Raw genomic sequence first — 53,906 nt, forward strand, 5'->3', positions numbered from 1 at the left:
CGAGCAGCAGGGCTTCGTCGAGCGCTACGAGACCTGGATCTACCTCGTCGCGTTCCTCGGAGGCGGCATCGGCTCGGCGGTGGCGTGGGTGGGACAGCGCCTGTCGCGCATCCGGCGCGAGCGCATAGAGGAGGCCACCGACCGGCTGCTGGAGATCCGCCGCGAGGCGCAGGACGGCGCCGACGCGGGACGCCTCGAAGCGCTCGCCCGGGAGATCGACGACCTCGCCGGCGACATCGCCAAGCACGCGCTCGAACGCCCGACCGAGGCCAGGACCCTGTCGGCGGCTGCCATCGCCATCGACGCGGCCCGTTCCACGGTCAAGCGAACCATCGTCGCCGGACAACCATCGGGCGACGAGCCCGACTTGGCCGGGCGCATGACATCGACGGGAGCCTCCGCGTCCGACGCGACGGGCTGACCGCGAGACCCCGGATGACCCCATTCGGCACCATGTTCAACACGAGAAAGGGAATACGATGAGCAAGGGCTACCCCTCAATGACCGCGCTGCTGGGCCTTCTAGCCGTGGCCGGTTACCAGAACCGCGACAAGCTCGCCGAGCTCCTCAAAGGTCACGACACCCCGTCGACACCTTCCCTGAGCCCCAATCACGGCGCCGTCCCGCCGATCCCGAACACGGTGTCCAACACAGGCTCGACCGGCGGCATCGGCAACCTCGGCAGCCTGCTGGGTGGCCTCGGCACGGCCGGCGTCGGCGGGCTGATCGCCAGCGGCCTGAGCGAACTCGTCGACCACTTCACCAAGGGCGGCCACGGCGAGACGGCGAACTCCTGGGTCAACCAGGGCGCCAACCGCGACATCCCCGAGGCCGACCTCGAACGCGCCATCGGCCCGGACACCCTCGACCACCTGACCCAGCAGACCGGCCTGAGCCGTGGTGCACTCCTGTCCCGCCTCTCGCGCGAGCTGCCCTCGGCCATCGACCGCTACGCCACCGACGGCCGCCGGCCGGCCTGATCCCACGACACGGCCGGCGCCTTCAGGCGCCGGCAACTCAAGCCGCCGGGCGACGCTGCGCCGGGGTTCGATTCACCACCACCAGACATCGCGAGACCCCCATGGCCATCGACTACCGTTCAGAACTTCGCAGACCTCTGCCCTTCAGCCTCGCGGTCGTGGCCGCGGTCCTGCTGGTCTGGCTCATCGTCGCCTCCATCGCCGCCGGGCGTCAGCGCAGCGCGCGCGATCATCGCATCGAGGACCTGCAGACCCAGCAGACGGCGCTCCGGACCGACCTCGACCGGCAGATCTCGACCGCCGGCACCCTGACTTCGCTCCAGGCCAAGATCGCCACCGCACAGCAGCAGGACAAGCAGGCAAGCCAGGCCGCCGAGGAAGCGAAGTCCCGCGCCGCGACCCTGACCAAGGAGCAGCAGGCGGCCGAGACCAAGGCGACCGAGGCGAAGAAGACGGCCGAGGCCGAGACCCAGAAGCTCACCGAGCTTCAGTCCCAGGTCACCCAGGCCGAGGGTAAGCTGACCCCGCTGCGCGAGGCCATCACCACCGCGGAGAAGGCCGCCGTCGACCGGACCCAGGACCTTGCCGAGGTCGGACGTCGCCTTGAGGACGCCCGGGTGCAGGAAGCGAAGCTCCGCGCCGATCTCGCGACCATGACCCAGGAGGCGACGGCCAAGACCGCCGACCTCGCCAAGGCGGAGGAGCGCCAGCAGAACGCCCGCGAGGCCGCCGCCGCCGCCCAGAAGGAACTGGCCGACGCCCGGACCGCGACCGATCAGGCTACGAAGCAGCGCACGGATACGGATCAGGCGGTCGCCGCCTTGACCGCCAACAAGGACAAGCTGAACTCCGAGATCGAACAGGCAACCCGCGACGCCCAACAGGCACGTGATGCCCTGACGACCGTCCGCAAGGAACTCGCCGAGACCCAGGCCCAGCGCGACCGCGTTGTCTCTGAGCGCGGCCAAGCCGAGCAGGCGCTGCAGAAGCTCTCTGCCGACCGCGATACCGCGACCGCCGCGCTCGATGCGCTGCGCAAGCGTCAGACCGACGCGCAGGGCGAGCTGGCCACGCTGACCGAGACCCTGGCCACCCGCAACAAGGAAGCGGCCGCCATCGACGAGCGGCTGGCCTCGGCCCGGCAGGACCTGAGCACGGCCCAGGCGAAGCTCGCCGAGGTCCGTCAACAACTCGCCAACCCGCCCGCCGCTGCACCGAGCCAGCCGGCTCGCTGAGACAACGGTGACCCATGTGGGCAACCGCTCGCGTGGGTCGTCCATCCAGGTCCCACCGCACGCAAAGATCGCATGATGAACATTCGTATCCTCACCCTGACGTCCCTCGCTCTCGCAGGGGCCCTGGTCGTTTCCCGGCCATCCGAGGCGCAGGAGGGTCCCGAGATGGAGGCCATGCGGGCGAATTGCGGAGGCGATTACCTTCGCCTATGCGCCGGCATGAAGCCGGGCGGGCCGGAGGTGAAGGCCTGCTTCAAGCGCAATCGCCCAAATCTGTCGCAGGGGTGCTCGCAGGCCATCGCCGCCTACGAACGGTCCCGTGCGGAAACGTCCGGCGAGGCCGACGACTGACCCACGGAACGATGCGGGCGGGCGCCCGGGCTTGCCGGTCTGGGGGCAGTCCGGTCCGGGCATGATCGCCGGGCACCGGCCCTGATGGATCGAAGACCCGATGACCGGGGGCCCCGGACGATCGTCACGGCGGCATGGGAAACGAGAACGCTATGCTGACCCGCCTGAGCCGCGCCTTCCTCCGGGTGTTCCCTACCCTCCTTCTTGTCGTCTTGGGGTTGCTCGCCGCCCTGTTCCGGAGACGGGGCAGTCCCCGAAACGGCGTGACGACGCTCGTTCCGGTCCCTTCCAGTCCGCCTCTGCCTCCGGCACGACGTCGCGGGGCCGCCATCGTGCTCCTTGCCCTCCTGTTCGGGACTGGGCTGATCCTCGCCTTGGTCGACGGTAACGGTGCCCTCTGGCGGTTCGAGGCGCCGCACCCGTCGTCGGACGGCGGGGGCGGGCGAGCGGTGGCGGCCCTGTCGCAGCGGGATGTCGACACCGGCCGAGGAAAAAGTTCGGAAGTAGTCGCTCCGGGTGAATCGGTCGCTCAAGGCTCAGCGACGGTTTCCGGAACATGGGACCCACGTACGCCGACGTTCGATACCGTGCGCGTCGAGCCGAACGGGGAACTCGTCGTCGCCGGGCGAACGACGCCAAACGGCACCGTCGAACTCCTGGTCGACGGCAAACCGACGGCCAAGGTGGTCGCGGATGCGAACGGTCAGTTCGCCATCGTTCCCCCGGCGCTTGCGGCCGGGAACAGCGAGGTCGGCCTTCGGGTGACCGATGGGAAGGGCATTGTCCGCCAATCGCGGGATAGCGTCGCGGTGGCGGTCGCGCCATCGCACGATACCAAGCCGTTGGTCGCCCTGACCTCACCCGACAAAGCGACCGTGGTGCTGTCGCAACCAGGCTCGTCACAGACGGCGATCCGCTCGGTTCCCGATGCTGCGTCCACTCGACGGACGACGGCGGACACCGCAACCCCGACCCGGCGAGGCTCCGGTGAGGTCCTCCCGGGGATCGGTGCCGCTGACGACCGGGGCCGGTCCGGCCGTACGGGGAACGATGGCGATGCCCACGAGGCGGTATCGGATCGCGCCGCATCCACCGCGGCCGGGTCCGGCTTTGCGGAGGCGCCTCAGGCCCCGCCACCGGAGCGGGCGGTCGTGACGGGATCGGCGGAGGCCCCCACCAAGGTCGTCAGCGTCGACGCGCAGGAGGGCGGGCGGCTGTACGTCAGCGGCCAGGCTCCCGCCGGTGCGACCGTGCGACTCTACCTCAACGACACCCTGATCGCCCCCGCCACGGTCGGTCGCGACGGAACCGTCACCTTCACCATAGGCCGAGGCGTCAAGCCGGGGGATTACAAGGTCCGGCTCGATCAGGTCGATGCCGCATCGGGAAAGGTCCGCAGTCGCGGGGAGGTGCCTTTCTCGGTTCCGGATGAGGCCCGGATTTCGGGGACGGGCCGACCGGTTGCGGCATCACCAGAGGCATCACTCGGCGGGAAGGTGGCGTCGAACGCATCTCCACCGGCGGCGCTCGGTCTGCAGGGCGGGAATGCGGGCGCCTTTGACGGACCGCAGGATTCGGAATCCACGACGATACCGACGACCACGCCATCATCGGATGCCGTGCGCGATCGGCTCCTGCCCGAGGCCGTCCCTGGCGCGGTCTTCGTCCCGGAGGTGAGGACCGCCCGGATCGAGCGCGGCGACAGCCTCTGGGCGATCAGCCGGCGGACCTATGGCGAAGGCGACCGGTACACGGCGATCTACGACGCCAACCAGGACCAGATCCGGGACCCGGACCTGATCTATCCCGGCCAGGTCTTCGTGCTGCCGGCCGAGGACGCCATCGATGCCGTTCAGGCCGAAAAACGCGGTTGAGGAGAATCGGACCATGACCAAATTCACCAAGACCGTGACCTATGTCGTCGCCGCCGCGGCCGTCGTCATGCTCGTCATCGTCGTTCTTCAATCGACCAGCATGCTGGCGAGTTCATGAGGATGCTGCAGGCTTCGAGGGTCCTGTCACGCTTGGCCTCGGTCGGCGGCATCCAGGGAAAGCTCCGGTTCGAACGGGATGGTCCTTGGTCCTTGCGCTGACGGGATGGTGCAGGACCGGTATCGTCGCGAGGATGTTTCCGGTCCCTCAGCTCAGGCCGGAGGCGTCCACGCGTATCGTGCCGTCTATCCTGACCGTGTGTGCAGGGCAGAAGCGTTCGAGCCGTTCCAGTTCAGAAAAAACCAGCCGCAATCGCATTCATGCCGGTCGCCGTCAGGATCAGACCAGGATTCATGGAACCGGTCAGAGCTACACCTGGGGAGGACCGACGACGGCGTCGAACGGGTTTGCGCCGGCTATAGGCTACGACGCCTATCTTGGGGGCAACGGCTACTGACCCTGTGACGTGTTGTACCATGTCAAACGCTGGAACGGTCGACCGGACGAAGATGTTTCTAGCCTACATCCCGAACAACAGGAGTTATCGAATGCGCAAGCTCGCACTTGCATCCACGGCGCTGCTCGGCCTCGGCCTGCTGGCATCGGCACCCGCCGAGGCTCGTGGCTGGGGCGGTGGCTACGGCCATGGCGGCTATGGCTACGGCGGCGGCTACCGCGGCGTCGGCTTCCGCGGTGGTTACGGTGGGTACCGTGGTTACGGCGGCGGCTACGGTCGCGGCTACGGCTATCGCCGCGGCATTGGCCCAGGCGCTGCCATCGGCCTCGGCATTGCCGGCCTCGCGGCGGGCGCCATCGTGGCGAACAGCTACGGCGGCTACGGTGGTTACGGGTATGGCCGTCCGGTCGGGTACTATGGCGGCTATGGCTACGCGCCCGCCTACGGCTACGCACCGGCTTATGGCTACGGCTATCCGGCCTACGGCTACGGGTACTGATCCACGCATTCCTGGGTCTCTCCACCCGGCGTGACGACCTAGAGTCATGGACCAGTGTACACGGAGCAATCCGGGTGCACTGGTTTTGTTTTTGCATTGACGGACTACATTAAAGCCCAACCAAATACGCATAAATATGATCAGACAAATTGAACGTGATAGGGGCGATTGCGTTGAAGATCAGGTTGATCAAAGGACGCAAATGTCACGATTTACGAAGATCTTCGGCGCCGCTGCCCTTTCCACCGTTGCCCTGATGACCACGGCTGCCTACGCCCAGGACGGCGGCCCCTGCACAGATGACATCGCCAAGCTCAAGCGGGAGCTCGGAACGCAGGTCGGCATGGGAGCGCCCGTCTCGCAGCCCGAGACCGGCCAGCGCAAAGGACCGAACGACGGCTCGGCTGACCAGGCCGCCGGCACGACGGCATCCACGGCCAAGCCCGTCGGGAACGCCGAAACGGACCGCGCTCAGCAGGGCGGAGCATCCAAGGCGACGGGTGGATCGCCGGGCACGGTCGGCGGCGTCTCGGGGCCCGTCGCAGCCGCCACCGGGACCGGCCAGGCCGACTCGGTCGTGAGTGGGCGGATCGCCACTTCGCCGGCCGATGTCAGGGCACAGTCGGAGAACAAGCCGACTGCCGCCGTCGAGGCGTCCAAGGGCGGCGAGGCCTCCGCCTCGGCGAGCCTGTCCCCCGAGGACAAGATCTCGCAGGCAAAGACGGCCTTGCAGCGCGCAACCGACCTCAACGCCAAGGGTGATCAGTCCTGCCGCGATGCCGTCCAGCAGGCTCGTTCGTTGATGCCGCAGCAGGTGCGCTAACACGCTACACTCTGGACTCGAACCGATCGCAAGGCTCGTCCCGGACTAGGGCCTGCCTTGCGATTTCGTGAGCGGAACGTCCCTGATACCAATCGCAATACCGGGATCGTCCCGACATGGAAAAATCGGTCACGCGACCAGGACGATCCTAGCTCTCTGAAGCCAGGGTCGCAGCGACCCTGCGACCGATTTCAATGCGGTTCATAGGGACCTGCCACAGTATCGAGTCTAACTCGGCTGTGCCGCTGCCGGTCGAACAACGCCTGCCTTCACCGTCCGTCGATGGGCCCGGGGGGCTGGGGAGCCGGTGGTTCGACGGGTGGATCGATCTCGGGCGTCTGAGGCTCGGGAGCCGGGTCGCCGATAGGCGGAAGAGGATCGTCACCTGGACGCGGAGTGTCCGACTGCATTCGAGTCATTCCTCTTCATTCGGCACCGTCAGGGCGGCACCTTCGTCTAACGTGCGACGCTCGCGATGGTCCCGCCATCAGCGGGATGGCCGAGGTCGGGACCATCGGACCTTCGATGATACCTGTCAGGCAGCGCCGACCTCGGGCCCATCGCGTCGAACCGACGGCTAACCCTGCGTATGCGATGGGCAAGGCGGGACGCCCGCGTCAGCGGCGGCGTCGCCCGGCAGGTCCACGGTAGAAGCCCGGAGGGCATCCGCGGGGTGCGCCGCACGACCGCCTGCCGTCGCTTTCGGTGATTCGGCTGGAATGCTACCCACCCGCCTCATCACAAGGGGCTATCCAATGACCTTCCCGACGCGTCACACCGTGTTCCTGACCGTCATCGTGGGCTGCGTTCCGGCTCTTGCATAGACCTCGGTCCCGGCCGGTCCGGAGACGGTCGCCACGCAAGCCGTCATCCGCAAGCTGAACGCCTATGTCGGGCTCCTGAACCGGACGCTCCGCGCCTCGGAGTCGATGGTGCGTTACAGAAGCTGGGTGAACATGCGCACCGGCCCGACAGGTCATGAGAGCATCGTGTACGGGCTCTACTCACTCTACGACGTGCGCGACGAGATCGCGAAGGCGAAGGCAGCCGTCGATGCGGAACCCCGCATGGCGGAGCTCGACGCGGCCATCCCACCGTACGTCACGGCCTACGAAACGCTCGCCCCGCTGATTGCGCAAGCGAACGGCTATTACGAGCGGGCGGATTACAAGGTCGACAAGATGGCGGAGGGCAAGACCTTGCATGTCAAGCTGGCGCCGGCCGGCAGAGCCTTCCTGGAAGAACGGGCGAAGCTCGAACCGCTCTTCGCCCGGGAAAAGCTCAAGGGCGACGAGGCCGAACTCGCGCTGATCGAAAAGCGGGAAGGCCGCAAGGCCCGCTGGGTCGTCGCCAATGTCATGCTCCGAACGCGTCCGGTGGTGGAACTGCTCCCGCGCGAAGCCAAGCCCATCGTCGACCTGCCGGCCTTCGACTCCGCACTCGCCACCTATGCCTCGGCCGTCAGGAGCATGGACGAGTATGCCGCGGCCGAGCCGGGCTCCTTCTCCGGCTTCGAGGGCCGACCGGTTTCCTGAATCGGCAAGCTGCGCGAGTTCCGCGAGAAGCTCGGCCGCGCGAAGGGCGACGCACGCCGCGGCCGTATCGACACGACCTGGATCATGAACGACTACAACACCCTGATTTCATCCTCGCAGACGGCGACCCGTTTCCCGCGTTAGGCGGTCCCGCCGGACGCCGCCGGCGCCGACGGGACCATCCCGTACGATGCACGTTTCCTCCCGGCGGCGTGCGCTTCGCCGGGAGGACGCGGAAGCCGGATGATGCAGTCCGATACGCCACGCCCCGGAGACGATCTCCTCCCGCCCATCGGCGATCCGCCTCCCGGTTCTCAGGTCCCTGAGATCGATCCGCCGGCGGAGCCACCGGCCCCTCAGCCCCCAGGCCCCGTCGAAGCTTTCTAAAAGCTTGGCGCTCCGTTGACGCAATTCACGACGCGGGCGACGGCAGTCGCACCGCAACCTCGTTCCGGCGCAGGAATGGCACCGAGAACGGCGGATCGTAGCCCATGAAGAAGGGCCGATCCGCCGGCTTTCGTCCAGCGGCTTCCATCACATTCGTCAGGATGCGGGTCTGCTCGTCCCGAGCCGCAGGCGATGCGGTGCCGGAGAAGCGCAGGACGGCCAACCGTTCCGGAGGGATGCGAACCAGTCTCACACCGGGTTCCGTGGGCTCCGGCGCACCGGCTTCGACCACCGTCCTCGGCAGGTAGAACCGCATGGTTCCCCGGGCGCCCTGCTCGACCGGGACCGTCATCGCGATCAGGCAGCCTTCGCTCTCAACGGGCGTCGTCATGGCGATCCGCTGACCGCCACCATTCGCCCCGGTGATGTAGCGGAAAAGCCGGCCGAACGCTTCCCCGTCCTGTTGTCCCCCGGCATCCGTCTCGACGGCAACGCGTCCCTCGTAGGCCCGCACCTCGACCCCACGGTCGAGGTGCTCGACGATTGCATAGCGCGGCTCTTCATAGGTCCCGCGGATGCCCACGACCGACAACGCGGACTCGAGGAGAGTGACGAGGTAGTAGAGGAGCTTGTCCATGGTCCAGGCATCCTTCGGTCATGGGGGGTACGCGAGGGATCTGCGGTCGGCAGTCGGGTGTCCAAGGTCAGGCATGTCGGCCGACGGGGTTGTCCGGCCGGGAAGACCGCAGCGTCGCTGCCGGCCATCAGCGCGGCCGGAGCATCGAGGGATGTCGCGGTCAGGTCACCCTGAACCGCCATCGCTCCCACGGCAGCGAGGCCCTCGGCCTGTTCCGGCGTGCGATGCAGCGACCTGACGGCATGACCGCTATCGGCGGGCATGCGCGCGAGCCGGCGGCCGACCTTTTCCGAGCCTCCGCTTGTGAAGTCGTTCGGCAAGGGCTTCGGCGACGCCTACTTCAATGTTGCCAGGTAGGCGATGACGTCCGCGACCTTCTTCTCATCCTTGAGGCCTTGATAGACCATCTTGGTGCCCTTGACCTTGTTGGCGGCAGGCCCGGTCAGCCACTCTTTGAGATTGGCCTCATCCCACGTGATGCCCGACTCCTTGAGGGCGGTGGAATAGTTGTAGCCTTCGTAGGAAGCGGCCTTGCGTCCGACGACCCCGACAAGGTTTGGCCCGACGGAATTTTTCCCGAGGGCATGGCAGGCCTTGCAGGCCGTGAAGACCTTTTCGCCGGCAGCCGCATCCTGGGCCTGCGCGGAGAAGGTGGGGAGGATGATTGCGAAGGCGGCGGCGAGAAGGTGAGGACGCATCGGTGTGGATCTCCAGGTGCGGCAGTCGACGTCCGCTCGTGACCGGTGGCCACACCGCAGAACTCGAGCCGCTAGAACAAGTCTAAAACGGATCCGGTCAGACCTGGAGGAAAGCGTATGCGGCCAATAGAAGCCAGGCCCCTGCGGATAAGATTCGATCGATCGGCTCCATGAGGATCTGTAGGCGCTGGCGGCGGGATTCGGCGCGAAGGCCTCGGTGGGGGTCACGTGCGGTGGTAAGGCGCATCGTCAACGCAGTTCGGCTTCACAGATAGCAACGGTGAACCCCGGAACGTGGCTCACCGCCCAGGGCGGTCCTCGGCACGTCACGCCTTTCTACCAGCGGGTGCTGGCGGACAACACGATTGCCGGCTCGGATGACCGCCCTGATGCTCGTTCATCAGGCCTTTTGAAGCGATATCATCAAGTAACCGTTGACTGCTCCAGGACCACCTTGATCGGGGGACATCCAAGATGCCGGTTCGCTATTTACTGATTTTGATATTGGGATCGGTTGCGATGCCAGCCTTGGCCTTGCAACCGCAGGACACCCTGCGGGACTGGCGTGCCGCAACGGGCGCGGACCGGGACCGCCTGCTGCAGCAGCTGGAGAAATCCAGCGATGGAGGTGCTCCACGCAAGGATGTGCTGTCCTGCCTCGATGATGCTGCGAGCATGAATGCGCATGCCGACCTTACGATCAGCGAAGTGTTCATGGCCTGCACGAAGCGGACACCGGAAGACTCAATCTGAGCGACGTCGCTCCTGACCTCTCTCATGAAGCAGAGAAGCGTTCCACGACAAAAGGAACGGCTGTCACGGCCGAGCGAACCGAATGCCGCCCACGAGGGCGAGCTGACGTGATCGAGGTTTGAAACGATGCTCTCGCAAGCGGCTATCCTCGTGACGGCCCTCCTGTTCGGCGGGATGGTCCTGTACTCGTTCGGCTTTGCATCGTTCCTGTTCAGCGCGCTGCCCGCCGACGCGGCAGGCCCCCTCCTGCGCCGCGCCTTCCCGCATTTCTACGTCTTCGTCATAGCGTGCGCCCTCGGCGGCGCGGCGTTGACGGCCTCCCTCGATATGGCATCGGCGCTCATCCTGGGACTGATTGCTGTGACGGCACTCCTGGCGCGCCAGATCCTCATGCCGGCCATCAATGGGGCGACCGACATGGGCAATCGCGCTCGCTTTGGCATCCTTCATACCGGGTCGGTCCTGGTGACCCTGGCGCACATCGTCGGGTCGTCCGTAGTGATCCTGAGACTTTCCACCTAGCCGCGTTCGGTCAGAGGGACTTCAGCAATGCCCGGGGGCATGCCAACGAAATCTTGGGCTTCCAGGGCAGCTCGGTCGTCGAATTGTATAGCGGCCGGTCAAGGGACGGCATGGCGCGTTCGCGGTCGATTGGGTCTTGTCGCGCATCCCGCCATCCAGGAAACGACTATGGCCCACGTCCTCGTCATCGGCGCCAGCAAGGGTATCGGCCTGGAGACCGTGAAGGCGTCGCTCGCGGCCGGGCATCGCGTCCGGGCCTTCGCGCGTTCGGCCACAACCATTGCACTGTCCGGTGCGAGTCTGGAGCGTTTCACGGGCAACGCGCTGAAGGCTGGAGATGTCGCCACCGCCCTCGACGGCGTTGATGTCGTCGTCCAGGCGCTCGGTGTGCCGGTCAGGGACCTGCTTGGCCCGGTGACACTGTTCTCGGACGCGACCAACATGCTCGTGCCGGCCATGGAGAAAGCCGACGTCCGACGCATCCTCGCCGTCACCGGCTTCGGCACCGGCGACAGCCGCGACGCGATTGGACTGCTCCAGCGCGTGCCGTTCCGCCTCGTCTTGGGTCGCGCCTACGACGACAAGGACGCCCAGGAGATGCGCATCCGCAGGAGCGGCCTGGATTGGACCTTCGTCCGCCCCGGCGTCCTCACGCCCGGATTGGCGACCGGTCGCTACAAGATCCTCACAGAGCCACCGTCGTGGCGGAACGGCCTGATCTCGCGGGCCGACGTCGCCCACTTCATCGTCGGACAGGTCGACCGGCCGACCTCCGTGCGAAAGGCCGTTGTCCTGATCGGCTAATCGACCGCGGCCGGACTCAAACATTTCCAAATGCGTAACCTGTCGCGGATGCCGGTACGCACCATACGTTGCCCTCGGAGTCGCTCCGCTCCCGTCCGAGGCCCAGGTCGACCCGCATGGTCGCCCCCGTCTCCGTGATCCTGCCGGTCATCGCGTGGGCGTTCGTCGCAATCGCCGCCTACCGCCATCTCCCGAAGCACTGGGCCGCCGGGGTGGCCTTCCACCCCTCGGATCGGAATTCCAGTCCTTGATTTCTCTCCCGGACGTCCACGTGGGGCGAAGAGCATTCGGTCCGTTCCGCAGGAATCGACGAGAGGCAGAGGTTCGATGACCCGTATCCCGGCGGATGGGGGCCGTATTTCCCTGGCGCCAGGAACGGCCGATAGTCAGGAACGGCGGATATCGGCCGGACGCATCCGGAAAGTCGCCTGCTTTACAACTCGCGCATTTGCGTCTCTGTTGAGCCTCGTACTCGCCGGACGACGGTCAACAGCAAACGGGGATGCCAACCCCGGACCATGGGGATGAGGCAATGCTGGGTCAGGGATTTTCCCACCGGGAGTGGGCCGGTCTGATCACGGAGGGGATCGCTGAAGCGGCGAATGTCCGCGAGGACTATGCACGACGAAGGTCCGCCAATGAGGCACGGCAACGAACCCTGGCGCTCAGCCGCATCGTTCAGACGGACATCATCCCCCGGCTGATGCTGCTCGACCGCGGCGAGAGGCAAGTCCGGTCGGACATTCTGCCGAAGCTCGATACGGAAGCGGTCTCGGGCTTCACGGATTTGATCCTTGGGCACGACGTCACGGCCCTCATGAGCGCTTTCACCGCGCTCACCGCAAAAGGCTATTGCGTCGACGATCTGTTCCTCGACCTATTGGCACCTTCGGCGGCCCTGCTGGGACGCATGTGGGATGACGATCTGTGCGACTTCATCGAGGTCACGGCTGGCCTCGCCCAACTCCAGTTCCTGTTGGCCACGTTCCGCACGGACGGAGGCATCGCGCCCTACGACAGTGAGCGTCGTATCCTCCTGATGGGAGCACCGGGCGAACTCCACACCTTCGGCCTGGCGATCGTCGAGCAATTCATGCGGAAGGCCGGCTGGCATGTGGCGAGCGGACTTGCCTCCAGCCCCGAGGAGATCGCGGATCTTGTCGGATTGGAGCCGTTCGGCGTGGTGGGTCTGACCCTGAGCCGGGAGGGCCACCTCGATCAACTCGCTGCCTCGATCCAGGCGGTACGACGGGCGTCGCTCAATCCTTCGATTGGCGTCATGGTCGGGGGGCCCGTCTTCCTCGAGCATCCCGAATACGTCGAACGGGTCGGCGCCGATGCCTCAGCGGTCGATGCCCCCACCGCGGTGCTCCTTGCGCAGAGACTTCTCTCGTCTGCGAAGTCCGAACGCCCGACAAAGCCATGATCAAAATCAGCAATCACACCTCTTTCCAGCTTTCGAACGAACCAATGTAGATTTTTCTACCGATCCGACGGCCTGACAGGATCCAACGGCAATGTCTCTCGTTCAGCTCATCTATGCCTCACGCCCATTCGGGTTTGATCAGGCGATCCTCAATGGCATTCTGTCACAATCGCGGCGATGCAACTCGCGCGATGGGATCACCGGCGCCCTCATTTGCAGGGCAGATGTCTATATGCAGTTGTTGGAGGGCTCGGCCGAAGCGCTGGACGCCACCTATGCACGAATCTTGAGGGATGACCGGCATCTGGAGATCAGGCGGTTGTCTTATCACACCGTAACGAACCGTTTGTTCCCCGGCTGGGCGATGCGCGATGATCCAGCCCGCTCTTGGATGTGGTCACAAGCCGAAGTTGCGAATGGAGCGATTGAGCGCGCCACCGATCTGCAGGTTCTGCAAACATTCGAGCGGCTTTCGAATGAACCTGAACGTGTTGACGCCTAGCAGGTCTTCTATGATACCGATAGATTTGTAAGCAGTTAGCGCCAAATATCCTTAGTTGAGCGATGGCCGCCGGCTAAATTAACCATTGCCGTCCTGCAATATTCTCCTTGGTACTCTTTGCTGACATGAAGAGAGCTCATTGATGTTCGATGAATACGGCATCCCGCACCGCGCCGATTTTGACGAGACTCGGCTGCCCGAGCTCTGCCATTTCGTCTACTGCAGTCGTGCTGCTGAAGGAATCAACGAATCAGAAGTTTGTCGCATCGTCGAGACGTCTCAGCGCAACAATCTTGCCAATGGCATAACCGGGGTGCTGGTTTTCGGCAGCGGCGTTTTCTTCCAGTGGATCGAGGGGCCAGCCGCCGAAATACAGAAACTGATCGCGACACTCCATAGCGACAAACGCCATTATGACATTGTTTCGCTGAGTCAGAGCCAGGAAGAGCGGGAGCGTCTCTATCCGAACTGGGACATGGAGAAGGTCGAAGCCGAGGATATTCGTCTGGTGCTCCAGGATGCGCTCGAAAATGCAGAAGATCAGATCAACCGCATGACGCTGATGAGGATTCTCAAACAACTCGATTTGGGTCCGCTCGGTCGAGGTGATCAGGACGCAAATCCGCTTTCCGGCAGGTCTCGAAGCAACGCTTAGGACCAGACGGATCGTTTTTTGCTGATCTGATTTCGGACGCTTGCGCATCGAAGCCTACGTTGCCCCCGCGCCTGCGGGTAGTCCCGTTCGAGTTCGAAGCCTCACCTCATCTCGGGTCCGTGTCGTGGCCGGGGCGGACGCCATTCGGGCGATTATCCATTCAGGACGTTATGGCCGCCGGACCAACGATGCCATCTTAACGGTAGCTGCTGGGCTCCAAGCGGCCATTCCAGTGTCTTCGGTCGAAGGTCTGCTCATGGCGCAGAGCTGCCTAGCGCCGCTATCGAAGTGAACGTCGGCTTTCTTGTTTTGTCACCCGAAACCGGAATGGCAGAAATCCACCCAGGCTGGACGTTGAGCAGAGTAGTAGGTCCCGGACTGCCACCAGCCCATACCCTCCTAGTGGGGCTCCGTAAGGGGGTACTCGGTCTCGACCCTATCGTGAGACCCCCGAAGGAGTGCGCAAATTCCATCCCGAACGCTTTGCGTGACGGGGTTGTAGACGATCATGCCGAGATCTGGACGGCCGTCCACGGAGAAGGCCGAGAACTCCAGCTCGATGGAGCCCAGGATCGGGTGCCGGAGCCGCTTGACCCCGTCCGTGTGCGCCCGGACGTCGTTCTCCTGCCACAGGGCTGCGAACTCCGCGCTGGTGCGACTGAGTTCCTCTGCCAGTGCGTTGACCTCGGATGCGGCGCCCGCCCGCACCGCGTCAGCCCGGAACGCGCCGACGACATAGCGGGCGACGCTAAGCCAATCATGCTGAGCTGCCCGCACACGTGGGTCGCCGAACATGCGGCGCAGGATGTTGCGCTCGCTGGGAGGGACCGTGTCCCAGTCGGTCAGCACCACGGCGGCGGCGCGGTTCCAGGCCACCACGTCCCAGGTCGCCGTCTTGATCAGCGCGGGGCTGACCTCCAGCGTGTCGAGCAACCGCTGCAGGCGCGGGGTGATCCCTTCCTTCGGCGTGTAGCGGACCTCGGGAGGACGCCCAAGAGCGAGCATGAACACGTGCTCGCGCTCCGGCTCGGTCAGCATCAGCCCGACCGCGATGCGGTTTAGAACGTCGGCCGAGGGCGCTCCGCCACGACCCTGCTCCAGCCACGTGTACCAAGTGGCGCTAATGTTCGAGCGCTGGGCGACCTCCTCCCGGCGCAGGCCGGGCGTGCGCCGGCGGCCCGAGAACCCGAATGCGGCAGGATCGAGCCTGGTCCGCCTGTCCCGCAGGTATGCTCCGAGCGAGGTTTCCGAGCTGGCAAGCATGGCGATCCTGTTAGTCGGTATACCGGGATACGGTCACTACTTAACGGGATCGACCGTGAGCGGATAGTTGGCGTCTGGACCCAATCGGACTGCATCTCATGCTCATCTTCCTCACCGGCGCCACTGGCTTCATCGGCTCGGCCATCGTCCCCGAACTTCTCTCCGCGGGCCATCGGGTCCTGGGGATGACACGGTCAGAGGCTGGGGCACGGGCCCTTGTCGAAGCCGGCGCCGAACCGTTCCTCGGCAACCTGGAGGACATCGACAGCCTCCATCGCGGCGCTGCCCTGGCGGATGGGGTCATCCACACCGCCTTCGACCACGACGACTTTTCGAACTTCGTCGCCAACTGCGAGAAGGACCGGCGCGCCATCAATGCCCTGGGCTCGGCGCTCAAGGGGTCCGACCGTCCTCTCCTGATCACGTCCGGGGTCGGCTTCGGTTGCTCGGCCCCGGGGCAGCCGGCGCGCGAGGACGTTTTCAACGCCGAGTACCCGAACCCCCGTGTGGCCTCGGAACTCGCGGGAGCGAAGCTCCTGGACGAGGGGGTGAACGTATCGGTGATGCGCCTCCCGCAGGTCCATGACACGGTCAAGCAGGGGCTCGTCACCTACCTGGTCGATCTCGCGCGCGCCAAGGGCGTATCGGCCTATGTCGGGGACGGAGCGAACCGGTGGGCGGCAGGTCCCGTCCTTGACGTCGCGCGCCTCTATTGCCTCGCGGCGGATAGGGCTGAGGCCGGTGCTCGCTACCACGCGGTCGCCGAGGAGGGTGTCAGCGCCCGCGCCATCGCGGAGGTCATCGGCCGCGGCCTGAAGGTGCCCGTGGCCGCCTTGTCGTCGGAAGAGGTGGCCGGACACTTCGGGTGGCTCGGTCTGTTCGCCGGCCATGACATGTCGGCCTCCAGTGTCTGGACGCAGGCTCAGCTCGGCTGGCGTCCGACCGGACTGGGCCTGCTGGCCGACCTTGAGCGGATGGACTACTCCCATGCCTCGTCTTGAGAAGGTGGACGACGCTTGAGAACGGCCGCTTCGATGCCTTCAGCTTTCGACCGCGGAAAGTCGCAAACCCATCCGACCTAAACGTAGAGCGGACGGACGGGTCCCGACCCAACTTTGCCGTTGCAGAGAATTCGTGAGGAGCCTGAAAGCGGTCGTTTGACTCGCTGACGTTCTGTTGTAGCGGATCGTCCATGATCTCTGAAGGCAGTGACGGTCCATTCACGAGCTGAGCGTGCGCAACTCGCCTTTTGCTAGGCCGAGCAGAGTGCGCGCGAGGAGCCCCAGGATGACGATCGTCGAGCCTGCTAGCAGCATCACGGCGACGGCGTCCGTCGCTAGTCCGGGCTCGGCTGCCGCGAACCTCAGGGCCGTAGTGGCAGAAGCTGCGAGCGGGAAGCTGACCGCCCACCAGGACACCCGGAACGGACAGGAGCGCGGCAGATGTCTGAGGCGCGGCATAAGGACCGCTAGCATGAACAGCATGAGCGCGTAGAGCGCCTCCGCGAACAGATCGACCGTACCCGTCGTCGTCACATAGGTCGCGAAGCCGACAGCGAACGGCGCAACGAGGATGAGCAGAGACGGCTGCAGGGCGGACGGCAGTGGGGCATCGAACAGAAGCCGTGACACGATCATCGTGAACAGCGGAACCGCGAAGAAAAGGCCGACCGAGAGGCCGAGCACCATGACACCGTGGGTATGTGGCAAGCCGAGCGAGGGCAGGGCCAGCGGCAGGTCGAGAAGGCCGACCACCGGGACGATCCAGGCGGGTGTCGCGTGGGCGGCGACTTGGCGTTCGCTCAGCCAGCGGGTCACAATCGCCCAGGCGAAGGCCAGCATGCCGACAGCGCCCAGGACCCACATCCCTTGAGCGAGCCGGAGATGGATGGGCGCGAGCACGATCGGCAAAAGAAGCAGGCTGATCAGCAGGGTCCCGAACAGATTGCCGGCGATCGGATGCCGGAACTCGGCCAGGACCGCGTCCGGCGCGGTGACGAGCTTCACCGTGTAGCCGATGGTCATGACGACGAAGGCCGCCACCGCTGCCCAGCCGATGGCATCGGCCAGCAAGGCCGGTGCGCCGTAGTGGGCTTCGGCGAGGCGCCAGGCGAAGCTGAGACCGGTCAGCCCCATCACCGAGGCGAAGAGGCCGACCGGCAGGTAATCGAGCTGCCGCCAACCCATGCGTGGAATCGTCGGCAGACCGATCGGCGTCGGCTTCGAGGAAGCATCTGACATGGGAAGGCTCCGTATAGGGGAGGTCGACGATCAATCGACGGCGGCGGGCGCTCTCGCCAGCTGCGCTTCGAGGTCCGCGATCCTCGCATGGAGCGGGGCAACGGCCGTCGCGATTTCCGCCTCGCTGAAGCGCGGGGTGATGTGTTGCGGGCAGTTCCAGTCGAACGCCTCGATCGTCACGAGGGCGAAGCGTTCCACCCGCGCCCGGTAGCCGGGCGCGGCCAAGCAAGCGGCGAGGTCCGGGCGCTCGCTGCCGTCGACGACGCGCAGGCGGCCGAGCACCTTGAGACGCCGCCGGTTCGGGTAATCCATGAAGATCATCGCCACCCGGTCGTTCGTAGCGACATTGCCCACCGATACGTACTGGCGGTTGCCCGCGAACTCGGCCCAGCCCAGCGTCCGGTCGTCGATGCGCGTCACGAATCCGATCGGCCCGCCGCGGTGCTGGACGTAGGGCCAGCCGGTCTCGGAAACGCTGGCGAGATAGAAGCTGTCGCGCGCGGCGATGAAGGCGCCCTCGCGTGCGGTAAGCGAATCGTCCGGCACCATCGCGGCGCCGGCATCAGCATAGGCCTCGCGCGAGCCCATGCGAGCCTGCTCCGCCTGGACGGATGGAGTGAAGGCGAGATCGAAGAAGCGGTGTCTCATCGCGGACCTCCTGCGACGTGGGCCAAATCGGCGCCGTGGCCGAGCCCGTTCAGGCCCGGTCGGCAGCCGCTCTGGCCATGGGTGGTTCAGTGGGACGACAGGCTGCGGTCAAGGAAGTCGCGCATCAGCGGCGCGATGACGTCTAGCTTATCTTCGAGCGCGAAGTGTCCCGTGTCGAGCAGGTGCATTTCGGCGTCCGGCAGGTCGCGAAGGTAGGGATGCGCACCCTCGGCCGGGAAGATCGTGTCGTTCCGGCCCCAGACGATCAGCGTCGGCGGCTGATGCGCACGGAAGAACGCCTGGAATGCGGGATAGAGCGGAACGTTCGTGCCGTAATCGCGGAACAGGTCGAGCTGGATATCCTTGTTGCCGGGACGATCGAGAAGTGCCTGATCGTGGCGCCAGTTATCGGGATCGATGCGCGAGACGTCGGCGACGCCGTCGACATACTGGAACCTCGTCGTGCCCGGAGCGACGAGGACCGACAGGGCCTCGCGGTTCGCTTTGGAATCGTCGGCCCAGTAGGCCTTGATCGGGTCCCAGAACGCCAGCAACCCCTCCTCGTAGGCGTTGCCGTTCTGAACCACGAGGGCAGTGACGCGCTCCGGATGCTTGAGGGCGAGGCGATAGCCGACGGGCGCCCCGTAATCCATCACGTAGAGGGCATAGCGCGTCGCTCCAAGGCGGCCGAGCAGCTCATCCACGATGTTGGCAAAATGCGCGAAGGTGTAGGCGAAGGTCTTGTGGTCCGGAGCGTCGCTCTCGCCGAAACCCGGATAGTCCGGCGCAATGACGCGATAATGGTCGGCGAGGAGCGGGATCAGGTTGCGGAACATGTGCGACGAGGTCGGAAAGCCGTGGAGCAGGACGACGACCGGCGCATCGGCCGAACCGGCTTCCCGGTAGAAGACGTCGACGCCGTCGATCGTAGCCGTGCGATGATGGATCACGGGGATGGTCGGGTGGGCCAATCTCCTCGACGCCGCGGCCTGTATGGCGAGGGCGGATGCCGACAGAAGGGCCGGGACGATCAGATCGGTCATCGTTATTCTCCTCGAAGAGGGCCGGTGCGTGATGCGTTCCGGCTTTCGAGGAGAGATTTAGGCTCATCCGCATTTTGGTATAAGCCTATGCGTTCGGGAGTTTCACTTCCGAAAAATGGAAGGCTGTGACAGTCGTCAGAGGGCAGCCATGCGGGCTCGAAGCTTCGGAACGCTCCAATCGAGGAAGGCCCGCACCTTGAGCGGCATGAGCCCCTGTTCCGGATGGACGAAGCTGACCGGCAACGGCTCGGGCTCGTAGCTTTCCAGGATGAGCTTGAGCGCGCCTGATCGGATCTCCGAGGCGACCTGATACGAAAGCACGCGGGTGACGCCGAGACCGGCCAGCGCCGCGTCGACGGCGGCTTCCGCGGTATTGACGGTCAACCGGGCGCGGACCGGAACGGTGATCGTCTTGGCGCCCTGCTGGAAGCGCCATTCCGGGGCGGCGGGAAAGCCCTGGAACGTCACGGCTTCGTAGGTGCTCAGTTCCTCGGGCGCGCTCGGCACGCCACGGCGCGCGAGGTAGGCCGGGCTCGCGCAAACGACACGGCGGACCGAGCCGAGGCGCGTGGCCAGGAGCGCGCTGTCGGCTAGAGGGCCGATCCGCAGAGCGATGTCGACATGATCGTCGACGAGATTCATCTGGCGATCGATGAGGAGCAGCCGGACGTCGATCTCGGGATGCGCGGTCAGGAACTCCGTGGCGACCGGAACGACGTGCCGACGGCCGAAGACGATTGGGGCAGTGACGAAGAGTTCACCGCGCGGTGTCGTGTACTCGCCCGCAGCCGCCCGCTCGGCCTCCTGCACCTGTTCGAGAATGCGTTTGCAAGCCGTGACGTAGGCTTGTCCGCTCGGCGTCAGATCGATCCGGCGGCTCGTCCGGTTCAGGAGGCAAGTTCCCAGGTGGCGTTCGAGATCGGAGACCTTGCGACTCACCGTGGTGAGGGGAAGGCGCAGCCTGCGCGCGCCGCCGGACAGGCTGCCCTCCTCGATGACGGCGAGCAGCACGGACATGGCGTCGAGTCGGTCCATGTCGCCATCCGTAAACCGAACGCTTCCGTATAAAAATACGACAGCGGCACTATTTTCGAAGGCGCCACGAATGGCTTCCACTCGGCCCCAACAGCGAAAGCTGGCCGCCTATCCGTAAGCCGACGTTCCGCACCCGACCCAAGCCAGCCGTACGAGTAGCAGTCGGCGCTTCCCGAAAGCGGCCGCTCGTCGGACGTCCGGCAACTTCGGCTCAGGATGGGAAGCAGCGGCTCGATAGTCGCTAGGCAAACGTCCGGATTGAAGGCCGCAGCGGACGAAGCAGACCCGTATTATTGAGGCCCCGGCGTGCGGGCGACGTTCATCAGCCAACACACCATCACGAAGTAGCCAACCAACGTCAGCAACTCGACCGTGATCGCCTCACCCCACGTGCTAAGAGCTGCGGCATACGTTTCATCACTTACACGATGCCGACGGACGAGTTCGCTGGCTACAGCATGTGCTAGGACTAGATCGACCCGGAGGTCGGCTGGGAGCGGTGCACCGCGCTCAACCGCCGCCAACGCAGCCGGCGGCACACCGGCTGCTCCCGCGAGCGGCAGGTGCATGTCCCACTCAAACACGTTGGACAGCTCCCGCGACACAACGCATATCGTCCACTCACGCAACGCGCCGTCGAGGGTCCCGGCATAGCGCAGGGTCTCCCCGACCTTGGCGACCGCTTGGAGTAACGACGGACGGTGCAGCAGTGGGCGGAACGGACCGTAGACCCCCCGGCGAGGACCGTTGATTAACTCTTCGGCAGCGGCCTGCTGCTCTGCATCGAGCGTGGCTGGTGGCCCAAGGCGTTCGGGAAGTCCGGCCTCAGGAAAGGACGGTGTAGCGGTGGCGGAACGGTTGGAAAGCATCAGACGGGCCTCAGGCTTTTGAGGGAAGTTTTGGTGCTGCGCCAGAGCCATAGTGCCGTCAGCACTAGCAGCAGCGTAGCGAGAGCGCCCGTCCACCTGAGCGCATCCCAGCCGGCCCAGCGGTCGGAACCGAGCGCGCGGACGAGCAGTGGGCCAGCGATCTGTCCGGCGGCGAACGCAGCGGTCATTCGCGCAATGAGCGGGGTCGGATTGTCCGGCTGCGCCTCGCGGGCGAGCTGCAAGCCGGCCATGGTCGCGACCATGAACGTGCCGCCGACCAAGACCGCTGAGGCCGCGACAGCCCAGAGAGCTTGGACGAATAGCGGCAGGGCGGTGCCGAGCGCCATGACGCCCTGTGACAGAGCCCACAGTCGTTGACGGGATGTGCTTGGCAGCCAGCGGGCCACGGCCGCGACCGACAGAGCGGCGGCGAAGCCGAACAAGGGCCAAGTCAACCCGAACACTAGGGGATCGGGAGCTAGTTCGCGCGCCATGGCCGGCAGGAACGTGGCCGGCACGATGTAGCCGAACCCGAACGTTCCGTAGCAGAGAACCAGAGCCAACTGCCCGCCCCCTCGCGTCGGAGCGATTGCTGTAGCCTCGCGTTCTTCGATCTCGGCCGGGGTCGTGCTTTGCCCCCGTGACAGCGTCCAAACCAGCACCGCTCCGGCACTGGCGATGAGCCCCAGTTCAAGCCAAAGCCAGTCCGCCCGCTGGCGTCCGCCGAGCCAAGCCAGCACACCGGCTATCGCAATGCCGAGACCGACACCCGTGTAAATCCACGCGCCCAGTTGCCCGGCCCGACGCCGGGCAAGTTCGGCCAGGCACCAGCTGCTCGCGCACACCAGCGCCCAGGCGCTGAACACACCAGCTGCCCCGCGCAGCATGACCCCGAGCAGGGTGGTGGGAACGGCATCAACTGCCACCATCGCCAGGGTCGTGAGAGCGACACCGATCAGGCTCAGCAGCAGACCACGACGCGGGTTGTCGCTGAACCACGAGGCGGTCAGGGCACCCACGAAGTACCCAACATAGTTCGCTGCTGCCCATTCCGTACCGGTGGTAGCGTCCATCGTACCGTCACGGATCATCAGCGGCATCAGCGGCGTAAAGGCAAAACGGCCGACCCCCATCGCCATTGCAAGTGCGACGAGTCCGCTGGCGACCACGGGCCGGGTCGCGGGACTGGGCTGGGCGGGAGCAGAGTGTGTCGTGCTCATTGGATGGTCCGATTGAACACCTTTCCCACTTCTTGGAAAATGAATTATCGTGACGTATCGTTCTCTGCATGAGAATGATGAATCTGAACGACCTACACATCTTCCGCAGCGTCGTTCGCGAAGGCGGTATCACGCGGGCCGCACACCAGCTGCACCGGGTGCCCTCCAACGTCACCACGCGGATTAAACAGTTCGAGGAGCGGCTTGGGGTAGCTCTGTTCCGACGCGAAGGGCGTAGCCTGACCCTCACTGATGCCGGACGTACCCTGCTCGGGCATGCCGATAAGCTGTTGCAGTTGGCCGACCTAGCCGAACAGGAACTGCGCAGTGGTATCGTGCGCGGCGTGCTCCGGCTTGGATCCTTAGAAAGCGCGGCCGGTGCACGGCTGCCGCCGATCCTGTCGGCTTTTCATGCGCAGAACCCCAACGTGACCATCGAACTGCAAACCGGTACGACCCGCGCGATGCTGCGCCAGCTGGAGCTGTTTGAGGTCGAAGCGGCCTTCGTGTCCGAACCATTCGAGCGGGGAAATCTATCCTCGATGCCGGCCTTTGACGAGGAACTGGTGCTGATTACCGCCCGAGGGGTGCCGACAGTCCGCCACGCTGTCGAGTTGGGTGGGCGGACTGTTGTGGCGTTTCCCCATGGCTGTTCCTACCGTCAGCGCCTCATCGAGTGGCTGACGGAAGGAGGCGCATCACCTCAGCGTGTTCTGGAGATGAGTTCGTATCACGCCATCGTGGCGTGCGTGGCTGCTGGGACAGGGGCAGCGATCGTGCCGGCGGAAGTGCTGGATCATGCAGTACTGAGCACGGCCGTCGAGCGCCATTCGCTGCCGCCTCACCTGCGCATCAACCGCACGCATCTCGTCTGGCCCGGAGCGGCCAGTGAGCCATTGCAAGCCCTCATCGCGCTGCTGCCCAGCGCACGTGTCAATGAACGGGCAGCATAGAAAGGATTCCAGATTGCCCGTGAACACGAGTGCTTTACAAAGACTATGGACCCGCTACTGGTAAAGCGTACGTTCCGCTTCCCAATTGACCCGGTCGTAGAACGGACGGACGGGTCTCGACCCAACCACGCCGTAGGTTAGGGACTTGGCCTTCCCTCGAAAGCAGACATGCAGAGAGCGATCCCATCGGATCTGACTGTCAACTCATGTGCCGATCAAGGAACGCTAGCAGATGGCTTGCGGTCGGATACGGTCGCTCGACGGCCAGCATATGCGCGGCACGCGGCAACAGGATTAACTCCGCCTGGGGGATGCCCTCGCAGATGACCTCGGCCATCGCCGGTGGCGTCGACGAATCGTCGCGTCCGGCTACGACGAGGGTCGGCGCCGTAATGCGGTTCAGCACGGGCCGCAGGTCCATCCGGCCTATCGCTCCGCACGCGACCGCATAGCCGGCCGGGTTGCACGCGGCGAAGGCGTCCCGGATAGGCACGAACACGGCAGGAGATCGCTCCGCGAAGCCCGGCGTGAACCAGCGCTGGAACGTCGGCTCCATGATCGCCGCCATCCCCGTCGCGCGTACGGTCGCCGCCCGCTCGTTCCACATCGACTCGCTCGGCAGATGGGCGGCGGTCGCCATAAGGGTCAGGCTCGACGCCCGCTCCGGCTCGGCGGCCGCCAATGCCTGCATGGTCATGCCGCCAAGCGAAAGGCCGACCAAGTGGGCCCGCTCGATGCCGAGAATGTCGAGCAGGTTGCGGAGGTCCCCTGCCAGGTCCAGGATCTCGCAGGATTCATCGCGGGTGGCCGAGCCCCCATGTCCACGAGTGTCGTAGCGCAGCACCCGATAGCGTTCGGCGACACGAGGCGCCACGCCGTCCCACATCGCCATCGTCGTCCCAAGGGAGTTAGAGAAGGCGACGACTGGCGCGCCGCCAGGGCCGGTCAACTCATAGTTCAGGGAGAGACCGTTGACGTGGACCAGTGGCATATCGGGTTCCCGTCTTCTCGCCGCGTCCAATGTGAGTAGGGGGGATGCCCGGAGGGCGGTCAATCCCAGCGGTCTTAATAGCGAGCGTCGGCAGCAAGCCTCCGGACGTTCATGCCAGTCCGGACGCCAGCCTCTCTCATCGACCCCAGGGAGCAATGCCCCCGAGGTCGATGGTCGGCCCACCTAGATCTTTACGAGGTTCAGGGTGGCGAGCGACCCGAAGGGCAGTCCAGCCAGGGGCCCGCCGACGTCCAGCGTTCCGAGGTCGATGGGGAAGAAGCCCGCGGTCTCGATCACGTCGCGGACCGCGCCCTTCGCCGCGACGTCGTCGCCCGAGTAGAACAGGACGCGCTTGCCGCCGGCCGTCTCGGGCTCAGGGAGGACATTGACGTCGAGGTGGTTGAACGCCTTGACCACGCGGGCACCCGGGACGAACTCGCTGAACACCGCACTGGAATGTTGACCGCCGAGGTCGATGGCCTTGATGCCGTAGGCGGCGAGCGGGTTGCTCGCGTCGTTCCGGTCCGGGGAGTCGGGGGCGAGAAACTCGACCGCGTTGGTGCCGTCGATGACGACGCGGCCGTTCCACGCCGGCAGGCCGTGCAGGGCCGCCTGGATGTGGACCCACGGCACGGCTACCAGCACGATGTCGGCGCCCGCGGCCTCCGCGATGGTCCCGGCCTTCGCGTGCGGTCCGATCTCCTGGACCAGGCCCGCAAGGGACTCCGGACCGCGGCTGTTCGAGAGGATGACGTCGAGGCCCTTCGCGGCGAAGGCCCGGGCCGCGTTCGAACCGAGGGCGCCCGAACCGATGATGCCGATACTCATGGACTTGTTTCCTGTGTGGATGCGGGGCTGGGGAAGACGGGTCGTCGGCGCCCCGAAGGCCGAGGACCCGCCATGATCGGTCGCGCGGGATGACATATATGATAGTATGTCGTCGTCGCTACGACAGAATTTGGTAAAGCTTCACCAGACGAGAGGGATCGTGAACTTGCCCAGTCGTGCCACCTCGGCGGCGATGTCGGCGACCGTGACCCCGGACAACTCGCCCTCCATCGACTTGCGCGCCCGATCCAGGGTCGGCCGGAGCGCTTCCTGGATGTTGCCCCCGACGGCGCAGTTCGCGCAGGGCGCCGTCCGGTGAAGGGTGAACAATTCCGTGTCCTCGACCGCCTCGTAGACGTCGATGAGGCGGATCGCTGCGGCATCCTTGGCGAGCAGGGCGCCGCCACCGGCCCCCAACTGGGACTTGGTCAAGCCAGCGTCGTTCAGGCGAGAGAGCAACCCGCGAATGACGACCGCCCCGGTGTTAGCGGAGTAGGCGAGATCCTCGGACCGCATCGGCTTTCCGTCACCGACCGCAAGCGCGGCGAGGACGTGGACGGCGACGACGAAGCGGGAACTGGTTGGCATCGGAGCGTTTGAACCGTTGGTGTGTCACCGTCGGTATTACACATTTCCTGGTTCGTCAACCGCTTCCTCGACGAAAGCCTGGTTCGGGCATTGCTTGAGGCGCTCGATCATCCAGCGGCCAGCCGGACCGGGCGGCTCGGACGTCCGGTAAACCGCGGACATCGGAAGCGAGAGGCCGCCTTCCGGAATATCCTCGATGGACAGGATCACGAGGCGGCCGTCGTCGATGTCCTGGCGTACGATGTGAAGCGGCATGCCGCCCCAGCCCAGGCCGCTCAGCAGGAAGGCGTGTTTGGCGAAGAGGTCTCCCAGCCGCCAGGTCGAGGGCGACATCACGCCGAACTCGCGCCCGGCCGAGAGATCGGATCGGTCCGTCAGGACGAGTTGTACGTGCTCGGCCAGCGCGGCCTTCGGAATGAGTCCGCGATGCGCCGCGAGCGGGTGATCCGCCGCCGCGACCATGACGAAGGTCACGCTGGTTAGGCGCTCGGCCGTGAGGCCGGCAGGCAAGGTAGGCAGCGAACCCACCAGGCCGAAGCTCGCGCGCCCGTCCATAACGGGTTGGACAGTTGCTCCAAGCGCCTCGACGTAGAGGCGCAGCGGGGTCGCGGAGAAGCTCTCCCGGAACTCCCGTGCGACCTCGGCGAAGGCGGTAATGGGAAAGAACACGTCGATGACGGCGGTGAGCTCGGGCTCCAACCCGCCGGCGATGCCCTTGGCCCGTGCCTTCAGGCCGTTGACGCCCGCGACGATGGCCCGGGCATCGGCGAGCAGCACGGCCCCCTCGGTCGTGAGGCGCGGGTAGCGGGCGCTCCGGTCGAACAGGACGACCCCAAGCTGCGCCTCCAGGTTGGCCATCGTCTCGCTGACCGCGGATTGCGTCCGCCGAAGCTTTCGGGCCGCCGCCGAGAAGCTGCCCTCGTCGACCGCCGCCTCGAAGATCCGCAACTGGTCCAGAGACAATCCGTCGAGCATGGGGAGAGCGATCCATCGGGAAAGCCGATGGATAACATCGAAACGTACGGAGTGCCATCGCGGTCGCGGCCATGGAATGTGTCCGACGGAATGCCGCCGCATCGAAGGGAAAGCCCATGGACACGAACAAGATCGCCCTGGTGACGGGCAGCAGCCGAGGCCTCGGACGGAACACGGCCCTGGCCCTCGCGTGCTCCGGCGTCGACGTCGTGGTCACCTACCGGAGCGACGAGGGCAGTGCGGTCGCGGTGGCACGCGAGATCGAGGGACTCGGCCGGAAGGCCATCGTGCTCCGGCTGGATACGGCGGAGGTTTCATCCTTCCCGGCCTTCGTCGACAGACTTCGGCAGGGCCTGCGGGAGACCTGGTCACGCGAGACCGTCGACTTCCTCGTCAATAACGCCGGCATCGGCATCGCCGCGCCCTTCGCTGAGACCGGCGAGGAGATGTTCGACCGGCTGATGTCGATCCACCTCAAGGGCGTCTTCTTCCTGACCCAGTCCCTGCTGCCGGTCATCGTCGACGGTGGCCGCGTCGTGAACCTGTCGACCGGGCTCACCCGCTTCTCGCTGCCGGGCTACGCCGCCTACGCGGCGATGAAGGGCGGCGTCGAGACGCTGACCCGCTACCTGGCCAAGGAGCTCGGACCGCGACGGATCGCGGTCAACGCCATTGCGCCTGGCGCCATCGAGACCGACTTCGCCGGCGGCGTCGTGCGCGACAACGACGGGCTCAATAAGATGATCGCCGGCCAGACCGCCCTCGGCCGCGTCGGCCTCCCCGACGACATCGGCCCCGCCATCGCCTCCCTGCTCTCGGACGCCAACCGCTGGGTCAACGGACAGCGCATCGAGGTCTCCGGCGGCATGTTCCTGTGAGAGAACGCCGCGATCCTCACAGGGTTCACCACCGTCGTCCATCGCCACGCCCGATGGTAAGCATCGCAACGAACTGGCTTCCTCGATGCCCGGGCGGGTCGTCTAATCAGCGTGTCCTCGGGGGTGGCGGCTTCCCGCCATCGACCCCGATACCCTTATCGTTCGCCCGTAGGCCCACACCATGACTAAAATCCTCCACATCGATTCAAGCATCCTCGGCGCTCATTCGGTCAGCCGCGCGCTCACCGCCGACATCGTGGCCAGGCTGCAGGCGCTCCACCCGGGCGCGGAGGTCATCCGACGCGACCTCGTCGCCGACCCGACCCTCCACCTGTCGGACGCCCACCTGGCGGTCTTCCAGGGCGGCGAGGTCGGCAGCCAGGCCCTCGGCGAGGATCTCGCCAAGGGCGGCGCCTACGTCGACGACCTGTTCGCGTCCGAAGTCATCGTCATCGGCGCGCCGATGTACAACTTCTCGGTCCCGTCGCAGCTCAAGGCCTGGATCGACCGGGTCTGCGTCGCCGGCAAGACCTTCAACTACGGACCGAACGGCCCCGAGGGGTTGGTCAAGGGCAAGACGGTCTACGTCGCCTCGACCCGCGGCGGCGCCTACTCCGGGGACAGCCCGATTGCGGGCCTCGACCATCAGGAGAGCTACCTGCGCGTCGCGCTGGGCTTCATCGGGCTCACCGACATCACCATCGTGCGGGCCGAGGGCCTCGCGAAGGGCGGGGAGACGAAGGAGCACGCCGTCGCCGAGGCCAAGGCGCAGGTCGCGGCGCTCGCCGCCTGAGCCCGGCACCGACAGGCAATCGAAGGGCCGACGGCATCGCCGGCCTTGAGCGACCGCGGGTCGGCCCGACCGATCCCGCCGAGGACAAGACGATGGAAATCGGTATCGACAGCTTCGCCGCCACGATTCCCGACCCGGCGACGGGCCGAACGGTCCCGCCGGCGGACCGGTTGGAAGCGCTGCTGGCCGAGGTGGAGACCGCCGACCGGGTCGGCCTTGACGTCTTCGGCATCGGCGAGCACCACCGTCCGGAGTTCCTTGATGCCGCCCCCACGGTCATCCTGGCCGCCGCGGCGGCGCGTACCAAGCGCATCCGCCTCGCCAGTGCGGTCACGGTCTTGAGCGCCGCCGATCCGGTGCGGGTCTTTCAAGAGTTCGCCACTGTCGACCTCATCGCCAAGGGGCGCGCCGAGATCGTGGTCGGGCGGGGCTCCTTCGGCGAGGCCTACCCGCTCTTCGGCTTCGCCATGCAGGACTATGACGCCCTGTTCGCGGAGAAACTCGACCTGCTCCTCAAGCTGCGCGACGAGGTCAAGGTGACCTGGAGCGGTCGCTTCCGGGCGCCCCTTAACGGCCAGGGCGTGTACCCGCGGCCGCATCAGGCGCAGATCCCGATCTGGCTCGGGGTCGGTGGCACCCCGGCCTCCTTCGCCCGCGCCGGTACGTTAGGGTTGCCGCTGATGGTGGCCATCATCGGCGGCGGCTTCGAGCGCTTCCGCCCCCTCGTCGACCTCTACCGCGAGGCCGGCCGCAGGGCGGGCCACGCACCGGAGGCGCTCAAGGTCGGGGTCCACGCCATGGGCTTCGTCGGCGACACCGACCGCGCCGCCCGCGACGCCTTCTACCCCGGCTGGGCCCACATGTTCACCGAGATCGGGCGCGAGCGCGGTTGGACCCGCGTCACCCGCGCCCAGTTCGACGCCATGTGCGGCCCCGGGGGCGCCTTCCTGATCGGCTCGCCCGGCACCGTCCGCGACAAGGTCCTCGCGGCGAGCGAGGCGCTTGGCGGGCTCTCGCGCATCACCTTCCAGATGAGCTCAGCCATGCTGGAGACCGAGGCGATGCAGCGCTCGATCACGCTGCTCGGCACCGAGGTGTCGCCGGCCGTCAAGAAAGCACTGGGGGAGCCAAGCCATGGGTGAGCTGATCGGCGGCGTATGGCGCACCGGTGGGATCGAGAGCGTGCTGTCCGACGGCACGCTGCGTCGGCCGCCCTCGGTCTTCCGGGACCGGGTCACCGCGGACGACGGTCCTTTCCGGGCCGAGGCAGGACGCTATCACCTCTACGTCTCCCTGGCCTGCCCGTGGGCGCACCGCACCCTCATCATGCGCAGCCTCAAGGGGCTCGCGCCGATGGTCGGCCTCTCCGTCGTGCACTGGCTGATGGGCGAGGACGGCTGGACCTTCGCGCCGGGCCCCGGGGTCGTCCCCGACACGGTCAACGGCGTGACAGCGCTCCACCAGCTCTACACCTTGGCCGATCCGAACTGCACGACGCGCGTGACCGTGCCGGTGCTGTGGGACAAGGCGACCGGTCGCATCGTCTCGAACGAATCCGCCGAGATCCTGCGGATGTTCATCGCGGCCTTCGACGGGCTCGGGGCGACCGCGGGTGACTACTATCCGGAGGCCCACCGCGCCGAGATCGACGCCGTCAACGAGCGTGTCTACGCGAACCTCAACAACGGGGTCTACCGAGCCGGCTTCGCCACGACGCAAGCTGCCTACGAGGCCGCCATCGAGGGGGTCTTCGATACCCTCGACTGGCTTGAGGAGCGCCTTGCCGGACAGCGTTTCCTGGTCGGCGATGCGCTCACCGAGGCCGACATCCGGCTGTTCACGACCCTCGTGCGCTTCAACGCGGTCTATCACGGCCACTTCAAGTGCAATCGCCGGGCGCTCGTCACGTACCCGGCGCTCTGGGCCTACACCCGCGACCTCTACCAGCACCCGGCTATCCGACCGACGGTCGATCTCGGGCACATCAAGGGGCACTACTACGGCAGCCACCCCTGGCTGAACCCGAGCCGCATCGTCCCCCTCGGCCCCGACCTCGATTTCGATGCGCCCTCGGGACGGGAGCGCCTGTCGAACTGAGCGACACGGACCGGTCCAGGCCGCCTTCGTGATCCATCGCCATGTCCGATGGATCGCATCGATATATACCGGCTATCGAACGACCCGGTGATCGAAGAAGAAGGGGCCGCAGAGGTCCCCGTCTCGGGACCGACCCGCACCCCGGGCGACCAGCGTCGCCCCCATCCGGAGAACGACGTTGAAGACCCTTCTCATCCCGACCATCGCGCTGACCCTCGCCTTGGCCGCCCCGGCCCTGGCCCAGACACCGCCGACGCGCGACCCCGCCCAGATCCAGGCCGGAACCTATGCCGTCGACGCCGGCCACACCCAGGTGGGCTGGAAGGTCTCGCACATGGGCTTCTCGAACTACCACGGCGGCTTCTCGGACGTGTCGGGCTCCCTGACCCTCGATCCGAAGAACCCGGCCCAGTCGAAGCTCTCGATCAAGATCCCGGTCGCCTCGGTCTCGACCACCAGCGACAAGCTCACCGGCGAGCTCAAGGGCGACCAGTGGCTCGACGGGGCCAAGTTCCCGGAGATGACCTTCGTGTCCACGAAGGTCGAGCCGCAGGGCAAGGACAAGGCGAAGGTACTGGGCAACCTCACACTGCACGGCGTCACGAAGCCCGTCACGCTCGACGTCACCCTGGTCGGCGCCGGCGCCAACCCGATGAGCAAGAAGTACACGGTCGGCTTCGACGCGACCGGCACGATCAAGCGCTCCGAGTTCGGCGTGAAGACCTACGTGCCCCTGATCGGCGACGATCTTCACCTCACCATCGCGGGCGCCTTCGAGCGTCAGGACTGACACCTGGGTCCGGGAGACGGAGGGCGGTCATGTCGGAAGCAACGCGGCGATACACCCGCGTGGCGATCCTGCTGCACTGGGTCAGCGCGCTCTGCGTGCTGGGCCTGCTCGGGATGGGCCTGCTCATGGTGCACGGGGACCTGGCGCCGATGCGCCGGTTCCAACTGTACCAGTGGCACAAGTCGGTGGGCATCACCGTCCTCCTGCTGACCGTCCTGCGTCTCGCGTGGCGTCTCGGTCAAAAGCCGCCGCCCCATCCTGACGGCATGCCGGCGCGTGAGCGCCGGGCGGCCGCGGCGGCCCACCTCGCCCTGTACGGGTTGCTGCTTGGATTGCCGCTCGCCGGCTGGGCCGTCGTTTCGCTCTCGCCCTTCAACATCCCGACGGTGCTGTTCGGGCAGATTCCATGGCCGCACCTGCCTCTCTCCGGACTCGTCGATCCCGCCGCCGGCGAGGCGGTGATGAAGTGGGTCCACGCCTACGGCGCCTGGTTCCTCGGCCTGCTCGTACTGCTGCACGTGGCGGCGGCGCTGCGCCATCACTGGGTTCTTCGCGACGACGTCCTGCGCCGCATGTCGCCGGCCCTGCGCGGCGCGGGCGGGCATCCCCTCACGAGATCATCGTCATGAACGTCCGTCACCTGCTCGTCCTGCTGGCCCTCCAGACGGTGCCGTCCCACGGGTTCGCCGCCGAGTGGCAGGTCGATCCTTCGAAGAGCGCGATCAGGTTCTCGGGTGTTCAGGTTGGGGTGCCGTTCACGGGGGGCTTCCAGCGCTTCGAGGCGGCGGTGGACTTCGACCCCGCCAAGCCCGAGACCGGCCACGCCACCGTCCTGATCGACCTGAGTTCGGCGAAGACCGGCGACGTCCAGCGCGACGAGGCGCTGCCGCAAAAGGACTGGTTCGACGTCAAGGCGGAGGCGAAGGCCCGCTTCGAGGCGACCCGCTTCGTCGACAAGGGCGACGGCCGCTACGACGCGGTCGGCACACTGACCATCCGTGGCAAGAGCAAGCCCGTCACACTGCCGTTCCGTTTCACCCTCGACGGCGGGAAGGCGCACGCGGTCGGGCATCTCGACCTTGTCCGCACCGAGTTCGGTGTCGGCAAGGGCCCCTGGGCATCGGGGCAATGGGTGGCCCTGGAGGTGGGAGTCGACGTGGATCTCGTGGCATCAGCCGAGCCGGGAACATGACCCAAGCACGCCGAAGGTTCAGAGCTCGGCCGCTACGAGGTCTATGAAACGCCGGACCTTGGAGGCCAGGTGGCGCCGGCTCGGATAAAGCGCGCAGATCGGGACGGGGGGAGCTGCGTAGGCCGAGAGCACGGTCCGCAGGCGGTCGTTCGCGACGTCATCGTCGACAACGTAGCTCGGCAGGTAGGCCAGGCCAGCACCGGAGATGGCGGCATCCCGCAAGGCCTCGCCGCCATCCAGCGAGAGCCGCGCCCGTGGTCGGATCGAAGCGGTCCTGCCATCGATGGCGAAGCGCCAACCCCGGTGCTGGCCGGCGCTGAGATAGCTCAGGCAGGCATGGTCCGTAAGGTCGTCGGGATGCAGGGGCGGCGGTCGCGTGGACAGGTAGCCCGGGCTTGCCACGACGACATCCTGCTGCCGCGTCAGGGTCCTGGCGATCAGGCTGCCGTGCTCGCGGGGTTCCCCGATCCGGATCGCCAAGTCGTAGCCATCGTCGATGATGTCGTTGACCCGGTCGGTGAGGCTGACCTCGGCACGCAGCTTCGGCCACGACGCCAGGAACCGGTTGAGCACGGGCAGGATCACCACCCGTCCGAAGGTGGCCGGAGCCGTGAGGCGGAGTAGACCCTGCGGTTCGCCGCTCCCGTTGGCCATCGATAGCTCCGCATCCTCAAGATCGGAGAGGATTTGGGTGCATCGGTCGAGGAAGATACGGCCATCGTCCGTCAGGGCGAGACTTCGCGTCGTCCGATGGAACAGCCGCACGCCGAGGCGGCCCTCAAGCCGCCCCACGCTCTTCGCGATCCCGGATCTCGTCATCGCTCGGATGCGCGCGGCGGCGACGAAGCTGCCCGCTTCCGCCGCCGCCACGAACGCTGCGATGTCTCCGATGTTTCCTGATGACATGCGGTCTACCCGGTCCCCGGTGTGTTGACGCACATTCGCCAATCGTCCGCATATATGGGTCACCTGAACCGATTATCGGCGATAGGAAGCGCGTATCATGACCTTCAGCGATCTCGTGACCCAGCGGCTCGACCAGTGGGCCGGCAGCCTCCAGGACCTCGGCCCCGTCATCCTCGGCGAGAACAGGGACGTGACCCTGACTCAGATCCGGCGCTCCTACATCGACAAGATGGCGGAGCATCCGACGCCCGACGGCGTTCGGATCGAACCTGTCGACATGGGCGGCGTCCCGGGCACTCTCGTGACGCCGGAGGACGTCGCCGGCGACCGGGTGCTCTTCTACATCCACGGCGGAGCCTACATCGTCGGAGGACCGGGCGGATATTACGGCTTGGCCGGCGCCTTCGCCAAGGCGATGAAGGCGCGGGTCTACCTGCCGGATTACAGGCTCGCTCCGGAGCATCCCTTCCCGACCCCGATTGAGGATACCTTCGCCGCGTACCGTTGGTTGATCGACCAGGGCCAGGACCCACGGTCGGTCACCTTCGCGGGCGACTCCGCGGGCGGTGCCATGGTGGTCACGGTGATGGTCATGGCCCGCAACGCCGACGTGCCGCTACCCGCGGGCGGGGCCGCCCTCTCCCCGTGGGCGAACCTGGAGCATACCGGCGCATCCATGTTCAACCGCGAGGGCCTCGATCCGCTGAACACCAAGGCGGGCCTCGACCTGATGGCTCGAACCTTCCTCGGCGGCGCCCTCCCGAACAGCCCAGAGGCTTCGCCGGTTTTCGCCGACGTCCGAGGGCTACCCCCGATCCTGGTGCAGATCGGCGAGGCCGAATTGATGCTTAGCGACGCCATCCGGCTCGCATCGCACCTGGGCGAGAACCGCGTTCGCGTCTCGCTGGAGATATGGCCCGGCATGTTCCACGTCTGGCACATGTTCCACGCCGAACTTGCGGACGGACAGGCGGCGGTGGCGAACGCCGCTTCGTTCCTCGGACAGGCCATCTGTTCGGCGCGCGTCGGATCGTGAACGAACGAACCGCATGCGCTTCGTAGGCGGTCATCGAAGTCGGGCTGCGCGACCACTTGAGGGATGCCGCCGGGAGGGATCGACCTCTTGCATCCCCTGAATGCCGACTGACGGCTTCGCGACTCAGGCGCCCGAAAGCGGACGGACCGCAAACCACCCTACGCGGTCATTGGTGCACTTTCTCGGACTCCCACAACCGCCGACGTTGCTGTTTGCGGATCGCCTCACGTTCTTCGGGCGAGAATTGGACGCGGTGAATTATGCCTTGAACGGCTGCGACGAAAATTCCCGCGCCTATGAAGACGAGCGGGTTTGGCTCGGAAATTGTCGGGATTAGGGTGTATATTCCCTCGCATGCGGGGAGAAGCAGTGCACAAAACCCGAGCCCGTGCAGGGTGTTATAGTCCTTCAGGCTAGCCCAGCGACATCCGATGCGTTCGCTCACGATGATGATGCAAACGGACCACATCGCTATACCGGAAATGACCATTGTCGCCTGCGATGAAAGCCCGGCCGCGAGCTGTAACACATTGTACAGACCCAACCAGAGGGCAATACCGAGGCCAAGGATAGCCGCTGTGTGGTTGCGTGGCTCCATGGAAAAACCCCTAAGTCGTTTTTGCCGAGATTTACTTGAGTTCGATCGTTCACACCATCGTTAAGTAATCAGATTTCTACCTTGCAACCTTGCAACCTTGCAACCTTGTAACTTATACCTCTGATTTCTACCCGGGTCGCGAACTAGTGATAGACAACATCATTCGCCTCGATAATCGTCTCGCCAAGCTTGGATAAATCTTCCATTTTCCATGTCGATCGCCGTGTCTATTTTGTATACGTTATTATGAAGTCGGTGTATCTTTTCCGGCTAGTCGACCAACCGTAGATACCTCAAGACTACGTCATCGGACAAGCCGGGAGATGGTTTAGGGCAGGTCGGCGACAATGCAATTAGACAACTTCCGCTTCGATGCGTTAGCCATCCAGAAGCAGACGGACAGGAAGCCACCCAACCCGGTCGTAGAGCGGTCCGGCAAATTACGACCCAAGCTGGTCGCATAGGCGGGAGCAAGCGCAGCCCGATTGCGGACGTGAGCCCGCGTGAGGCATCATTGGGCGATGTGACTGAGTTTGTATCAAGGCGTCTTAGATGCCGTCAGACGAAGGGCCATGCTGCTCAGGACGCCATCCCGGCGGATCAGTCCGTGCATCAGGGCGGCACCGAGATGGGCGAGGATGATGCCGAATAGGGTGTAGGCCAAGACCGTGTGCAGCGGACGGAGCCACGCGTAGACACCGGGATCGCGTGGCAGGATCGGCGGAAGCACCACGGAGCCGGCAAGGCCGATGGGATAGCCGGCCGCTGACAGCATCGCCCAGCCGACCAGCGGCAGCGCGAGCATCAATCCGTAGAGGAGGATGTGAGAGGTGTGGGCGGCCTGGCGTTGCCAGCTCGGAAGGTCCGATGGCAGTTCCGGTGGTTGATGGCGCCAGCGGTTGATCAGGCGCAGCACCGCGAGGACCAGGATGCCGATGCCGAGGGGACGGTGCAGTGCGACCAGGGTGTGGTAGTGGGCAACGGAGGTCACCATCGCCACGCCGATGAACAGCATGGCCAGGACCATCGCCGCTATGGTCCAGTGCAGCAGCCGGGCCGGCAGGTTGAAGCGCGCGATATCTCTCACAATCCGGCTCCCTGAGTGGGCATGTCATGCACGGCGCTTGGCGCCTTCGGTTCACCGGCGCGTCGGGTGAAGGATTGCGAATAGGCTGCCGAGCGTGCGCTGAGCAGCGGATCATCCGATCCCTCGATACCAGCCGGTAGCACGAGGGGGTCGAAGTTCACGTCGCGGCAATTGCCGCTGGCTTCCGCCTCCGTCGTGCTGACGACCACGCTACCAAGGTCGATGCTGGTGCGCTCGGCCGGCCAAGCAAGAGTCGCGTCCGCGCTGGCGTCGCCGGGCGCACCCAGTGTGACGACGAGGTGCCAGCGCACGGGGCCTTGGCGGACCGCAGCCGCGAAGTCCTCGAAAAGGAAGTTCTTATCCGCGCGCACGGCCTGAGCGGAGCTCTCCGCCGTGGCAGCTTGCTCCGGCACGAAGGCCCAGCGCACGGGCGTTTGCATCCCGTCCGCGGCGACGAAGCCAAAGGCATTCAGGCTCCGGAAGGTGTCGTTGGCGAAGCCGGACGTGATCGTGCGCGCTTTGATCAGGGCCGCCGCCTTCGCGCTTTCGGGGTGCGCGGCGAAGAAGGCTTTCAGCGCTTCGGGGTCGGGCTTGCCCGTGGCTGGATCGGGCTTGGCGGCGAGGAGTTGTGCGTAGAACGCCTCCGGTGTCCGTACCGGGAAGACCGGGATGTCGTTGTTGCCGGTGCGCCATTCCTCGCCGTAGGGAAGATGAAAGCGAAGCGCGAGGCTGCGCACTGTCGTGGCCGCATCCGCCGCGTAGGGCTGTCCGCCCGCAAGTGCGATGCGCCCGGTGACGGGGGTGACCTGGCCGGTGGCGAACAGCGAGGCCTTCGACACGCGCGCGCCCCCGCCGCTGCTCTCGAAGTGCCCCACGAGGCAGAGTCCCTTGGCGTGGTTGCGCCGGAACCCCGGATGCGGGCCGTTGACCTGCTCGAAGCGGTCGACGATTTGCGCCTGGGTGAGGTCCCCCACCGAGTGCCAGCCTCCGGCATACGCGAAGGCCCCCGCGGTGCCGGCGACCAGGGCTCCGATGGCGCCGAGCCGAAGGAGGACTCCGCGAGGGCTCAATCCGGGACTGGCGCCGGTGAGGTCGTTCAGGAGGGACATGGCGGACCTTCAGATGGCTTTCGCGGTGGCGCGACGGATCTCGTTGGCCAGTGGGTGCAGGACGGTCGGGTCGACGGCACCCACGAGGCTGTAGCCCAGACCGTCCTGGGCCCAGGCGTAGCCGTTCGAAGCCTCAGAGGTATGCGCTCGCATCGGTGCGTCACCGGGCTGTGCCATGGGCCGCATCAGCATGACGAAGCGTGCGCCGTGCCCGTCATCGTACATCAGCATCCCGGCGGGCCCCTGCGGCGTGGCAACGAGGCGCCCGCCCATAAGGCGGTAGCCGGAACCGCTCAGGTCCGGCACGCCCACTGGCCGCTTCAGCCTGTTGGAGAACCAACTAGCAAGCTCATTGCGGTTTGCAGCGACGAGCTCGACGGGGCGGGTATGATCGGGCGCATAGACCGCATAGTTCGTGCTCGCCTCCTGGGCCAGCGCCTCGATGCCGGTCGGTACGGGCAAGACCACCTCGCGCAGGCCCCACCCTCCGGCGCCGCCGACAAGCAGCAGCAGTCCGGCCGCCATCGCCTGCCACGCCGGACGAGCCGGGCGACGGCGCGCCTCGACGATCCGCGACAGGTTAAGCTGGACCGGCACCGGCTCAGCCGCGATGGGCGCAAAGGCAGCCCGCATCTCCTCGCGCAGGGCGACCATCCGCGCGACCCGCGCCCGGGCATCCGGGTGGTCGCCGAGATAGGCCTCGACCTCGCTGCGCCGCGTGGCATCGAGGCGCTCGTCCACGAGACCTTGAAGGTCGTCTTCGGCGATCGGACGCGTGGTCATTTTACCCTCCGCAGGAGCGGGCGCTTGGCAGGAACGGCCGCCTCGGCGCCGTCCATCAACTGAATCATCCGGTCCCGCGCTCGGGACAGGCGGGACATCACGGTCCCGGTCGGGATGGCGAGGACCTGCGCCGTCTCGGCGTAGGACAGACCCTCCACAGTCACGAGCAGGAGCACGCTGCGCTGCTCCTCGGGCAACGCATCAAGGGCGGTCATCAGGTCCCGGTGGCGCAGGCCGCTCTCCTGCGTGGGCGCCACGGCGAGGTTGGCTTCCGCCGTGTCCTCGATCGGCATGTGAGTTCCGCGGCGGGCGCGCTGGCGCATCTGCGTCACCGCGAGGTTGTGGACGATGGCGAAGAGCCAGGTCCGGGCATCGCCGTCGGCCTGGCGTTGATGCCAGCGACTGACCGCCTTCTCCAAGCAGTCCTGCACGAGGTCGTCGGCATCGGTGGGATTGCGCAGGAGGGCCCGCGCATAGCGGCGTAGCGCCGGGATCAGCGGCTCGATGAGGCGCATCATGTCCGTCATGTCCGGTCTCCTGGCATGGGCGGGGCTCCTCTGCCTTCGCGACGGCTGGACCGGAGGTGCTCCGGGACTGGCAACGCAGGCATAGACGCTGCCAATCCTGGATTATTCCAGCATCCCAACATCTTTTTGAGCGGGCCTTCGAGATAGCCCCTCACAATGGAGTGCCCCGGATCGGCAAGGAAAAGATTTTACGGGAGGTTGGGAATAACTAAAGAAAGCTGGCGTCTGTCTGGTTATCGCTGCCAGAAATTATCGTTCTTGGCAGGATAAATGGAGATACGACATGAACTCCGTAAAAAACCTCTCGGGCCTGTTCCTCGCGTCTGCTTGTACGCTTGCCGTTCTGACGGGTGCCTCGGAAGCCCGCACCGTTCAGCACACCGACACCCGCTCAGTCCTGACCGAGCCTCTCTCGCCCCCGACCAGCTCGCCGTATTGGCTCGGACAAATGGACACCGACAGCGGCAACGCTCGGAACCCCGCACTTCCGGGTTATGCTCAAGCCCGTGGTCAGGAGACCGGTGGCCCGGCTCGCGAACTTATCCCGAACTAAACCCGTGGTGACGCGAGGACGCCACTCCTGTCCAAGTTCAGGCGTCCTCAGCCTCAGAAGGCTCCGGCCTGTGCGGGCGTGGGCCGGGACTGTCACATCCGATGGTGCCGGGGCCCGGAAGTTCTCGCCGAGGAAGCCGAGGAATGGCTTCACGTTTGAGGTGCCGCATCTTTCAGGGCACCTTCGTGCGCCGAAAGGCAGATGACGGCCCGACCCAGGCATGGCGGTTGCTGCCAGCTCCGCCCGAAAGTGGTCACAGGTACGTCTTGTCGTGTTCGACGAACGGCGCGTCGACATGGCCAATATTTCGCTGAGCCCGTGCAAGAGACCTAACCGACCACCAAGTTTAGGGTGCGGCCGGCCGGGCCGAGCTCCACCCGCCGGCCCCAGTCGAAGGCGATGAGGTCCTGTTCGATCCCGTCGGCGAACACCACACCGCCCTCGTTCATCCGCGACGTGACGGCGAGAGCTGCCTGCGTGAGCCTGCCCGCTCTCAGGGCCGTGCCGGTGGCGACGCTTGGGAAGGGCTCGCGCACCCAGTAGCCGACCGCTGTTTCCTCGACCCCGATCCCGAGCCTCAAATGCGTCGCCTCTCCGATGGAACGGGCCCACCCGGTCAGGCCGGTTCCCGAGGCGACGATGAGGCCGCTCGATGATTGCTCCTCGGCGACCCCGTCGGCCTCGATCCGGTAGCGCGCGGATTGATGGCTGCGATGGCCGACGAAAATCTCGTTGAGCGCCAGCAGCCGCTGCCCCGTGTCGAGGACCGCCTGCACCATGGTGCGCCTCTCGACCTGGGCGGCCCGGGCGACGCTGACCGGGAGCAGCCTGCCCAAGCGCTCCACCGGGATCCGCGCCAGGGCACCGTCGTAGAGGTCGGGAGCCGGATTGACGCCGATCACCGGCTGATCACGCAGGTACTTCGCCACGTTGGCGACGAGGCCATCCTGGCCCACCGTGACGACGACGTCTTCGGGGGCGAACAGGAAGCGATCGAGGTCGATGCGCCGCGCCAGCGCCTGCCGCCAGTCCCCCGGTACTGCGGCCCGCGCCTGCTCGAGCACGGCGTGGAACCGGGCGTGGTGCGCCTCGACCTCCGCCAAGCTCTGGCCGCGGCTCTCCAGGAAGAACCGTGCCTGACCGCGGGTGGCGTGCCGGGCGAGCAGGGCCTCGTAATCGGTGTCGCGGATGACGAAAACCGCTCGCGGGGTGATGACCGACATGGTGCATCCTCAGCGCGCAAGCGTCGGTGCCGCGACCGGCGAGGCCACCCCGCGAAAAGCGCCGAGCGCGGTCGCCAGCAGGTCCGGCGTGACGTTGACGTGTTCGATGGTCTCCAGCTTGCCCGCGAGTTCGCGGGCGGCGAGCCCGAGAAGCACGGCCGGCGAGAGGTCGCGGTAGATGGCGACTCGGCGCTGCTCGGCCTCGGCCCGGGCGCTTTCGACGAGGCGGATGCGCTCGGCCTCCGCCGCCGCCTCCAGCCCCTGCGCCCCGGCAAGGCCCGCCGCGCGATTGCGGGCGTTCTCGGCTTCCCGCGCGATGAGCAGCGCCTCACGCTGGGCGAGTTCGGTGCGCGTCTCCAACTCGTTCTCCGCGATGGCCCGCTCCTTCTCCACAGCGAGGGCGCGCCGCGCGAAGGTCGCCGCATCGGCCTTCTGCTGCAGGCCCTCATAGGTCGGCGTCTGCAAGGCCCGCTCCAGCTCGCTCGACGGCGCGAGGTTGGTGAGCCGTACCGAGACCACCGCGATGCCGATCTCTGCCAGGGCCGGGGCCGCCTCCAGCACGGTTTCGAGGGTCGAGCGCAGAGGCTCGGGGCCGGCATCGAGGAGCATGCCGACCGGACTGGCGCCGATCGCCTGCAGGACCGTCTGGCCAGCGATGCCACCGAGGCGCGACTCGATGCGCTCGACCGGCTCGCCCTGCGGTTTGCCGGTGCGAAGCCCGAGCGAGAAGTCGACGCGGCTCGCCAGCCGCTCCGGATCGACGACGCGCCAGCCGATCGTCCCCTGCGCCACGACGGTCTGGAAGTCCCGGCTGCGGCCGCGCACGAACAGCGTCATCTCGCGATCGTCCATCGGCACCTCGCTGATGCTCGCGGTTTCCGGCCGGAACCAGAAGACGAGACCCCGACCGCTCTGCCGGATGCGGCCGTTGCGGTAGCGGATGACGTGGCTGCTCGCTTCGCTCCTGAGCTGGGAGATCGGACCGATGTTGCGGATCGTAGCCATGGGACCCTCCTCTAGGGACGCAGTGGGATCAGAGCGGTTTTTTGGAAACGGTAGAGTTCGGCGGGACGGAACGAGGTGCCGGCCTCGCGGGCGCCCGTCGGTGCGAGCCAGCCCCGGTCGAGCATCCGGCGGCGGAAAGCTGGCTTGTTCAGGGACATGCCCAAGATCGCTTCGTACACGTCCTGCAGCTGGCGCAGGGTGAAGGCCTCCGGCAGCAGAGCGAAGCCAATATCGGAATAGTCGAGCTTGCCCCGCAGCCGCAGGATCGCCAGGGCGAGGATCTCGGCGTGGTCGAAGGCCAGGGACAACGGCTTCGTCCGGTTGCGGTCTCCCTCGGCGAAGGCCGCGACCGGGCCGCCCGCCTCGCCGGCCCAGGGCACGTCGAGGATCGCCGCGGACAGCCCCGCCTCGCTCTCCAGCGCACGCGTGACGGCGGCCTCCGGCAGCAGCGCGAGGTAAGCAACGGTGACGATGCGCATGCGCGGGTCACGGTCGAGGGCGCCGAAGGTGTAGAGCTGCTCAAGGTGCGCTCCAGCCGCCTCCGCCGGGAAGAATCCGGCCTTTTCGCGCAGGACGCGCACGGCCGCCGTGTCGAGGGTCTCGTCGAGGCCCACGAAGCTGCCGGGCAGCGCCCAACGGCCGGCATGGGGGTGCTCGGCGCGTCGCACCAAGAGCACTGCCGGACGGCCCTCGCGCAGGCCCATCAGGACGAGATCAACAGTGACGGCTGGCCGCTCGAAGGCGGAGGGGTCATACGCTGTCAGAAAGGCATCTTCAGTCAAGGAAATACCATATATTCAACTCGCATCTAACTAAGATGCGAAATGGAAATAAGTCAAGCGCGTTTGGTCCCGATCGAGGCGGCACCCGGCGAGGGCTGGATGTTCGCGGTCCTGATCCGGCCCGGCCCGGCCTCGTCACCACCGATCTCGCCCTCGATCGCCTGTGGAACCGCACCGTCACGCTTCTGGTCATCGCCGGGGCGCTGGCGGCCATCATCGTCGCGGCCCTCGCCGCGATGGTGCGGAACCGGCGGGCCGGCGCGGAGGCCATGGGCTGATGCGCTCGCGGCTTCGACGGGGCAGATCGGTCCATACACTGCGCAAGGGGAGTGCCGAATGATCGTGTTCTGGAACGGGCGTGGCTACTGGTTCGTCTTCCTGGCGGCTGCGGCGATGTTCCTGCCCCTGATCCTCCTGCTGCAGGTCAATAGGCCGCAAGTGGACCGGGCGGTCTGCCTCACCAGGAGCCTCGCGGCGCTGTACGTCCTTGGTCTCGGATGGCGCTGGAACCACGGAACGACCTTCGGGCCGGTCGGGCGCGACCACGCCTTCTGGGGTCTGCCAATGCAGGTCTGGGCCGTGCCGATGCTCGTGTTCGCGGCCCTGCTCGGGATCGGCACCATCACCACGGCGGAGGCCCCGCGCGCGCGCCTTTCCTTCCAGGAACCCGGCGGCGTTGTCCGGTGAATCTCAGCCCCGCGTCACGAAGAACCAGTTCGGCGCGAGGCGGCGGTCGCTCTCGGCCCCGGAGGCGGCCGGAAACGCGTAGTCCGGGCTGTAGACGAACGACGTGCCCCACGGCGTGCCACCCGGAATCGGTTCGTCCAGGCCAATCTCGCCGCCGGGACCGCGGGTGAACCCCGCGAGCCCGAGGCGATCGAGCGCGCCGCAGAGGGCGCGGTAGCGGGCGTAGGGAACCCCGAGTTCCCGCAGGACGTCGATCTCCCGCAGACTGTCCGTGTCGCGCGCGCCTTGCGAGCGGTACGGGGTGACGCGCCGGCCGTTAACGAGGCGGGTGCTCTCCCACCACGCCGTTCCCTCCGCCTCCGCCTCCGCCGGGGGATCGTCCCGCCCAAGTTCGAAGGACACCAGGGTGGGCATGGCCGCGATCTCGGCTACCACGGCGTCGAGCCGCGATCGGTTCAGCACGAAGTAGCCTGTTGTCGTTCCGAACGCCGTCCAGATCACGGCGGCAGAGAGGCCCGCCAGGGCCAGGAAGACCGCGACCGGGTGCTTCGCCGCGCGAGCGAACGCCGGGACCGCGACGACGGCCGCGGCGATCCCCAGGACCGGCGCGTAGGCGACGAGGGCCCAGCCGAACAGGACGACACCGCAGCCGCCGACGACGAGGGACGCCGTTCGCGTCCCGTCGGATCGAGAGGCAATCATGTCGGGACAATCGTTTCCGAGAATCCCGGACCAGAATCCTCGACCGGCGCCGTCATCAAACGGCCGCCCGGCCGACGCGGGCGCGTCGCGCCGGGAGGTGCCGGCCTAGGAGCGCGAGGCCGAGCCCAGCCAAAACCCAAGCCAAAACCCAGGCCGAAAGCCAGATCTCGTACAGGTGGGCGTCGAGGGCGGCTTCCCCGTTGAGGCCGAGCCAGCGCGCGAGCCCGTGCGGGACCGGAAGGTCGGTCCAGAGGAAGACGCGCAGGACCGGGATCGAGAGCAGGCCGACGGCGAGGACGAAGCCGGCCGCCCGGTAGAGGGGCCGCGCCGCGCCCTCCACGGTCCCGACGAGGCCGCCGACGAGGGCCGTGCCGAGCCAGAGTTCGACGGGCCGCAGGGTCGGATCGGTTCCGGGCTCCGCGGGCAGGAGGGGAAACAGCAGGCCGCCGACGAGGGCCGTGCCGAGCCAGAGTTCGACGGGCCGCAGGGTCGGATCGGTTCCGGGCTCCGCGGGCAGGAGGGGAAACAGCAGGAAGACCGGTGCGAGGCCGAGCGCCAGCAGCAGCCCGAGAAGCGGAACGTGCAGCAGCCGCAGGACGCGGCGGCGGACCGGATCACCGTCGTCGGAGCCCCGCTCAGCTGTCCGCATCGCGCGCCCAGTCGAGGGCCTTCAGGACGGCGGGGTCGCCCCTGTGCCGCCGCCGCAAGGTCCGCTCTTCCGCCTCGACGGCGTCGCAGCGCAGGCGCTTCACGGCCGCCGCGATGGCCCGGCCGCGCGCCGCGTCCGTGGCATCCTCCCCGCCCCAATGGTTGCAGTCCCGCAGCCGCGTCACGTACGCCGTCACGTCGCCCGGCATAGCGGGCTCGGCCAAGACGGCCAACGGCCCGAGGAGCGGCGCGGCGAGAAGCGTTGCGAGCGGCCCGGCAGAACTCTTGGCTACCTTGGCAAGAACGGTCCGCATGGCTCTCCATCCTGCTTTTCCTCGGGCGTCCCGCGCCGTATACAGGGAACCCGCATGAGACGCAGTCTTCTCCCTGCCGCCCGCTTCGCGCTCCTCGCAGCGTGCCCGAAGGGTCAGCGCATAGGCCGAACTGTGAGACATGCCGGGCTTTCTCGCGGAGGCGGTTCTGCGCATTCTGGTCCTGGAGGTTGAAGCGCCGGGCCCTGGAACGACGACGCTAGAGATTGCGCAGGGCGAGCAGCGGGACGAAGGCGGCCAGTACGACGGGTGCCGACCAGTACTCCATTCGGATCCAGAACAGCGCATGTCGCCGTGTGAGCAGCACGCGCGCATTCGTGGCGGGGTCGATGAGCTCGCGCGGAGGCGTGCTATTGAGGCGTCGACCGACCACCCAGTTCAAAGAAGCGGCGGCGAAAAGGCCAAGGCTGAAGGCGAGAAACGCGAGTTCGGGGTGTCCAAGCGCTTGGAGCGATATTTGGGCCAATGCACCGACGATGATCGCGGTGCCGACGACAATGGGGATCACCAGGATGCCCCAACCCGACCAGATGAACAGCATGAATGTCAGCTCGCAGATGAGGTTCGTCGATGAGGAGGTGGGGCGCCGCGCCGAGGCACATCCGCTGATCCAGGCGCTGCGTTACGACGGCTCCACCACAGCCTCAATGCCGCGCCCTGAAATGACCGACAAGGGGCGCTCCTCCCGGATGCACGGTGCAGTGGTGCACCCTGCTGCCCCATCCCGAGCCTCGATCAGCAACCACGACAGCATTCCTGTTATGTACGCGGCTGCATGCGCACGAGGCGCCAAGCACCCGGGAGCTTCTCCCCAACTTGAACGTCCACTTTGCCAAATTGACATTCAGAACTGGACAGTCCGCTAACCACCCGACCCAGTCGTAGAGCGGACAGACGGGTGCCGACCCAACTCGGTCGCCTGGGGCGCCATGGGCGCTTCCCGAAAGCGGCCATTGGTCTGCTACCGGGCAACTTCGGCTCGGGGTGGAAAGCAGTCCTTCCTCAAGTCGGGAAACGCTCAAAGGCAGGTAGGTCGTCTGCGGAGGCCATCCACTTCACGCGTTCAGCCGTCTGCACCTGCATCTTCGGGGCAACAGCTTCAAGATCGTCAAGCGCCGCGATCCTCACCTGCATCATTCCCATCTGCTCAAGGGGCGCGTTCGTGAAGAAAAGGCCAGTGCCACACGATCCGCAGAACGAGCGTCTCCCGCTCTGTGAGGAGTTGTAGACTTTCGGCTCGCCGGCAACCGATACGGCAGCCTTCGGCACCATGGCCCAGGCCAGCATGGGCGCACCCGACTGTTTCCGACAATCGCCGCAATGGCACAAAGAGCTTGCTACGGCTTGATCCGGCATCTGAAATTGGATGGAGCCACAGTGGCATTGTCCACGGAGCATAGGGTCGGCCTCACGTTCAGGAGCGCAGCCCATAGCAATGTCACGTCGCGATGTCGCCTTTGGTTGCAGGCTGTGTGAAAACGCAGGGGCGTTCCGAAATAGAGGAACAATCTTCCAGGCGGCGGCATCCAGTCATTTGGCATGACGGTTTGGATGCCAATGAAACGCCTGTTCCAGCGCTGCGTCGAGAGTTCGAGGGGAAATCCTTCTACCGCCTCCGCGTTTTCACACAGCCTCGGTGGCAAACGGACCTCAGCCCTTCGGCCAGAAGCAGACATTCAGCCTCCAAGCGAACATTGCGGTTGCGAACGCCAATTTTTCGGGTTGGCGGAACAGCTAACAGGGTACGTAGACAGGGCCGCCGTAACACGACTTCGATCGGCTAGGATCAAGGGAGGATGCGTTGTCGCGATCCGGGTTCCGACCACCCGTATTCGTTGTCGAGCAACCGGATACGACAAAAGCGAGGATCAAGATCGCGATAAGGTTTTTTCGCATCGTCTTCTCCCCTATTTCTGGCGAGTATTGCGCGGAAAAGGATGGAGGTCTGCTGCCTACAAAGCACATACACGAGCTTTGTCGAGTGGGCCGATGGCTCCAGGCGTTAGGGCTGCTCCAGCCAAGCGCCCGAAAGCGGAATGTCCTGACTTCAAGGAAGGGTCGGAGGCGGAACGTCCGTTTCAGGGCGAAAGGTCAGGGTCCGCTCCCCACCCAAGCCTGTCGTAGAATGGACGATTGGGTCGCGACTCACCCTAGCCGTAGAGCAGGCTGGCGGACGTTGACCCCGAGCGGTCGGTACCAAGCGTTAGGTTTCAACTACTCGTTTCAGGGCTGCTCGTAATGATCGGGCGCCGCCCGGCGTCGCCGACGTTTGGAGGCGGCCCGGCGGAGGATGCGCGACAACGCCTCGACCGAATACGGTTTCTGAAGGAGCTCGAAGCCGTGGTCGGTTTCCTCGGCCAGCACGTGACTGTAGCCGCTGGTCAGCACCACCGGCAGGCCGGGATACAGCCGTCGCACCTCGCGTCCGAGTTCGACGCCGTTCATGCCCGGCATGACCACGTCGGAGAACACGACATCGTAGCCGCCGGGGCTTGCTGCCAACGCCGCCAGGGCGTCGCCGGCGTTCGTCACCCAATGGGTGCCGTAGCCGAGTTCCTGGAGGGTCTGGGTCGAGAAGGTCCCGACCTCGCGATTGTCCTCGACGACGAGGACGTGGGTCCCGCGTCCGTCGACGACCTTGTCAACGATCATGGGTTCTTCGGGTATGCCGGAATCGATCTCCGCGCGCGGGAGGTAGAGCGAGAAGGTGGTGCCGCGTCCGACCTCGCTCTCGACAACGACCTCGCCACCCGATTGCTTGGCGAAGCCGAACACCTGGGACAGGCCGAGGCCGGTGCCCTGGCCGACGCCCTTGGTCGTGTAGAACGGCTCGAAGATCCGGTCGATCTGGTCGGCCGGGATGCCGGAACCGGTGTCGGTCAGCGAGATCCGGACAAAGTCGCCGGTCCGCTCGGAATGAGACCGCATCGCGGGCACTAGGCTTGCCGCCTCCACCACGATTTCGAGTTTCCCCTCCCCTTCCATCGCATCGCGGGCGTTGACCGCCATGTTGACGAGGGCGGTGTCGAGTTGGCTCGGGTCCGCGTTGATATGGCAGGGCTCTTCGCCGACGCGGATCGCGACTGCGATCCGAGCGCCGGTGAGGGTGCCGACCATCTCGCCGATGGCCCTCACGCTGCGGCCGGCATCGAACACCTCAGGCCGCAGCGCCTGCCGGCGGGCGAAGGCGAGCAGTTGCCCCGTGAGCTTGGCCGCACGATCGACGGTGTCGGAGATCGCACCGACGTACCGGGTCCGCCGATCCTCGGAGAGGTTGGGGCGCTTGAGTAGATCGGTCGAGGACTTGATGACCGTGAGCAGATTGTTGAAATCGTGTGCCACACCCCCGGTCAATTGTCCGACGGCCTCCAGCTTCTGGGACTGCCGCAACGCCTCCTCGGCCTGCAGCAGGCTGGCGGCGCGCTCCTTCTCCAGGGTGACATCGCGAGAGACGCAGTAGAGCAGCCCTTCGACCGGAACGGCCGTCCAGGACAGGGTTCGATAGCCTCCGTTGCGCGCCCGAAAACGGTTCTCGAAGGCCAGCGTGAGCGCACCGTCGGCGAGACGCTTGACCTCGGCCCGCGTCCTCTCCCGGTCCTCGGGATGTTCGAGCCACTCCGAGGTCTTTCCGACGATGTCGTGGTAGTCCCATCCCAGGATACGGTGCCACGCCGGATTGATGCTCACCCAGATCCCGTTCGAGTCGGCGACGCCGAGCATGTCCTGGCTAACATGCCAGATTCGGTCGCGCTCCTTGGTGCGCACGGCGACCTGGGCCGCCAGCGTCTCGTTCAGAGCCTGCAACACGCCCTGGGCGCGGACGCGCTCAACGGCGTCCCAGATCCGGGCCGAGACCTCCTCGACCAGCGCGACCTCGTCAGGCGTCCAGGCCCGCGGCTCGCGTTGGTTCACGTAGACGACCGAGCGTAGGCGTCCCTCGTGGACCTGGGGGACGGCGACGATGGCGCCGATGCCGAAGGCATCCATCCCCAAACCGGCCGTGTCCGCATCCGCCTCGACGTCGGGATAGACCGACGTCCGACCGTTCCTGAGGTTGGCAACGTTCCCGGGCCCGAACGCATCGAGCGGATAGGTGTCGGCGAGCGTCGCAACGCCGTCGACAAACTCGGTGCCGAGGGTCACGGACAGGCCGTCCTCCTCGACGAAGCCGTAGCCGACCCGGCTCGCCCCGAGGTGCCGTCCGAGGGCGTCGACCGCTGCCTGCATCCGCCCGCGCGGGCCGCCCTGGTCGCGGAGGGTGTCGGTCAGGTCGAGCAGGAAGCGCTGACGTGCCTCGGATACGCGCTGCTCTGCGACCCGCCGCTCCAGTTCGTCGTTGACTTCCCTGAGGCGACGCTCGTCCAGCCGACGGCCGGTGACGTCGGAGATCGTGAGTACGGCTCCAACCACCGTCCCGCCCTGAAGGACGGGTGCGTTCGAGCAAACGACCTCGATGGGCGTCCCGTCACGATGGAAGAACGTGGCGTCGCGCTGCCGAAGGGTCTTCCCCTCTTGGATGGCGTGCACGAAACCGCATTCGGACGCCGGAAACGGGCGTCCGTCCGGATGATGGTGGTGGGCGGCCTCGTGCAGGTCCTGCCCGACCAGGGTGCCGGCGTCCCATCCGAGCAGGACATGCGCCGTCGGGTTGGCAAAGGTGACTTGGCCGTCGCGGTCGAGCTGGAACACGGCCTCGCTGACGTGGTCCGTGACGGTTTGGAGCAGGTCGGTCTGCCGCTTGAGCGCCTCGGCGGCCAGGCGTTGGTCCGTCCGGTCCCTCAGGATCTTGAGATAACCGACATGCGTGCCATTGTCGGCGCGGAGCGGCATCATCTCGCCCAAGCCGAAGAACCGCGAGCCGTCCTTGCGCACGTGCCAGCGCTCGTCGTTGCCGCGCCCCTCCTGGCGACTGACGCGCATCTCGCGCTCGGGCGCGCCGTCCACAGCGTCCTCTTCGGTGAAGAACAGCCGTGCCGGCCTGCCGCGCATCTCGGCCTCGGACCAGCCGAGGATGGCCTCGGCGCCGGCGCTCCAACCGGTCACGAGGCCGTCGAGGTCAGTGGTCACGATGGCGTAGTCGCGGGCGCTGTCGAGGATCTGGTCGTGGCGGACGTCCGCCTCCCGGGCTGTGCGCAGGGCATCGTCGCGCGCCGCCATCGACCGGCGCAGTTCCATCTGCGCCATGACCTGCCGCCCCAACGCCTCCAGGGCCTCGGCCTGTTCGGGCGTCAGCCCCCCGGGGCGGGGCTTCCCGTCGATCACACATAGGGTCCCAAGCGGAAGGCCCTCCGGCGTCTCCAGCCGCGCGCCGGCATAGAACCGCAGCCGGGGCTCCCCGGTGACCAGCGCGTTGTTCCGGGTCCGAGGGTCGGCGGCAAGATCCGGGATGACCAGCAGGCCGGGCTGCCGCAGGGCGTGGGCGCAGATCGATTGCGACAGCGGGGTCTGGCAGGAGTCGAAACCGACGCGGGCCTTGAACCACTGCCGGTCGCCGGCGACGAGACTGACCAGCGCGGCCGACGTGCCGCAAATCCGGGACGCGAGCAGCACGATGTCATCGAAGCCCCGCTCGGCCTCGGTGTCGAGGATGCCGTAACCGGCGAGCGTCGCGAGCCTGGCCGGATCGCGGGCGGCCTCCGCGACGACGTTCTCAGACCCGGCCATGGGCGGACCTGCTCGGTGCAGCCACACGATGGGCCTTCGCCTCGTCGTGTGCGATCAGAAGCCGAAGCGCCGACCTGACGACCTCACTGATGGATGTGTAGTCCCCCTTGGCGACCTGCCCTTCGACGTAGGCAATCAGCGGTTCGGTCAGGGCGATGTGTCGGGAGTGTTTGGCGGCCATCGGGTGCCACTAGCAGCTCCCCGGGACGGTGTCGCACCTGCGACACCCCTATTCGCGCAGCTGCGTCGTCACACCTGTTCTTGGCTGAGGATATCGTGACTGCCGGGATTTTATCTCTCGATCAATGACTGGGGAGAGATTGTGAGCGGCATTGCGGCGACTCCAATCGAGGGTCCGGAAGTGGCGCAAACCTGCGCACCTCCGATACCGGGCTGAGCAGCTGCTTTTTTCATTTTGCCTTGCGAAAGCGGACCGGCAAAAATCCACCCAACCCGGACATGAAAGCCAATTCATTAGGCAGATTGGAAGCGGATGCTCCTAATGTCCATTGAGGGGCAGGACGACATGGTCATACCCACCGGTCACGGTCGCTGAAGGGCCGAAACGATCCTCCAACTGCAGAAGATTGAGCACAGCTTTTTCCCCAATTAGGGAAAGAGCCAGCTCCTTATGAGCCCCGAGCCTCCACCGCCAACCATGCGGGATGGGGACCGCCGGGTAACTAGCCGAAGGGCATCGGCAGCAAGCGATCCATCCGATCTAGATGGATCGCAGGATGGAGGAGACGGGTTGCCCCAGACCTCCAGAATGACCCCAATGCATGCGGATTGAGCAAAGGGGTCCGTTCGCGCTGGCCGTTCAAGGTGACGGGAAGCGGTGCGTAAAGGCCGACAGCCCAACCCCGGCTTCACCTGTCAAAAGGTTGCACCTTCGATCCGCCGGTCGACCGATGGCGTGGCTCCGAGATCCACTAACTTCGGTTCGATGCAAGGCTTTGCCAATCGCCGGCAAAGCCTTGCCTCCAGCAAGCCGGCCTCCCTCAAACGTTCACCAAGATCCAGAACGAGCAGCAGACGGGAGAGCAAAATCTTTCGCAAAGCGGGAAATGGAGCCGGAGCAGCAGGCCCAATAACCGACACGCAAAGCCGCATCTCGTAGGCATTAATCCGGTGAACGTCGCTTGCCGCCCCGGGAAACACCAACCGAGCCGCCGACGTCACGGCGGGCCGGAGCCCCCAACCTTCATGCCGACACATGACCTGCACGCCCGCGTTGCCGCAACCATCCTCACGCAACTCGAACACGCCGATCCGGCTTCATGGACTCCACTCTGGTACGGCGCGGACCCGATGCCGCGCAACACCCAAACCGGACGGCGATACCGCGGCATCAACATACTGGCACTGTGGTGCGCGGCGAGGGCCCATGGCTACGCCGACGCGCGTTGGGCGACCTACCGACAATGGGCGGCGATCGGGTCGCAGGTCCGTAAGGCCGAGCGCGGCACACTGGTCCTTTTCTACAAGGATTTGCCCCGCAGCGACCGAGCCAAGGCCAGCGACGCCAACGCGCTCGACAGTGCGTCCTTCGTCGCCCGCGCCTAATACGTGTTCAACTCCGCGCAGGTCGACCTCGCCCTACCGACCACCGATACGCCTGTCGATATGCCTCCTCCGGTCCCCCTACCGGCCTTCGATGCATTCGTTGCGGCCACTGGCGCGCAGATCCGTGAGGGTGGCACCCGCGCCTCTTACGTCCCCGCCACCGACATGATCCACCTGCCGCACCCCGCTGCCTTCCGCACGGCCACAGGCTACGCCGGCACGCTGGCCCACGAACTCGTGCACTGGACTGGCGCTCCGCACCGCCTCGCCCGCGACCTTACCAGCCGGTTTGGCGCCCGCGCCTACGCCGCCGAGGAACTGGTGGCCGAGCTTGGCGCCGCCTTCGTCCTGGCCGACCTCGGCTTCGCCCGCACACCCCACCCGGACCACGCCGCCTATTGTGCATCCTGGGCACCGCTGCTGCGGGCCGACCCCCGCGCACTCAGTCACGTTGCCGCCCAAGGCTCGCGGGCGGCGGACTACCTCACCGCCCTGCAGCCGGACTCAGCAGGTCCTGAGCGTACCGAAAACGCGGACCTTACCACCGACGCCGGCACGAAGCGTGCTTGCCGCCCGCACCGCAATCCTGCTACACATCCCCAGGCAACTGCCGAGACAAGCGACTGAATTGGCTGGGGTTTTTAGGTGGCCGGCGCTGGGCTTAGTGTCCTGGCGCCCCAGCCAGTCCTCAGTAAGGATGCGGACCCCAAGCCTCGGCGACAAATCGAAGATTCGGGATTGCCTGCCGGCTCATCTTCGAGATGGTCCCCCTGCACTGAGGTGCTGTCAGAGGCCGGACGACCTGAGGCGTGAAACGTTGTCTCGGAATCCGGCCGACCCCGAGCGCGGATGGCGGCCGCACCGGGCGCCGTCGCGGCCCGGCGACGCGCGCCGGGCGAGCCCGCATCAGGCGATGATATCGGGCGTGATCTGATCTTCGATGTAGGAAATCCGGTCGCGCAGGGCGAGCTTGCGCCGCTTCAGGCGCTGGATCTGGAGCTGGTCGCCGGCGACGCTCAGTTCGAGGGCGTCGATGGCGCCGTCGAGGTCGCGGTGCTCCTGCCTGAGCCGCTCCAGCTCCTCGGCGGACGCCGCCGGTTCGTCGTCGTTCCACTCACTCGCCATCGCAACCCGCAGTCCTGGCAACACCCGTGGGCCGACCATGCGGCACCGCTCCGGGCTCGGCAAGAACCCTCCGGGCCGCGTGCACATGCAAGACAGGCCCGCAGAGGCAAGACAGGCCCGCGGAGGCAAGACAGGGCCCCACATGCAAGACACGCCCGGCGGGACGCAGGCGCGGCCCCCGCAAAAGCGCCCAATGCGGGCAGCGCCGGCTTAACCATGGGACGCCGCCGCGAAAAATTCCGCCAAGCCTGGCCGTCGATAGGCTTCGACAGCCGGCTCATCGTGTGCCAGTCTCCCGCCCGTCGAAACGAGACAGGAGAAGACACTCATGTCACTGCAGACGCACCTCACCCAGCTCGCCCGGAAGCACGAAGCCCTCGAGCGGGAGATCCACGACGCCACCCACCGACCCTCGGCGAACGACCTGCGCATCGCAGAACTCAAGAGAAAGAAACTCCTTCTCAAGGATGAGATGAACCGGCTCCGAAAGGACACCGATTCGGTCCACTGAGCCGTCCAGCCGCGTATCTCCTCGCCGCGTATCCTTCTCTGAGTGTTCGCCGCCGCCGCTGGTCTCCAGGGCGGCGGTTTTCGTATCCGGCCGAGCCCCACGCCGCGCGACGCCGATGGTCGACGCCGCGCGACGCCGCAGGTCTACGCCGCGCGACGCCGATGGCCTACGCCGCAGGGCGAAACCCGGATAAGGTCCGGTCCAAGCCGGCGGAGCGACCGGTCGAACGACCGGAGGACCCGATGGACGCCCCTGCCACGCCGCGGCCCGGCCGCACGGTCGACACGCCCTACGCCACCCTGCATGCGGCCTCGCTCGCCGATCCCGAGGGTTTTTGGCTCGACGCCGCCCGGGCCCTCGACTGGACGCGCCCGCCCGTCCGTGCCTTCGACGCGGCGGCCGGCGCCTACGGCCGCTGGTTTCCCGATGCGACCCTGAACGCGTGCCACAACATGGTCGACCG

Annotated in this window: 61 protein-coding genes and 2 pseudogenes (2 of these 63 cut by a window edge); 31 read left to right on the plus strand and 32 right to left on the minus strand. The window is 66.3% G+C overall.

Annotated elements, in window-relative coordinates; all coding sequences use genetic code 11:
- From ASF28_RS13620 to ASF28_RS13655, 8 genes are all read left to right on the plus strand, one after another.
- A protein-coding gene (locus tag ASF28_RS13620; protein ID WP_056094211.1) for a TAXI family TRAP transporter solute-binding subunit crosses the window boundary here: on the plus strand, nt 1-421 show its 3' portion. The gene continues 992 nt to the left of window position 1, outside the view; the window shows 421 of its 1,413 coding nt (coding positions 993-1,413); its start codon lies beyond the left edge, outside the window; it ends in the stop codon at nt 419-421.
- A gap of 58 nt (nt 422-479) precedes the next feature.
- Nucleotides 480-980: a YidB family protein gene (locus ASF28_RS13625; protein WP_056093325.1), complete on the plus strand. Its 501-nt coding sequence runs from the start codon at nt 480-482 to the stop codon at nt 978-980.
- A 101-nt stretch (nt 981-1,081) separates the two neighbouring features.
- Nucleotides 1,082-2,215, plus strand: a complete 1,134-nt coding sequence (locus ASF28_RS13630; protein ID WP_056093328.1) for a hypothetical protein — start codon at nt 1,082-1,084, stop codon at nt 2,213-2,215.
- A 72-nt stretch (nt 2,216-2,287) separates the two neighbouring features.
- On the plus strand, nt 2,288-2,566 hold the full coding sequence (locus tag ASF28_RS13635; protein ID WP_244475011.1) for a hypothetical protein: 279 nt from the start codon (nt 2,288-2,290) through the stop codon (nt 2,564-2,566).
- Nucleotides 2,567-2,718: 152 nt separating this feature from the next.
- Complete coding sequence (locus ASF28_RS13640) at nt 2,719-4,440, plus strand: LysM peptidoglycan-binding domain-containing protein (protein ID WP_082476558.1); 1,722 nt, start codon at nt 2,719-2,721, stop codon at nt 4,438-4,440.
- Between the two features lie 606 nt (nt 4,441-5,046).
- Nucleotides 5,047-5,454 (plus strand): hypothetical protein, encoded by a 408-nt coding sequence (locus ASF28_RS13645; protein ID WP_056093336.1) that lies wholly within the window; start codon nt 5,047-5,049, stop codon nt 5,452-5,454.
- 136 nt (nt 5,455-5,590) lie between these two features.
- Nucleotides 5,591-6,277 (plus strand): hypothetical protein, encoded by a 687-nt coding sequence (locus ASF28_RS13650; protein ID WP_244475012.1) that lies wholly within the window; start codon nt 5,591-5,593, stop codon nt 6,275-6,277.
- An 878-nt stretch (nt 6,278-7,155) separates the two neighbouring features.
- A complete protein-coding gene (locus ASF28_RS13655) occupies nt 7,156-7,812 on the plus strand; it encodes a DUF3829 domain-containing protein (protein WP_274533129.1) in 657 nt (218 codons plus the stop codon).
- Nucleotides 7,813-8,224: 412 nt separating this feature from the next.
- Here the strand turns inward: ASF28_RS13655 and ASF28_RS13660 are convergent, their stop codons facing one another.
- The 3 genes and pseudogenes from ASF28_RS13660 to ASF28_RS13665 all read right to left on the minus strand — a co-directional run bounded on the left by ASF28_RS13660 (nt 8,225) and on the right by ASF28_RS13665 (nt 9,534).
- On the minus strand, nt 8,225-8,836 hold the full coding sequence (locus ASF28_RS13660) for an SOUL family heme-binding protein (RefSeq protein ID WP_056093342.1): 612 nt from the start codon (nt 8,834-8,836) through the stop codon (nt 8,225-8,227).
- 98 nt (nt 8,837-8,934) lie between these two features.
- Nucleotides 8,935-9,156 (minus strand): annotated as a pseudogene (locus tag ASF28_RS23730) (NAD(P)H-binding protein); the annotation flags it as partial.
- 15 nt (nt 9,157-9,171) lie between these two features.
- A complete protein-coding gene (locus ASF28_RS13665) occupies nt 9,172-9,534 on the minus strand; it encodes a c-type cytochrome (RefSeq protein WP_056093344.1) in 363 nt (120 codons plus the stop codon).
- Nucleotides 9,535-10,008: 474 nt separating this feature from the next.
- Between ASF28_RS13665 and ASF28_RS13670 the strand changes: the two genes are divergently transcribed.
- The 7 genes from ASF28_RS13670 to ASF28_RS21875 all read left to right on the plus strand — a co-directional run bounded on the left by ASF28_RS13670 (nt 10,009) and on the right by ASF28_RS21875 (nt 14,196).
- Nucleotides 10,009-10,287: a hypothetical protein gene (locus tag ASF28_RS13670; protein WP_157085589.1), complete on the plus strand. Its 279-nt coding sequence runs from the start codon at nt 10,009-10,011 to the stop codon at nt 10,285-10,287.
- Between the two features lie 126 nt (nt 10,288-10,413).
- A complete protein-coding gene (locus tag ASF28_RS13675) occupies nt 10,414-10,809 on the plus strand; it encodes a DUF4149 domain-containing protein (RefSeq protein ID WP_056093349.1) in 396 nt (131 codons plus the stop codon).
- 168 nt (nt 10,810-10,977) lie between these two features.
- Nucleotides 10,978-11,613, plus strand: coding sequence for an NAD(P)-dependent oxidoreductase (locus tag ASF28_RS13680; RefSeq protein ID WP_056093352.1), 636 nt, complete (start codon nt 10,978-10,980; stop codon nt 11,611-11,613).
- 116 nt (nt 11,614-11,729) lie between these two features.
- Nucleotides 11,730-11,864 carry a hypothetical protein gene (locus tag ASF28_RS23610; RefSeq protein WP_274533126.1) on the plus strand — a complete coding sequence of 45 codons (135 nt, stop codon included), beginning with the start codon at nt 11,730-11,732 and terminating at the stop codon, nt 11,862-11,864.
- 281 nt (nt 11,865-12,145) lie between these two features.
- Nucleotides 12,146-13,039 (plus strand): cobalamin B12-binding domain-containing protein, encoded by an 894-nt coding sequence (locus tag ASF28_RS13685; protein WP_056093354.1) that lies wholly within the window; start codon nt 12,146-12,148, stop codon nt 13,037-13,039.
- 91 nt (nt 13,040-13,130) lie between these two features.
- Entirely contained in the window at nt 13,131-13,541 is a 411-nt protein-coding gene (locus tag ASF28_RS21870; RefSeq protein WP_082476559.1) for a BLUF domain-containing protein, read from the plus strand.
- 142 nt (nt 13,542-13,683) lie between these two features.
- Nucleotides 13,684-14,196: a BLUF domain-containing protein gene (locus ASF28_RS21875; RefSeq protein WP_082476560.1), complete on the plus strand. Its 513-nt coding sequence runs from the start codon at nt 13,684-13,686 to the stop codon at nt 14,194-14,196.
- 399 nt (nt 14,197-14,595) lie between these two features.
- On the opposite strand, the gene ASF28_RS13695 is transcribed toward ASF28_RS21875, so the two are convergent.
- Nucleotides 14,596-15,459 carry a helix-turn-helix transcriptional regulator gene (locus ASF28_RS13695; protein WP_056093360.1) on the minus strand — a complete coding sequence of 288 codons (864 nt, stop codon included), beginning with the start codon at nt 15,457-15,459 and terminating at the stop codon, nt 14,596-14,598.
- Between the two features lie 98 nt (nt 15,460-15,557).
- On the opposite strand from ASF28_RS13695, the gene ASF28_RS13700 reads away from it, so the two are divergent.
- Nucleotides 15,558-16,460 (plus strand): SDR family oxidoreductase, encoded by a 903-nt coding sequence (locus ASF28_RS13700; RefSeq protein ID WP_056093363.1) that lies wholly within the window; start codon nt 15,558-15,560, stop codon nt 16,458-16,460.
- Between the two features lie 219 nt (nt 16,461-16,679).
- Here the strand turns inward: ASF28_RS13700 and ASF28_RS13705 are convergent, their stop codons facing one another.
- The 6 genes from ASF28_RS13705 to ASF28_RS13725 all read right to left on the minus strand — a co-directional run bounded on the left by ASF28_RS13705 (nt 16,680) and on the right by ASF28_RS13725 (nt 22,463).
- On the minus strand, nt 16,680-17,699 hold the full coding sequence (locus tag ASF28_RS13705; RefSeq protein WP_443189738.1) for an SLAC1 anion channel family protein: 1,020 nt from the start codon (nt 17,697-17,699) through the stop codon (nt 16,680-16,682).
- 30 nt (nt 17,700-17,729) lie between these two features.
- On the minus strand, nt 17,730-18,347 hold the full coding sequence (locus ASF28_RS13710) for a pyridoxamine 5'-phosphate oxidase family protein (protein ID WP_056093368.1): 618 nt from the start codon (nt 18,345-18,347) through the stop codon (nt 17,730-17,732).
- Nucleotides 18,348-18,433: 86 nt separating this feature from the next.
- Nucleotides 18,434-19,390 carry an alpha/beta fold hydrolase gene (locus tag ASF28_RS13715; RefSeq protein ID WP_056093370.1) on the minus strand — a complete coding sequence of 319 codons (957 nt, stop codon included), beginning with the start codon at nt 19,388-19,390 and terminating at the stop codon, nt 18,434-18,436.
- Nucleotides 19,391-19,525: 135 nt separating this feature from the next.
- On the minus strand, nt 19,526-20,425 hold the full coding sequence (locus ASF28_RS13720; RefSeq protein WP_056093375.1) for a LysR family transcriptional regulator: 900 nt from the start codon (nt 20,423-20,425) through the stop codon (nt 19,526-19,528).
- Between the two features lie 290 nt (nt 20,426-20,715).
- Nucleotides 20,716-21,294, minus strand: a complete 579-nt coding sequence (locus ASF28_RS21880) for a carboxymuconolactone decarboxylase family protein (RefSeq protein WP_082476561.1) — start codon at nt 21,292-21,294, stop codon at nt 20,716-20,718.
- Nucleotides 21,294-22,463: a YbfB/YjiJ family MFS transporter gene (locus ASF28_RS13725; RefSeq protein ID WP_157085590.1), complete on the minus strand. Its 1,170-nt coding sequence runs from the start codon at nt 22,461-22,463 to the stop codon at nt 21,294-21,296. The genes ASF28_RS21880 and ASF28_RS13725 overlap by 1 nt, the downstream gene beginning before the upstream one ends.
- 125 nt (nt 22,464-22,588) lie before the next feature.
- Here ASF28_RS13725 and ASF28_RS13730 point away from each other — a divergent pair, with 125 nt between their 5' ends.
- A complete protein-coding gene (locus ASF28_RS13730; protein ID WP_244475014.1) occupies nt 22,589-23,467 on the plus strand; it encodes a LysR family transcriptional regulator in 879 nt (292 codons plus the stop codon).
- Nucleotides 23,468-23,666: 199 nt separating this feature from the next.
- Here ASF28_RS13730 and pcaD read toward each other — a convergent pair whose 3' ends face one another.
- The 4 genes from pcaD to ASF28_RS13750 all read right to left on the minus strand — a co-directional run bounded on the left by pcaD (nt 23,667) and on the right by ASF28_RS13750 (nt 26,849).
- Entirely contained in the window at nt 23,667-24,458 is a 792-nt protein-coding gene (gene pcaD, locus ASF28_RS13735; protein ID WP_056093384.1) for a 3-oxoadipate enol-lactonase, read from the minus strand.
- 183 nt (nt 24,459-24,641) lie between these two features.
- Nucleotides 24,642-25,286, minus strand: coding sequence for an NADPH-dependent F420 reductase (locus ASF28_RS13740; RefSeq protein WP_056093387.1), 645 nt, complete (start codon nt 25,284-25,286; stop codon nt 24,642-24,644).
- Nucleotides 25,287-25,427: 141 nt separating this feature from the next.
- Nucleotides 25,428-25,874, minus strand: coding sequence for an Rrf2 family transcriptional regulator (locus ASF28_RS13745; RefSeq protein ID WP_056093390.1), 447 nt, complete (start codon nt 25,872-25,874; stop codon nt 25,428-25,430).
- Between the two features lie 36 nt (nt 25,875-25,910).
- Nucleotides 25,911-26,849, minus strand: a complete 939-nt coding sequence (locus ASF28_RS13750) for a LysR family transcriptional regulator (protein ID WP_056093393.1) — start codon at nt 26,847-26,849, stop codon at nt 25,911-25,913.
- 116 nt (nt 26,850-26,965) lie between these two features.
- On the opposite strand from ASF28_RS13750, the gene ASF28_RS13755 reads away from it, so the two are divergent.
- The 7 genes from ASF28_RS13755 (at nt 26,966) to ASF28_RS13785 (ending at nt 32,599) form a co-directional block, all read left to right on the plus strand.
- A complete protein-coding gene (locus tag ASF28_RS13755) occupies nt 26,966-27,727 on the plus strand; it encodes an SDR family NAD(P)-dependent oxidoreductase (RefSeq protein WP_056093396.1) in 762 nt (253 codons plus the stop codon).
- 181 nt (nt 27,728-27,908) lie between these two features.
- Complete coding sequence (locus ASF28_RS13760) at nt 27,909-28,520, plus strand: FMN-dependent NADH-azoreductase (protein WP_056093401.1); 612 nt, start codon at nt 27,909-27,911, stop codon at nt 28,518-28,520.
- A gap of 92 nt (nt 28,521-28,612) precedes the next feature.
- Nucleotides 28,613-29,662: an LLM class flavin-dependent oxidoreductase gene (locus ASF28_RS13765; RefSeq protein ID WP_056093404.1), complete on the plus strand. Its 1,050-nt coding sequence runs from the start codon at nt 28,613-28,615 to the stop codon at nt 29,660-29,662.
- Nucleotides 29,655-30,617 carry a glutathione S-transferase family protein gene (locus tag ASF28_RS13770; RefSeq protein WP_056093406.1) on the plus strand — a complete coding sequence of 321 codons (963 nt, stop codon included), beginning with the start codon at nt 29,655-29,657 and terminating at the stop codon, nt 30,615-30,617. Before ASF28_RS13765 ends, ASF28_RS13770 begins: the two co-directional genes overlap by 8 nt.
- 178 nt (nt 30,618-30,795) lie before the next feature.
- Entirely contained in the window at nt 30,796-31,407 is a 612-nt protein-coding gene (locus ASF28_RS13775; protein ID WP_056093409.1) for a YceI family protein, read from the plus strand.
- A gap of 29 nt (nt 31,408-31,436) precedes the next feature.
- Nucleotides 31,437-32,036 (plus strand): cytochrome b, encoded by a 600-nt coding sequence (locus tag ASF28_RS13780; protein ID WP_056093413.1) that lies wholly within the window; start codon nt 31,437-31,439, stop codon nt 32,034-32,036.
- A complete protein-coding gene (locus ASF28_RS13785; protein WP_056093417.1) occupies nt 32,033-32,599 on the plus strand; it encodes a YceI family protein in 567 nt (188 codons plus the stop codon). Before ASF28_RS13780 ends, ASF28_RS13785 begins: the two co-directional genes overlap by 4 nt.
- An 18-nt stretch (nt 32,600-32,617) precedes the next feature.
- Here the strand turns inward: ASF28_RS13785 and ASF28_RS13790 are convergent, their stop codons facing one another.
- Nucleotides 32,618-33,253 carry a substrate binding domain-containing protein gene (locus ASF28_RS13790; RefSeq protein ID WP_244475037.1) on the minus strand — a complete coding sequence of 212 codons (636 nt, stop codon included), beginning with the start codon at nt 33,251-33,253 and terminating at the stop codon, nt 32,618-32,620.
- A gap of 117 nt (nt 33,254-33,370) precedes the next feature.
- Nucleotides 33,371-33,505 (minus strand): annotated as a pseudogene (locus ASF28_RS23385) (LysR family transcriptional regulator); the annotation flags it as partial.
- Between the two features lie 115 nt (nt 33,506-33,620).
- Between ASF28_RS23385 and ASF28_RS13795 the strand changes: the two are divergent.
- A complete protein-coding gene (locus ASF28_RS13795; protein ID WP_244475015.1) occupies nt 33,621-34,541 on the plus strand; it encodes an alpha/beta hydrolase in 921 nt (306 codons plus the stop codon).
- Nucleotides 34,542-34,707: 166 nt separating this feature from the next.
- On the opposite strand, the gene ASF28_RS22600 is transcribed toward ASF28_RS13795, so the two are convergent.
- From ASF28_RS22600 to ASF28_RS13830, 8 genes are all read right to left on the minus strand, one after another.
- Nucleotides 34,708-35,139: a hypothetical protein gene (locus tag ASF28_RS22600; RefSeq protein WP_157085591.1), complete on the minus strand. Its 432-nt coding sequence runs from the start codon at nt 35,137-35,139 to the stop codon at nt 34,708-34,710.
- A 538-nt stretch (nt 35,140-35,677) separates the two neighbouring features.
- Nucleotides 35,678-36,226, minus strand: a complete 549-nt coding sequence (locus ASF28_RS13800; RefSeq protein WP_056093427.1) for a cytochrome b — start codon at nt 36,224-36,226, stop codon at nt 35,678-35,680.
- Nucleotides 36,223-37,335, minus strand: a complete 1,113-nt coding sequence (locus ASF28_RS13805; RefSeq protein WP_056093429.1) for a catalase family peroxidase — start codon at nt 37,333-37,335, stop codon at nt 36,223-36,225. Before ASF28_RS13805 ends, ASF28_RS13800 begins: the two co-directional genes overlap by 4 nt.
- A gap of 9 nt (nt 37,336-37,344) precedes the next feature.
- Nucleotides 37,345-38,118 (minus strand): anti-sigma factor family protein, encoded by a 774-nt coding sequence (locus ASF28_RS13810; RefSeq protein ID WP_056093432.1) that lies wholly within the window; start codon nt 38,116-38,118, stop codon nt 37,345-37,347.
- Nucleotides 38,115-38,645 carry a sigma-70 family RNA polymerase sigma factor gene (locus ASF28_RS13815; RefSeq protein ID WP_056093435.1) on the minus strand — a complete coding sequence of 177 codons (531 nt, stop codon included), beginning with the start codon at nt 38,643-38,645 and terminating at the stop codon, nt 38,115-38,117. The genes ASF28_RS13810 and ASF28_RS13815 overlap by 4 nt, the downstream gene beginning before the upstream one ends.
- A gap of 882 nt (nt 38,646-39,527) precedes the next feature.
- Nucleotides 39,528-40,421, minus strand: a complete 894-nt coding sequence (locus ASF28_RS13820) for an NAD(+)/NADH kinase (RefSeq protein ID WP_056093438.1) — start codon at nt 40,419-40,421, stop codon at nt 39,528-39,530.
- Between the two features lie 9 nt (nt 40,422-40,430).
- The gene (locus tag ASF28_RS13825; protein ID WP_056093440.1) at nt 40,431-41,426 is read right to left on the minus strand and encodes an SPFH domain-containing protein; all 996 of its coding nucleotides are present in this window, start codon (nt 41,424-41,426) and stop codon (nt 40,431-40,433) included.
- Between the two features lie 11 nt (nt 41,427-41,437).
- A complete protein-coding gene (locus ASF28_RS13830; RefSeq protein WP_056093443.1) occupies nt 41,438-42,208 on the minus strand; it encodes an NUDIX hydrolase in 771 nt (256 codons plus the stop codon).
- 35 nt (nt 42,209-42,243) lie between these two features.
- Between ASF28_RS13830 and ASF28_RS13835 the strand changes: the two genes are divergently transcribed.
- Both ASF28_RS13835 and ASF28_RS13840 read left to right on the plus strand, forming a co-directional pair.
- Complete coding sequence (locus ASF28_RS13835) at nt 42,244-42,486, plus strand: hypothetical protein (protein WP_056093446.1); 243 nt, start codon at nt 42,244-42,246, stop codon at nt 42,484-42,486.
- Nucleotides 42,487-42,544: 58 nt separating this feature from the next.
- Complete coding sequence (locus tag ASF28_RS13840) at nt 42,545-42,895, plus strand: hypothetical protein (protein ID WP_056093449.1); 351 nt, start codon at nt 42,545-42,547, stop codon at nt 42,893-42,895.
- Nucleotides 42,896-42,898: 3 nt separating this feature from the next.
- On the opposite strand, the gene ASF28_RS13845 is transcribed toward ASF28_RS13840, so the two are convergent.
- The 7 genes from ASF28_RS13845 to ASF28_RS13875 form a co-directional block, all read right to left on the minus strand.
- On the minus strand, nt 42,899-43,597 hold the full coding sequence (locus tag ASF28_RS13845; RefSeq protein ID WP_056093452.1) for a hypothetical protein: 699 nt from the start codon (nt 43,595-43,597) through the stop codon (nt 42,899-42,901).
- 55 nt (nt 43,598-43,652) lie between these two features.
- Entirely contained in the window at nt 43,653-44,246 is a 594-nt protein-coding gene (locus tag ASF28_RS13850) for a hypothetical protein (RefSeq protein WP_056093453.1), read from the minus strand.
- A complete protein-coding gene (locus ASF28_RS13855; protein WP_056093456.1) occupies nt 44,233-44,559 on the minus strand; it encodes a hypothetical protein in 327 nt (108 codons plus the stop codon). The genes ASF28_RS13850 and ASF28_RS13855 overlap by 14 nt, the downstream gene beginning before the upstream one ends.
- Before the next feature lie 217 nt (nt 44,560-44,776).
- Entirely contained in the window at nt 44,777-45,118 is a 342-nt protein-coding gene (locus ASF28_RS13860; RefSeq protein WP_056093459.1) for a hypothetical protein, read from the minus strand.
- Nucleotides 45,119-45,579: 461 nt separating this feature from the next.
- Nucleotides 45,580-46,008: a GFA family protein gene (locus ASF28_RS13865; RefSeq protein ID WP_338011692.1), complete on the minus strand. Its 429-nt coding sequence runs from the start codon at nt 46,006-46,008 to the stop codon at nt 45,580-45,582.
- A gap of 792 nt (nt 46,009-46,800) precedes the next feature.
- The gene (locus ASF28_RS13870) at nt 46,801-50,241 is read right to left on the minus strand and encodes a PAS domain S-box protein (RefSeq protein WP_056093464.1); all 3,441 of its coding nucleotides are present in this window, start codon (nt 50,239-50,241) and stop codon (nt 46,801-46,803) included.
- A complete protein-coding gene (locus ASF28_RS13875; RefSeq protein ID WP_056093467.1) occupies nt 50,228-50,422 on the minus strand; it encodes a type II toxin-antitoxin system ParD family antitoxin in 195 nt (64 codons plus the stop codon). The genes ASF28_RS13870 and ASF28_RS13875 overlap by 14 nt, the downstream gene beginning before the upstream one ends.
- Before the next feature lie 1,025 nt (nt 50,423-51,447).
- Here ASF28_RS13875 and ASF28_RS23390 point away from each other — a divergent pair.
- Together ASF28_RS23390 and ASF28_RS23395 are read left to right on the plus strand one after the other, a co-directional pair.
- Entirely contained in the window at nt 51,448-51,807 is a 360-nt protein-coding gene (locus ASF28_RS23390) for an ArdC family protein (RefSeq protein ID WP_244475017.1), read from the plus strand.
- 3 nt (nt 51,808-51,810) lie between these two features.
- Entirely contained in the window at nt 51,811-52,434 is a 624-nt protein-coding gene (locus ASF28_RS23395) for a zincin-like metallopeptidase domain-containing protein (RefSeq protein ID WP_244475018.1), read from the plus strand.
- Between the two features lie 279 nt (nt 52,435-52,713).
- Here the strand turns inward: ASF28_RS23395 and ASF28_RS13885 are convergent, their stop codons facing one another.
- Complete coding sequence (locus ASF28_RS13885) at nt 52,714-52,932, minus strand: YdcH family protein (RefSeq protein ID WP_056093470.1); 219 nt, start codon at nt 52,930-52,932, stop codon at nt 52,714-52,716.
- 328 nt (nt 52,933-53,260) lie between these two features.
- Here ASF28_RS13885 and ASF28_RS13890 point away from each other — a divergent pair, with 328 nt between their 5' ends.
- Together ASF28_RS13890 and ASF28_RS13895 are read left to right on the plus strand one after the other, a co-directional pair.
- Nucleotides 53,261-53,443: a YdcH family protein gene (locus ASF28_RS13890; protein ID WP_056093472.1), complete on the plus strand. Its 183-nt coding sequence runs from the start codon at nt 53,261-53,263 to the stop codon at nt 53,441-53,443.
- 242 nt (nt 53,444-53,685) lie between these two features.
- Nucleotides 53,686-53,906, plus strand: the beginning of a protein-coding gene (locus tag ASF28_RS13895; RefSeq protein ID WP_056093475.1) for an AMP-binding protein. 1,723 nt of this gene lie beyond the right edge of the window; only the first 221 of its 1,944 coding nucleotides appear in the window; it begins with the start codon at nt 53,686-53,688; its stop codon lies beyond the right edge, outside the window.

The organism is Methylobacterium sp. Leaf99 (assembly GCF_001422375.1).
GTDB lineage: Bacteria > Pseudomonadota > Alphaproteobacteria > Rhizobiales > Beijerinckiaceae > Methylobacterium.

Excerpts from the sequence above, each read along its gene's own strand:
- ASF28_RS13865 (WP_338011692.1), bottom strand. The coding sequence starts at position 46,008 with ATGGGCTGCGCTCCTGAACGTGAGGCCGACCCTATGCTCCGTGGACAA.
- ASF28_RS13885 (WP_056093470.1), bottom strand. The coding sequence starts at position 52,932 with ATGGCGAGTGAGTGGAACGACGACGAACCGGCGGCGTCCGCCGAGGAG.
- ASF28_RS13840 (WP_056093449.1), top strand. The coding sequence starts at position 42,545 with ATGATCGTGTTCTGGAACGGGCGTGGCTACTGGTTCGTCTTCCTGGCG.
- ASF28_RS13785 (WP_056093417.1), top strand. The coding sequence starts at position 32,033 with ATGAACGTCCGTCACCTGCTCGTCCTGCTGGCCCTCCAGACGGTGCCG.
- ASF28_RS13825 (WP_056093440.1), bottom strand. The coding sequence starts at position 41,426 with ATGGCTACGATCCGCAACATCGGTCCGATCTCCCAGCTCAGGAGCGAA.
- ASF28_RS13645 (WP_056093336.1), top strand. The coding sequence starts at position 5,047 with ATGCGCAAGCTCGCACTTGCATCCACGGCGCTGCTCGGCCTCGGCCTG.
- ASF28_RS13720 (WP_056093375.1), bottom strand. The coding sequence starts at position 20,425 with ATGGACCGACTCGACGCCATGTCCGTGCTGCTCGCCGTCATCGAGGAG.
- ASF28_RS13730 (WP_244475014.1), top strand. The coding sequence starts at position 22,589 with ATGATGAATCTGAACGACCTACACATCTTCCGCAGCGTCGTTCGCGAA.
- ASF28_RS13845 (WP_056093452.1), bottom strand. The coding sequence starts at position 43,597 with ATGATTGCCTCTCGATCCGACGGGACGCGAACGGCGTCCCTCGTCGTC.
- ASF28_RS21875 (WP_082476560.1), top strand. The coding sequence starts at position 13,684 with ATGTTCGATGAATACGGCATCCCGCACCGCGCCGATTTTGACGAGACT.
- ASF28_RS13625 (WP_056093325.1), top strand. The coding sequence starts at position 480 with ATGAGCAAGGGCTACCCCTCAATGACCGCGCTGCTGGGCCTTCTAGCC.
- ASF28_RS21880 (WP_082476561.1), bottom strand. The coding sequence starts at position 21,294 with ATGCTTTCCAACCGTTCCGCCACCGCTACACCGTCCTTTCCTGAGGCC.
- ASF28_RS13675 (WP_056093349.1), top strand. The coding sequence starts at position 10,414 with ATGCTCTCGCAAGCGGCTATCCTCGTGACGGCCCTCCTGTTCGGCGGG.
- ASF28_RS13700 (WP_056093363.1), top strand. The coding sequence starts at position 15,558 with ATGCTCATCTTCCTCACCGGCGCCACTGGCTTCATCGGCTCGGCCATC.
- ASF28_RS13665 (WP_056093344.1), bottom strand. The coding sequence starts at position 9,534 with ATGCGTCCTCACCTTCTCGCCGCCGCCTTCGCAATCATCCTCCCCACC.
- ASF28_RS13790 (WP_244475037.1), bottom strand. The coding sequence starts at position 33,253 with ATGGCCAACGGGAGCGGCGAACCGCAGGGTCTACTCCGCCTCACGGCT.
- ASF28_RS13770 (WP_056093406.1), top strand. The coding sequence starts at position 29,655 with ATGGGTGAGCTGATCGGCGGCGTATGGCGCACCGGTGGGATCGAGAGC.
- ASF28_RS13705 (WP_443189738.1), bottom strand. The coding sequence starts at position 17,699 with ATGTCAGATGCTTCCTCGAAGCCGACGCCGATCGGTCTGCCGACGATT.
- ASF28_RS13755 (WP_056093396.1), top strand. The coding sequence starts at position 26,966 with ATGGACACGAACAAGATCGCCCTGGTGACGGGCAGCAGCCGAGGCCTC.
- ASF28_RS13745 (WP_056093390.1), bottom strand. The coding sequence starts at position 25,874 with ATGCCAACCAGTTCCCGCTTCGTCGTCGCCGTCCACGTCCTCGCCGCG.
- ASF28_RS13715 (WP_056093370.1), bottom strand. The coding sequence starts at position 19,390 with ATGACCGATCTGATCGTCCCGGCCCTTCTGTCGGCATCCGCCCTCGCC.
- ASF28_RS13695 (WP_056093360.1), bottom strand. The coding sequence starts at position 15,459 with ATGCTTGCCAGCTCGGAAACCTCGCTCGGAGCATACCTGCGGGACAGG.
- ASF28_RS13740 (WP_056093387.1), bottom strand. The coding sequence starts at position 25,286 with ATGAGTATCGGCATCATCGGTTCGGGCGCCCTCGGTTCGAACGCGGCC.
- ASF28_RS13850 (WP_056093453.1), bottom strand. The coding sequence starts at position 44,246 with ATGCGGACAGCTGAGCGGGGCTCCGACGACGGTGATCCGGTCCGCCGC.
- ASF28_RS13635 (WP_244475011.1), top strand. The coding sequence starts at position 2,288 with ATGATGAACATTCGTATCCTCACCCTGACGTCCCTCGCTCTCGCAGGG.
- ASF28_RS13875 (WP_056093467.1), bottom strand. The coding sequence starts at position 50,422 with ATGGCCGCCAAACACTCCCGACACATCGCCCTGACCGAACCGCTGATT.
- ASF28_RS13760 (WP_056093401.1), top strand. The coding sequence starts at position 27,909 with ATGACTAAAATCCTCCACATCGATTCAAGCATCCTCGGCGCTCATTCG.
- ASF28_RS13780 (WP_056093413.1), top strand. The coding sequence starts at position 31,437 with ATGTCGGAAGCAACGCGGCGATACACCCGCGTGGCGATCCTGCTGCAC.
- ASF28_RS23390 (WP_244475017.1), top strand. The coding sequence starts at position 51,448 with ATGCCGACACATGACCTGCACGCCCGCGTTGCCGCAACCATCCTCACG.
- ASF28_RS13710 (WP_056093368.1), bottom strand. The coding sequence starts at position 18,347 with ATGAGACACCGCTTCTTCGATCTCGCCTTCACTCCATCCGTCCAGGCG.
- ASF28_RS13650 (WP_244475012.1), top strand. The coding sequence starts at position 5,591 with ATGATCAGACAAATTGAACGTGATAGGGGCGATTGCGTTGAAGATCAG.
- ASF28_RS13855 (WP_056093456.1), bottom strand. The coding sequence starts at position 44,559 with ATGCGGACCGTTCTTGCCAAGGTAGCCAAGAGTTCTGCCGGGCCGCTC.
- ASF28_RS13815 (WP_056093435.1), bottom strand. The coding sequence starts at position 38,645 with ATGACGGACATGATGCGCCTCATCGAGCCGCTGATCCCGGCGCTACGC.
- ASF28_RS13640 (WP_082476558.1), top strand. The coding sequence starts at position 2,719 with ATGCTGACCCGCCTGAGCCGCGCCTTCCTCCGGGTGTTCCCTACCCTC.
- ASF28_RS13630 (WP_056093328.1), top strand. The coding sequence starts at position 1,082 with ATGGCCATCGACTACCGTTCAGAACTTCGCAGACCTCTGCCCTTCAGC.
- ASF28_RS21870 (WP_082476559.1), top strand. The coding sequence starts at position 13,131 with ATGTCTCTCGTTCAGCTCATCTATGCCTCACGCCCATTCGGGTTTGAT.
- ASF28_RS13680 (WP_056093352.1), top strand. The coding sequence starts at position 10,978 with ATGGCCCACGTCCTCGTCATCGGCGCCAGCAAGGGTATCGGCCTGGAG.
- ASF28_RS13670 (WP_157085589.1), top strand. The coding sequence starts at position 10,009 with ATGCCGGTTCGCTATTTACTGATTTTGATATTGGGATCGGTTGCGATG.
- ASF28_RS13835 (WP_056093446.1), top strand. The coding sequence starts at position 42,244 with ATGCGAAATGGAAATAAGTCAAGCGCGTTTGGTCCCGATCGAGGCGGC.
- ASF28_RS13890 (WP_056093472.1), top strand. The coding sequence starts at position 53,261 with ATGTCACTGCAGACGCACCTCACCCAGCTCGCCCGGAAGCACGAAGCC.
- ASF28_RS13820 (WP_056093438.1), bottom strand. The coding sequence starts at position 40,421 with ATGTCGGTCATCACCCCGCGAGCGGTTTTCGTCATCCGCGACACCGAT.
- ASF28_RS22600 (WP_157085591.1), bottom strand. The coding sequence starts at position 35,139 with ATGGAGCCACGCAACCACACAGCGGCTATCCTTGGCCTCGGTATTGCC.
- ASF28_RS13660 (WP_056093342.1), bottom strand. The coding sequence starts at position 8,836 with ATGGACAAGCTCCTCTACTACCTCGTCACTCTCCTCGAGTCCGCGTTG.
- ASF28_RS13685 (WP_056093354.1), top strand. The coding sequence starts at position 12,146 with ATGCTGGGTCAGGGATTTTCCCACCGGGAGTGGGCCGGTCTGATCACG.
- ASF28_RS23610 (WP_274533126.1), top strand. The coding sequence starts at position 11,730 with ATGGTCGCCCCCGTCTCCGTGATCCTGCCGGTCATCGCGTGGGCGTTC.
- ASF28_RS13750 (WP_056093393.1), bottom strand. The coding sequence starts at position 26,849 with ATGCTCGACGGATTGTCTCTGGACCAGTTGCGGATCTTCGAGGCGGCG.
- ASF28_RS13870 (WP_056093464.1), bottom strand. The coding sequence starts at position 50,241 with ATGGCCGGGTCTGAGAACGTCGTCGCGGAGGCCGCCCGCGATCCGGCC.
- ASF28_RS13765 (WP_056093404.1), top strand. The coding sequence starts at position 28,613 with ATGGAAATCGGTATCGACAGCTTCGCCGCCACGATTCCCGACCCGGCG.
- ASF28_RS13860 (WP_056093459.1), bottom strand. The coding sequence starts at position 45,118 with ATGCTGTTCATCTGGTCGGGTTGGGGCATCCTGGTGATCCCCATTGTC.
- ASF28_RS13810 (WP_056093432.1), bottom strand. The coding sequence starts at position 38,118 with ATGACCACGCGTCCGATCGCCGAAGACGACCTTCAAGGTCTCGTGGAC.
- pcaD (WP_056093384.1), bottom strand. The coding sequence starts at position 24,458 with ATGCCACTGGTCCACGTCAACGGTCTCTCCCTGAACTATGAGTTGACC.
- ASF28_RS13805 (WP_056093429.1), bottom strand. The coding sequence starts at position 37,335 with ATGTCCCTCCTGAACGACCTCACCGGCGCCAGTCCCGGATTGAGCCCT.